The organism is Pectobacterium sp. S5 (assembly GCF_051707265.1).
Lineage (GTDB): Bacteria > Pseudomonadota > Gammaproteobacteria > Enterobacterales > Enterobacteriaceae > Pectobacterium > Pectobacterium polare.
The window spans coordinates 57,672-115,342 of sequence record NZ_JAULSZ010000002.1; the positions used below are offsets into that span (position 1 = coordinate 57,672).

The following is a 57,671-nucleotide window of genomic DNA, read 5'->3' on the forward strand; positions in this document are numbered from 1 at the left end:
GCAGCCTCGATTCGGCGCAGTCTGCGCCAGCGTTGGCTGCGGTACGAGTTCCCTGTTTTCCCCGCGATTGTGCGGAGCAGAAAACGAGCCTCCCGCTTCCTCCCCCGCGACTCTGACCTCTGGAATGCCAGCGGCCAGCTATTGACTCGCGCCAGAATACGTTCGTCGGCCCTCTTTTTTACCGTAGATGGGCCTGGCTGCGCCAATAACGCAGCAGGCGAAAAACATGTATTTACATTCAATACCGTTATTAAAGTATCCGCGTACCCCGCATCTGGAAGGTTCGCGTTTACAGCCCGGCGATGATGCGTCGGATCAAATCGCACTGAAAGCGCTAGCAGGCCGTTACGTCGTGATCGAAGAAAAGATCGACGGCGCAAACAGCGGCGTGTCCTTCAATGAAACGGCGGAACTCCTGCTCCAGTCGCGCGGCCACTATCTGGCTGGCGGTTCGCGGGAGCGACAGTTCAATCAGTTCAAGCTCTGGGCTACCGCGCACGAAATGCGTTTTCTTGAACTGCTGGAGGACCGTTTCGTGATGTACGGCGAATGGGCGTACAGCAAGCATTCCGTGTTTTATGATCGGTTGCCGCACTACTTTCACGAATTTGATATTTACGATCGTCGTGACGGTGTTTTTTTATCGACGGCACGCCGACACGCGATGCTGGCCGGTTCGCCCGTGTTGTCCGTTCCGGTACTTTACACCGGGGAGATGCCGACGAATCCGGCGTTGCTGTGGAAGCTGGTGTTCCGTTCGCTGGCGAAAAGCCAGAACTGGAAGACTTCGTTTGAATCCACCGTGCAGCGTGAAGGCTTACCGCTCGCGCTGTGCTGGCAGCAAACCGATAAATCGGACCGTTCGGAAGGCCTGTATTTGAAGGTTGAAGATGATGAACAGGTACTGGCACGCTACAAGCTGGTACGCCATGACTTCATCCAGACCATTTTGGACAGCGGCTCGCATCATTCCCGACGCCCGATTTTGCCGAACCAACTGGCTGACGGCGTTGATCTGTACGCGCCTTGTCCAGCTGTATCCTGGGAAATGCTGGGGCTGAATACACTGCGTTCTTTAGACGCACTCGCCGCCGCGATGCCCGCTAAGTAAGGAGTATGACTATCATGGATTGGAATACCATCAGGGGATTGGTCCCCGCCTCTGGCGCACAGCCAGATTTTGCTGATTGTCTGGATGCGTTCCCAGTGCTTCAACGCGCCAAAGAGACGCCGCAGGAGCCGCGCTATCATGGCGAAGGCGATGTCTGGACACACACCATCATGGTGGTCGAGTCGCTATTGCAGCTTCCCGATTACCAGAACGCTACGCGTGAGCAGCAGGAAATCTTGTTTTTTGCCGCGTTGCTGCATGACGTTGCAAAATACCGCACGACGGTAATTGACCCGGTAACGGGCCAGATTGGTCAGCCGGGACACTCGCGCAAAGGCGCCATCGATGCTCGCGTGCTGCTGTGGGATGCAGGCGTTCCGTTTGCGATTCGGGAAGCGATTTGCCGCTTAATTTCGGTACATCAGGTGCCGTTTTACTGCCTTGAGGATGAACGCCGCCGGATGTCGCCGATCTTTACGATTCGCGAACTCTCTTGGCAGTTGAGCATTCCGCTGCTCGCAACGCTGGCGGAAGCCGATATGCGTGGGCGCATCTGTCAGGATCAAGCGCGCGTGCTCGACAGTATTGAGCTGTTTCGCGAGCTGGCGCGGGAAGAAGGCTGTTACGGCCAGCCGAGATCGTTTGTCGATGCCCACACACGCCTGAGCTATTTTCGCGGAGCCGATGTTCATCCAGACTATCCGCTGTTTCAGGAACCGGGATCGAAAGTCACCGTGATGTGCGGTTTGCCCGCGTCGGGAAAAGACACCTGGGTGCGGACGCATCGGCACGATTTACCCGTGGTGTCTTTCGACGATGCGCGAACCGAGCTGGGGCTGAAACACGGTGAGAATGAAGGAAAAGCGGTGCATTGGGCGACCGACAAAGCCCGTTCACTGCTGCGAACGCATGAACCGTTCGTGTGGAACGCCACACACCTGAGCCAGCAAATGCGCACCCGCACGTTGGATCTGTGCTACGCCTACGGCGCAGAAGTGGAGATTGTCTATCTGGAGCGTCCGCGTCAGGAATTGCTGCGCCGCAACGGGAAACGAGACACCACATTAAGCAACAAAACGCTGCAAGGTATGCTGACGAAATGGGAGCTTCCCGCACCGACGGAAGCCCATGCGGTTAGCTATGAAAGCTAACGCAGTGGAAGCGCGGTAAACGGGATCTCGTATTCCGTAATACCGTTTTTCTGCACCAAGCTACTATTTTTTCATAGAAAAACTTATCGTCCTCGACACCCACGGGGACGATAAATCTTCCCTCCGCCTGAGAAATCAGGCCTTTTCTAGATTCCCCACACGTTATGACGCAAACCAAGGCTCTATCGGGTCTGGATAATCTAGCCACATCGCCAGACCTTCTGTCATTTCTTTGTCTGTCAGCAGTGCAGCCTCCAGACGGGTCCGCAGCGTGTGTTCATCCATATCGATACCGATAAACACCAGTTCCTGCCGTGCATCACCCACGCCATCCACCCATATGGAACGAATGTAATCAAGCGATTCGCTATCTGTAGGCCACCTTTCTTTTGGTGCGCTGACCCACCATGAACCAGCGAGCCCCTGACGCGCCACGCCGCCTGCCTGAGACCACGATCCGGCATATTCCGGGCGGCTTGCCAACCAAAAATAGCCTTTAGATCTGACAACTCCGGTGAGCGAGTTTTCCATGACCTGCGCGAAACGCGCAGGATGAAACGGCCGACGCGCACGGAAAACAAAGCTGGCGATGCCATATTCCTCCGTTTCAGGCGTATGCTCGCCGCGTAGCTCTTTCAACCATCCAGGGGCCTGCGCCGCTTTGTCGAAATCAAACAGTCCCGTGTCGAGCACTTCGTTCAACGGCACAGCACCAAATTGTGCATGAAGTATTTTTGCGCCCGGATTCAATGAACGAATAATCGCAACCAGCTTCTGCTGTTGCGCTGCATCAATAAGGTCGGTTTTGTTGAGGATAATGACATTGCAGAACTCGATCTGGTCGATCAGCAAATCCACGACGCTTCGCTCGTCACCCTCTCCTAACGATTCTCCACGTGAATGGATACTGTCCACCGACGTGTAATCTTTTAAGAAATTATAGCCGTCGACAACGGTCACCATCGTATCCAGCCGAGCGACTTCAGAGAGGCTTTCCCCATCGTCACCCGCAAACGTGAAGGTCTCCGCGACCGGAAGCGGTTCCGCGATACCGGTTGATTCGATGACCAACTGATCAAAACGCCCCTCTTTCGCCAGCCGATTAACCTCGAGCAGGAGATCTTCACGCAGCGTGCAACAGATACAGCCGTTACTCATCTCAACCAGCTTTTCGTCCGTCCGTGAAAGCTCAGCGCCGCCTTCCCTCACCAACGCAGCATCAATATTCACTTCTGACATGTCGTTGACGATCACCGCGACGCGTCGGCCAGCGCGATTATTCAGAATATGGTTAAGTAACGTGGTCTTTCCCGCACCGAGAAAGCCGGATAGTACGGTCACAGGTAGTCTTGCATCTGCTTTCTGTCGAGCTACAACGTCAGCCATATTTCACACTCTCTAATGATTTGCATTTTTACTTTTCTGCTTCGGAATGATTCATCACCACGAATGTTTCGCTTTTAAACACCCTGCGCGATAATCTCCCCATGCATCATTTGATATGTTATAACATAACAATTCAGCCATGAAAAATCATTGAGGGTTTGATTTTGTCTAATAATATTAAAGTCGGTGGGGTTACCCTGGCAGACACGTTGCTGCGCTGACCAGTAATGCATTGCAGACAGAAGACAACCCGCATCGCACCCGCGTTTTCTTTCTCCCGCCGTTCGAGCTTTCTCCGACTGGACAAGCGAGCGATTCAATTGAAGAATGTCAGAATAGGCACAGCAAGTTTTCCGTAGACAGAAATTGATGCGGTTTGTTGTAAAAGCTAAGCCATTTCTTAAGGAGAGCAAAAATGGCAAGAAGTTCAACAAGTAAAAGTCATCAGGTCGTCTCGCCACTACTTTCACCGCACGAGATCTCGTGTCTTTTACAACCCGTAGCACAGTGTATTTCGGATGAATATCCCTGGGTAAGCAATGATGAACAAGCTATCGAAAAGCATTTTAAAGGGGTTTGTGCGCAGGTCATGTGCCTGACCAACACCAAATCGAGGATAGAATGGAATCACTACGGTTCTGGTTATGCCTCTTTTGTCGACGCCTGGTTTTATAAGAACACACCGGATTTTAATGCTAAACGCCCAGTTCGTTATGGTGAAGAACACACCGGATTAACCGTTTTATTAAGCCGCCTGTCACCCTATTTCGTTTTTATGGAAAGCGAGAAACAATGGGATGTTCACGGCGGCGGTTATCAGGCGCTGCCTGAACTGGAAATGATCGATAGGCTGGAAACCCCCGCCGTTATTGCATTGAGCCAGCAGGTTCAATCAGAACTGGAGAAGTGTGGGCTTGTGCGCGCTTATAAGGAACAATTGACATCGCTGCTACCCACTAGCACTCACGTGCCGACGGTGCTCACAGATCGCGGCTTCACACAGTTCGATGCGCTGTTCCATTGGGAGGACTGATTAATTAACGCAGCAGCAGCACATTCCAACGTGGAAGCTCGATAGACGGGATCTCGTTATTACTGATGGGTGGTTGTCTAAATTTTCTGTAGTGTATGGGAAATAGATAGATAGATAGATAGATAGATAGATAGATAACTTCCGAGCCGTTGGTTGACGGTTAGCTACGGCTATGACCTTCACGATTAAGTAATGTATCTGGGAGTAATGAGCTAGCAATATCGATCAAAAGATACTCCAGAAACGTTAATCATGTTGGACCAAACTAAGGCCAAATACCTACGTCATTTTTGTTCCAAGCTTTGCACCATAACCATATATCTTGCTTTAATTGAGATCTTTCCGTAAGAGGAAATTGCTGCATTAGCGCCAGGCAACACTCCATCGGTGCAAGGTAATACTGGCGATACATATCTTTTGGCAAAGACGATAATCTCAGAGCGATTGTCGCCAGCAGTTCGCTGGCTGTCATCGGCCGGAAGTAACCTAGAGGCAGAGGGGAATTTATCGCCTCAAAGGTCGGGATAGCATCCGGCGCCCCCAAGACGGAGAAAAGATTTAATATAGTAGAATTTTTCTGTTAGAAATTCTGCTGCGTTAAATCCAGCATGAAAAGAGGCAACTATCTAATCAATATCTCTAAGCCAAAATTTTATCTGTTCCTTAGTTTGTCCTTCGAACTTAAATCCCTACACCAACGAGATCTAACAAACATTTTCAACTTATAATTATTGACATCCATGAGTTGTTCCATATAATATGAATCTTCAATAGGCACGATGTGGGTCAGCTGAGTTAACTCAGTGATGGGGTTCAATTCCCCTAAGCCGTATTTCTTATTTGGTAATATTTTATATTATCTCGATTGATTCGTTTCAATTCATTTATAATATCAATATCTGCCACTAAATAGTTTATATCTTTTGCTTGACTAATATCTTCTGCATTTATATACAAGCAATCCCTCATATTTGCCCTATTTAAATTCGCCCCTATGAATTTAGCTTTTTCGAATCGCCCCCTTCTGAAATCACAGCTCTTAAACTGCCCATTAGACAGCACACTACCTGTGAAATCACAACCTTTAAAAGCTACATTCTTACATTTGACATTATTCATTTTTACATTGGAAAGTTTGCAATTTTCAAAGACTACATTTTTCATGGTCGTATTATCAAAATTTACAGCATGTAGATTTGTGTTTTTAAAAAAAACATTATTCATATAAATACCTTCCATTCTAGCACCGATAAAATCACTATCAATAAACTCTAAAGATATTATCTCTATTTTTTCACCAGATAACTCCATTCTTTGCAAGGAAAATGACTTAATCCCTAACTCATTTAATCTTCTAAACAACCCTATTTTTTTTAAATTAACTTGAGGATCATTGTACTTAGATATATCACCTAACTCATCAATCATCTGTTCCTTTAATTTATTCCTAGAATTTCGATCTTGAAAGTAAAAAAGTAACAATCCAAAAAACAAAAAATCAATTAGTGATGAATTGAGATTAACAAGTACACCATCCCAAAAATTTTTATTGTATATACCAATTGAAAAGTCAGGGAGGATATGTTTGCTAAGTACAGGGAATAACAACGATACAAAAACTGTAATAGCAAAAAAAACAACAAAAACAGAAGAAACAAATTTCATAGGATGGTTTTGTAATTTACCGTACCAAAAAACAATTTTTCCTTTTACATCGCGTAGTTTCATTATAACTCACTCTATAATATTGTCATCAGCAAAAAATTAAAATCATAAAAACTAGCCATCCTAAATTGGATGACCAGAATATATAATAACTTGTGTACTCATTACAATGAAGACATGAATGTACGCTCACATAAAACTAAGCATTCAACGTTTCCCGGGCAAACCGAGCAGCACGAACTACAGCCCAGTGATCCGGAGCATCCAGGTAAACCACCTGCTCATTGGAAACATTTAATGGGGGAGGATGGTTGTCGGTGTAAACAATGGTCGCCGCTGGTGCTTGAACAGCAACGGCCAGCAGCGAGATCAGGAACTTTGAAGTTCTCATAACGCTCCCCTGTGGGAGAAAATTACAGGGTGCGTGGCTTGAAAAAACTCAGCAAACAATTATAAAGGCGTATTTTATAACTGTTTAAGGTGTACCGATTAAAAATCAATCATCTAAACTGGCTTCATCATCTTGTTCCGTATATCGCTCTATATTCATTACTAAATCTACTTTTCCTGTATTTTCAAAAAACCTTGGCATATGACTTGTAGGGTAATGAATTGATATATATGAATTTATCATAATAAAAGATGAATCAATGACTTCTTGAACAGATGGTAGGTTGTCTATTTCCACAACAGTTCTTGAATTTAAAAACGATCTATTCGCTTTAAAAACCCTAGCAATAAGTACAAGCCGTCCATGTATCACAATCTTCTTATTTCTACCATTATCATAACGATCTTCCATAACCTTTAGATATGTTGAACATTTGCGATAAAGGTTAACCGAATTTATAAGGTATACACTTGAGACTGAGGGGTTAAAAACACCTCGATATAAAGGACTTGTAAGAGACTCAAAAAAGCGCCCTCTATTTGATTTCAATAGTGCCAAATTTCTAGGCAAAAACGAAGAACACACTAAAGCATTAAGTGCATCATCCATATTAATATGATAAGGATTAGACTGGGTATCTACTTCTCCAGATCTTTTTATTTCATAGTTATATGGCTCTTCTAAATTCACAGAATCTCTCAAAGCTATTTGAACAGAGTCTTTTGAAACAAAATCTCGACCTGTCACTTTGTTTTGACTATTGTTAGCAATGGTTACATTTAATGAAACATCCTTATTCCCTTCTATAGAAGGATCTACTTTTATAAACCTAACGTTTACTTTAACATTCTCAAGCTGCTCAATGGTAACGTCACCTTTTAAATAAGCGTTACCTATGGTAGTAACGGTTTGCGCCCCGTTGATTATACTTGCATTCACAAAATTAAAACGACCAGATTCTCTGCGTGAAGATGCATTCCTCATACTGGCTGTATAAGAATCGACAAGAACTGTTATTCCATTATTATAATACCAGAACATCTCAGGGTTATTTATCAATGTATTTTTAATTGACATGTTTACATCAGAATTTAATCCCAAGCCACCTCTTATGTTTTTTTCCAATATGTAATCACTATATCTTCCCCACCACTGGGCTAATTGGTCACCTGTAATTATACCATGAACAGAGGGTAAAGGATTTTCTGTCATTCCATATTGCAATACTTCTACATCATCTAAATTAATGCTGCCTAATGTGGACCTACCTAATATGGTATTTATTTTACCTAAGTCCATCAATTCAAACTGATATGCACCATCATCAATATCTGCATTAAATTCAGATTGCCTATCAGAAATAATCCTGACAATATCGGGAGATGGATCTGCCACACCAGAATAAATATATATCAATTTAAATTGATAAGATAAATCGAAAGCTTTTTCTATATCATCTTTAAAACGATTAAATCGAACATTAAAAAGTGCATAACGTTCTAATATTACGTCTCGACATGAGTTTGTAAAATCACCAAATTCATTCCTTGAAATACTACCACTACCTGATTGATCAAATTTAGATTGGACTAAACAAACTAATTTCTTATCATGATTCACATAAACAGCATCAATACAATGATCATCAGATCCATCACAAATAGATTCTGCACAAACCCTTGGTTCAATATCATAATTGAAATAGTTGATAGCAAATGCAGCTAATGCGCGAGTCACTTTTACAATTTCACGGTTAGCTTCATTTCCTCCAACGTTTGATAAATCGATAAAATCTCCATACATTCTTAATAATTTTCGTTTCATTGCATGGATGGCAACTTCTCTTGGACTGTTTGTCATATTTCCCTAAACCTCTGCAATTTACTGTGTGAAATAACTTGAATCCTATAAAAATAATCTACTCCAATTTAATATACAATTCCATAATCAAATAAACCACATCCACCGCATCAGGTACGTTGATATACTAGCGTGGCGCATGTTCGTAATCCTCCTCCACTGGCCAGCGCAGACTACCAGTGGCAGTGAGCAGCAGGTTAACCGTTCCCGTGTTACCCTCTACCTAAGTTATGCCCAGCCATGCGATGAGGCGAATAAGTAAATTTAGCCTTCTCCCCCACCCACTGACAGGTCTGGCGACCTAACTCCTCCAGTTGAGCATGAAGACACTGACTGAAGCCGTTTGCGGGCCGTCGCGTTCTGCCGTGGAGAGCCACTCTTGCACTGCCAGATAACGCGAATCCGGCGACCACAGCATGTCCTTGCCGAAAACGCGACCGTCCAGTGCTTTCCCGTCGATGGAGAGCGAAAAATAAGGCGGACCGAACCGAATTTCACCAGCGTAAATCAGCATCGCAGTATGTTGTCGATCGAATGAAGGCAGTTTGTGCAGCATATGAAAGCGTTCCGAATCAGTCTGAGGTTATCTCAATCAGATTACCATCTGGGTCGCTGACGATCGCTTCGTAAAATCCGTCCCCCGTCATTCGAGGTTGGGCAACCAGAATGCCACGTTCCGCCGCTTTGCTGGCTAACGCTTCCACATCCGCTTTGCTCCCGACCGAAATCGCGACGTGCGCCCAGCCGCAGCCTTCTTTATTGGTTAACGCGTCTGCCAACACCGGCAGCGTCATCAACTCAATAGATGCGCCTTCACTCAGTTGAACAAAATGCGATTCAAAACCGGGGCGATTCCGGCTCACATACTTTTCCCCTACCTGAGCGGAGAAGAACTCTTGCCAAAATGCCGCCTGCGCGGCCAGATCGGCTGTCCATAACGCAACGTGTGCCACTTTCATCATGATTCCTTCTTAGCCGTTGTTTTTTTGCTGGTTTTACAAACAAGCGGTTATGACCGCGTTCCATTCAGAATGGCTAACACCTGTTGGTGTAGCTCCGGGTTACCGGTCGCGACCACCGTGCCGCCCGCTTCCGCTCGTTGTCCGTTGAGATCGGTAATGGTGCCGCCCGCCTGCTCAATAATCGGGATCAGCGCAACAATATCGTAAGGCTGTAATGCAAATTCCACACAGATATCAATCTGGCCTGCTGCAAGCATCGCCATCGCGTAACATTCGCCGCCGTAGCGCGTCATGAGCGTGCTTTCTGCTAGATCGGCGAAGCGAACCGTGGGGTGCATCGCCAGCGGTTCCGGGGCGGTGGTGTGAAGAATCGCCTGTTCGAGCGACACGCCTTTGCGCGTGCTTAAACGCATTTCCCCATGCCGATCGCTGCGCCACGCCTGTGAACCATCGGCCCAGAAGCACTCCCCGGTAAACGGCTGGCTCATCATCCCCATCACGGCACGTTCATGGTGCAGCAGGCCGATAAGCGTTCCCCACACCGGTAATCCGCATAAAAAAGGCCGGGTTCCATCGACGGGATCTAAAACCCAACGCACTGGGCCTTCCCCACTCAGACCAAATTCTTCGCCCATAATCGCGGGATTGGGATAATGGCGCGTGATGTGCTCGCGAATGACCCGCTCAGCCTCTCGGTCGGCTTCCGTGACCGGATCAAAGCGAAAGCCCTCTTTTGGCTTCGTCTCAATTTGGTTTGCGGTAAGGGCACGAAAACGCGGTAACGTTTCCTGACTAGCCAGCGTGGCGAGTTCATGAAAAAAGGCAATATCGGGAAGCGACTGACTCATGTTGTTTACCTTCCTATCGCGTTGGCATGACGGCGTTGTTGAGCATTAACGATAATAAATAGCAATGCTCACTATAGCTCGATTGTGCGTTATATTGCATAATTAATCTGCTCGATTATGCACAAATAAGTAAACCACCACAATTCACGTTCTTCGCATTTTTGGAAAAAAAATAGCCCCCAGACGTCTCCGTCAGGGGGCTATAGCAGGAATTGTTGAGTAACCTTATTGCCTTTAGCTCAGGTCAGCACCGTTGCTGGCAATCACCTTCTTATACCAGTAGAACGATTTCTTTTTCTTTCTGGCTAATGTGCCTTCGCCTTGGTCGTCGCGATCGACATAGATGAAACCGTAGCGTTTGCTCATTTCACCGGTGGAGGCAGAGACCAGATCGATGCAGCCCCATGAGGTATAGCCGATGACCGGAATACCGTCGCCAATGGCGTCCGCCATCGCACTGATGTGCTCGCGCAGGTAGCTGATGCGATAGTCATCATCAATCTCGCCCTGTGCGTTAATCTCGTCCTTCGCGCCCAGCCCGTTTTCGACCAAAAACAGCGGCTTCTGATAGCGGTCATACATCATGTTCATGGTGATGCGCAGGCCCAGCGGATCGATTCCCCAGCCCCATTCACTCGCCTTGATGTGCGGGTTCTTTAACGACTTCACGATGTTCGCCGCGCTGCTATTGTGCTCGTTCATATCCGCCGAGGCGCAGCGGGAGGCGTAATAGCTGAAGGACACAAAATCTACCGTGTTCTTGAGAATCTCATCATCGCCCGGCTCTGATGCAATCGTGATGCCCTTCTCTTTAAACAAACGGCCGGTATACGCCGGATAGGTACCACGCGCCTGCACATCGATAAAGAACAGGTTTTCCCGATCTTTATTCAGCGCCGCCCAGACATCTTCCGGTTTGCACGACCACGGATAGAAATTGCCGCCAGCCAGCATGCAGCCAACTTGATTTTCCGGGTTAACCTCATGTGCAATCTTCGTCGCCAACGCGCTAGCCACCAGTTCATGGTGCGCGGCCTGGTATTTCACCTGCTCCTGATTTTCTCCTTCGGCAAAAGCCAGCCCCGCGCCAGAAAACGGGCTATGCAGCAAGATATTGATTTCATTGAACGTCAGCCAGTATTTCACCAGCCCGTCAAAGGCTTCAAAACAGGTGCGAGCATAGCGGGCGAAGAACTCGACCATTTTCCGGTTACGCCATGAACCGTACTCGGTAACCAGATGCATCGGCACATCGAAATGGCACAGCGTCACCAGCGGCTCGATGTTGTACTTCTTGCACTCGGCAAATACATCGCGATAAAAGGCGATGCCGTCCGCGTTGGGCGTCAGCTCATCGCCGTTCGGATAGAGCCGGCTCCAGGCGATGGAGGTACGGAACACCGTGAACCCCATTTCCGCCATCAGCGCGATATCTTCTTTATAGCGATGATAGAAATCGATCGCCTGATGGCTGGGATAAAATTCATCCTCACGCAGCGCGAAACGCGGCTCTTGCCCCAGTTTCACCGGCAGACGATTCACGCCGTGGGGAATCATATCTACCGTCGTCAGCCCTTTACCGCCTTCAAGGTACGCGCCTTCTGCCTGATTGGCCGCAATCGCGCCCCCCCATAAGAACCCATTGGGAAATGTTGATGCAGACATACGCTCTTCTCCTTCGTACTTCAGCTAATTAGTGCTTAATTTAATTCGTGTTCGCTGCGTGCTGCGGCGCGGAAACTTCGTCGCCCTGTACGCGTTTCTCTTCCGGTTTTTCTTCTACCGGGATGTCTTCAAAGCCCAGCAGCAAGGTGACGAAGAAGGAAATCACGACGGACAGAAGCATGACACCGAATACCCAGGCAATACTCATCGGGTTGGTCGGATCGAAGAACTGCACGCTGGTAAACAGCCCCGGCGACGCCATTGAATGGCTTGCCAGCCCACCGATACCCGCAACGGCACCACAGATAAAACCAGTGATTAAACAGGCGATCAGCGGGCGCTTAAGACGCAAAGCGACACCGTACAACGCCGGTTCAGAGATCCCGGCAACAATGGCCGAGGCCGCCGCCGCCAGCGCCGTCTGGCGCAGTTCCGGGTTTTTGGTACGCCAGGCAACCGCCAGTGAAGATCCACCCAGCGACAGGTTCGCACCGATTTCAGACGGCATTACCATGCCTTCTTTACCCGTTTCGGCGATGGTTTGAATAATAGTCGGGGTAAACACACGGTGCATACCAGTCATCACCAGCAGCGGCCAAATAGCGCCCATGATGGCAACAGACAGCCAGCCCAGATAGTCATGCACGGTGTACACCACCGCAGAAATGCCGCTACCGATCCAGATCCCAATCGGGCCGATCAGCATAATGGCAATCGGGGAGGCAATGAGCACGATTAACATCGGTTTCAGGAAGTTTTTGGTTACCGCTGGCGTAATGCGGTCTACCCATTTTTCAATGTAAGACAGAATCCAGGTCATACACAGCGCCGGAATCACGGTGTAGGTATACTTCACCGCCGTGACGGTCAGCCCCATAAACACCACCTGCTGTCCCTGCGCCGCTTTTGCCATCAGATCGATAAACGTCGGATGAACCAGCACCCCGGCGATAGCAATCGCCAGCGACATATTGGTTTTGAATTTTACCGCCGCAGACGCCGCCACCATGATCGGCAGGAAGAAGAACGCGCCGTCACCAATCACGTTCAGAATCGTTATCGTCGATGCGCCTTTCTCAAACAGCCCAGTCATGTCGAGGATCATGGCGAGCAGTTTCACCATCGAGCCGCCGATAATCGCTGGGATGAGCGGTGACATCGTGCCAATCAACGCATCCAGAATCCCCGCGCCGATGCGTCGCAGCGTAATTTTATTGTTCACCGGTACGGTTTTTTCAGCTTCCACGCCTTCTGGCAGCAGTTTCACCACCTCGGCGTAGGCCTGAGAAACGGTGTTGCCGATGATGACCTGACACTGGTTATCATTTTTCACTACGCCCAACACGCCGCTTATCGCCTTCAATTCGGCCACATTCGCCGCATCGTTATCTTTCAGCACAAAGCGCAGACGAGTCATACAGTGCGTCACGGCGGCGATGTTATCAGCACCACCGATAGCATCGACGATCGAACGGGATACAGCCGCATAATTCTTTGACATGGATAGACAATCTCTCGTAATCGCGCACGCTACACCCAATTCAACACACCGTTCAACGCGTCCAAAACGGGAATATCACTTGATGTACGCACATTTATTATTAAATTTCATACAGTTATGAAAGTATTCATGCCGGTATCCCTGCTCCATGCAACGTGATGAAACGCCGATGGGTAACCGGTTCCACATAATAGTGTTTATATATGAATGCGATTTCAATAATTTTGTTATGAATATTTTGCTTATGTGATCGTGATCGTCATGAATAGCGTATTACTCCCCTCGATCGCTTCGGTTCTGCACTCATCACCCTGCTACCGGTCCAAAGTGTGTAAAATGGCAAGGGTGTTCAACGTCTCAGGATGTCCCATGTCGACAATGCAGGAAGTGGCGAAGAAAGCAGGCGTATCGAAAGCGACGGTGTCGCGCGTGCTATCGGGCAAAGGCTATACCAGTGAAGAAACCAAAACGCTGGTCTATCAGGCCATTGAGGAGACGGGATATCGGCCAAATTTACTGGCGCGGAATCTGGCGACCAGCAAATCCGCCTGTATTGGGTTGGTGGTGACCAACACGCTCTATAACGGCAGCTATTTTAACGAGTTGCTGTCACAGGCCGCCAAGAAATTGGAAGACAACGGGCGTCAATTGATTCTGGTCGATGGCAAACACAGTGCCGATGAAGAACGCGCCGCGATCCAGTTCCTGCTGGGGTTACGCTGTGATGCGATCATAATCTATCCCCGTTTTCTTACCGTGGATGAAATGGACGACATCATCGAGAAGCACAAGCAGCCGATCATGGTGGTTAACCGTAAACTGCGTAAACACCAGAGCCACTGCATCTGCTGCGATCACAAAGGTTCCAGCTATAACGCCACGCAGCATCTGATCGCGCGCGGCCACAGAGATATCGCTTTTATCACCGGTTCTCTGGATTCGCCGACCGCTATCGAACGCCTTTCCGGCTATAAAGACGCCCTGACGGCGGCCAATATCGCGGTACGGGATGAACTGATTGTGAAAGGAAAATGGACGCCGCGCAGCGGTTCGCTCGCCATTACGACCCTACGCGATAACCGGGTATCGTTCAGCGCCGTTCTCGCCAGCAATGACGATATGGCGATTGGCGCGATAAAAGCGTTGGATGACGCTGGCGTTGCCGTACCGCACGACGTTTCTGTCGTCGGGTTCGACGACATTCCCACCGCCCCGTTTTTGAAGCCGTCACTCTCCAGCGTCAAAGATCCGGTGAGCGATATGATCAACGAAGTGATTAACCGCCTGATTGCGATGCTGGACGGCGGCTATTTCTCGAAAGAAAATCTGTTCTTGTCGGAGCTACAGGTCAGAGATTCCATTCAGAACGGGCCGCATGGTAACCAGCCCATTTGAATCTGCTACGGGGTCATTTCAGACCCCGTTTTTCACGACAACAAAAACGGATCACCCGCAGATTGCAGATAACTGCATTAGCTTATAGACGTGAACTGACAGTTTTCGCGGGCAAATCTGACAGGCTTCATTGAGCGAGGAGCGGAAGTTCGCAATTCTTATCATCGGAACGTTGTTCATAACAAACATCGCGATGTGTGAATCTCGTAGCGTGACATGAGCGCAGTAAAGGTATACTAATCAGAGATCTGATCATTGTGAAGATGAAGATGAATACGGCATGGCCCCAACGGTCCTTTTATTCCTGAAAATGAATGCAGTTTTGAGATGAGGGGAAAATATTGAAAGTCACAAACGTAGAAATCAACAACATCGGCGGAATAAAGAACCTGAAAATATCTTTTTCCGGAGAAATGAATATAATTTGCGGACCTAACGGGATAGGTAAATCGACTATACTTGATGCAATTGCATTTATGTTCACTAGGTATGGATCTAACATCAAAAAAAACGTTATGAGTGAGAAGGAAGGTAGTGTAAAAATTGCTATAATCTTTAACGACTCAGTTATCGATTTAGTTTCAAACGTTGAGTCCACTGCCCCGAGTGTACAGACAAGGTATCACAATTCAACACCTGATATCCGCTATCTTATCCGCTTCGATACCGAAAGAAATCTCCACTATGCCAGACTTTCCAATATTGGTGAAGATCCAGAAAGAGATGATGGTAATATTTCTTATCAGAACAGCAAAGGTGTTTTTTTAAACGATTTAAAAGGGTGGCTTGGTAAGCGCTATCTGCTGGAAGATTCACAAAAAGGAATATTCACAGAAAACTCAAAAAGAAACCTATCGCTGGCACTCTCATGCATTTATCAACTAAATCCGGATTATAGTTTCAGCCGTATTGATGGGCGTAATTTCGATATCTTTGTGAATACTCCTAATGGAGAAATATGGTACGAATATCTTTCATCTGGCTTCAAATCCTGCATGGCAATCATCATTGGAATTATCAAAGAGATTGAGCTTCGCTTTATTAAAGAAGATATTTATGCAGCAGATTTCGATGGCGTTATTATCATTGATGAGATTGAGATGCACCTCCATCCTGATTGGCAAGCGCGCATCACTGAAGTGATGACGGCAATGTTCCCTCAAACGCAGTTTATTGTGACTACCCACAGCCCACACGTAGTACAGAATGGTAAGCCCGAGCAGATCATTGCATTGGAACAGGCAGAAAATGGTGAGACCAAGGTACGCAGCCATACGGGGCGTGAGAATGGCTATACGGGCTGGACTATCGATGAAGTGCTGCGCGATGTGATGGGGATGGAAAGTACATTGAGTAAAGAGCTTGAGCATAAGCTCCAAGAATTTTATCGTTACATTGATGCGGAAGATCATGAAAATGCCCGCGCCTCTTATAAGTATCTGGACACTATCCTACATCCGAAGAACGTGCTGCGAAAATCTTTAAGCATGAGCATCGATATGTTAGAGGACAGCGGGGAAGACGCATGATTAAGATCGAACGCAATTTTACGCCTGTTTTTTTTCACCCTACTCGCGTTGCTGAACTAACCCAACTGTATAAATCCAATAACACTCATGTGTGGCAGAATCAGGATGTCAAAGACGCATGCCTTACGTTAGGAAATAATAAGTGCGCCTATTGCGAAGTAATTCTTAACCAGAAAAGCACATATTTAGAAATAGACCATTTCAAGCATAAAGATGATTATCCAGATGATGTCATAGAGTGGAACAATCTCTTACCTGCTTGCCGGCACTGCAACGGTACAAAAAGTGATCATGATGTCGTCGCCGAGCCTATTATCAATCCTGCCGTCAATAATCCAGCCGATTACGTTTATTTAAAAGCTTATAGATTGAAGGGAAGAAACTCGCTGGGCGTTATGACAGTAGATGTTCTTAATTTAAACGACAGTGAACATTACGTTACGGAACGCTGTAAAGTCGGCACCTTTATTGAAGAAAGTATTGAAACTGCAGAGAAAAAATTAAAAAATTACCTGAATTCTCCAATTCCTGCAAGGAAAAGAGAGTTGAATAAAATTGTTAGGGCCCTTTTGAATCAGTGTCAAAAAAACGCACTTTTTTCTGCAGTTTCGTCAGCAACACTCCATGACAGTGAAGAGTATGCGTCGATCCGGTCTACTATGGAAGTTCTAGATATCTGGTCGGAGCAATTTGAGGAATTACATCAGAATTCTTTGGCGCTCAGACTTCCCACGTCAAAGTAAAAACAGATTTTTTCTCCCGTTAGAGCCTTATTTCATCCAACCAGGCTCTATCGGATCTAACTTGCTCTTTCGCTATATTGAATACTATTGTCCCAACTTCCGCTTCACGCCCTGAGACATTCGACAAGCTTTCTACGGCATTAGTAAGGGCGATTTTCGCGCTTCCAGTGCCAGCAAATATTTCGCTTCGTCATAACGGGTTCTGGTCTTCCAGCAGCGGTAAATGATCCTTATCCATTTGAATGCCAGAGCCCGGATTGCAGATTGGTGAGATTTTCCTTTTTCTCGCTGTCCCTGATAATAAAGTCTGGCCCAGTATGATGAGTTAACCGTTTTGGCAGCCCATTCAACAAAGGTCTGCCTGACGAACTTGGCACACTGCCATCTCCAGTGAACCCAGGATTTTTGACCGCTTCGCTCGGTTACTGGCGCGATGCCAGCATAGTTTTGAATTTCTTCGGCACTGTTAAAGCGGTCGCGATTATCACCGAGTGCGGCAAGCATCCGTGGGCCCATACACGGCCCCATGCCCGGAAGTGATTTGAACAGTTCAGCATCTGGCAATGTGTCAAATAGCGTTTCAATGCGTTCGTCATAGGTTTTGATGATTTCACTCACGACTTTAATTTGTGTCGCCAGTGCTGTTGCCATCAAAGCATTAGCTTCTATAACACTCGGGTCTGCAGTCAATGGGATCGCGTTATTAATACTTGCAACACGTTGCTCGGTGAGGGCTGTTGCGCGGCCACCTTTGGCATTCAGAAAGTGGCGAACGGTGTCGCGTCTGGCTCGTTTCAGTTGTTGCAGACTGGGCCACCGTATAATCAGTTCACACAACAGCAAACTACCCCGATGTGAGAACCATTCAAGGGGTTGAGGATAATACTGCTTAAGCGTGTTAATGAGCCGATTCACAAAGCGGCGTTTGTCTTCTACCAGCAGTCTACGCTGCTCCACTAGTTGTAGAAGTAAACGGATATCAGCATTGTCGGGTTCGATGGCTTTTATCTTTTGGGGATAGCGAAGCATCAGATCTAACGCTAACTCGGCATCCTGCGGATCATCCTTCGCACCACTTGGCCAGAAGGTCTGCCGATAGCGGGCCAATGATAACGCGTGTACAGGAAATACAGTAACAAAAGGGTACTTCTGGAGAGCATACACTACCGGGCCTTTCTTCAGTTCAAGGGCGATAGCGATCCTGCCTTTGACCTTCTGGTGCAACTCATTGAGCCAGGTATCAAGCGCTTCCGGGGTATGTTTAATCACATGGAATGTGCGCTCACCGTTTTTAAACTGAACGCAGATATCGTGCTTTTTATCCGCCCAGTCCAGACCAACATGAGCAGCAAACTGATCTATAGCAGTCATCACCAACTCCTTTCATCGGGGGCTGGTATGCATTCCACGCTCTTCGAAAGAAATATAGCCAGCAGTTTATCTGCATGCCCTGAGTATTCGTTAGCGAACGTGGAGCACTTACTGGCTCGAAAGCAAAGCGGCAATCATCAAATCACATGATTCTGGCACAATATTCGTAACCAGTAAGCGCATACCCTGAATCACTTAAAAGTGTAACCCTCAGGGTTCGAATGACTATATCTGACACAAAGCTGCCTACTCCCCCATAAAGCAATTATGAGCGAGGAACGGAAGTTCATAATTTTTTACTATCTAACAGACATTAATAACATTGTTTTGTGTTAATCAACGGGGTGTTGAACACCTCTAGTTAGATGACCAAATTTCGTATACCACTGCACTGTATAATCACTGACAATAATGAATAAACTGTACATGGCTAAAAAACTCATCATGCATTAATTTAAATCATTGATATTTCAATCAAATAATGATAAATAAATAACTTTAGCACAAAGATGGATTTTAAAATGGAATGGAGATTTTTAGGTTCTATATCAGATGCCAGAAAGTCTGGTTGTAGTGGAGTTTATCTTATCGTTCATCAAGGGATTTTTAATCGTGTTGTTTATGTTGGAGTGAGTTGTAATGTAGGGAGAAGGATAAATGAACATTTTGAAGGCTACCTGAGAGGAAATCGAACAATTTACAATGCAGGTCACAATGATGACGTATATCGTCTTATGTCAACTTACAAAATTAGAAACCATATAAAATACTATCAATCCTTGGCAAAGAATTATGAAATATGGGGTTCAACTACACTGCATTTTGATTCACCTAAGAATATATTAGCAAAAAACCAGACTTTTGATGCCACATGGGAGAGCATTGCATTTGAAAAGTATATCCCTCAACTGGTAGTGTGGGCTCTTCCAATGGCCAATTATTGTTATTCAAATGCTACTAAAGTTGAAAGTGTAATCCAATCAAAGTTCATTAAATATTTTGATTTGAGAGGTTTTTTTAATGCTAAACACCTAAGTATTTTGGGTAAAATTGAAAAACCTTATTTAGAAAAGATTAAATATCTTATTATTGATTCTCCTGATGTAGACGCAGCATCCAAACTTATTTTTGATAATTTATATGCTAAAAAAATTAATGGCAACTTTAGCAAAGAGTTCCATTCACAGTTTGAAAGTGAAATTTTTCAGAGGGAAAAAGAAACTAAGAGAAAGCGAGAAATAAGGAACCATAAGATTTCTCTTTATGAAAACTATGGCAAACCTTGGACTTTAAAGGAAATGGAAAAACTAAGAGTCATGCTAGTAGATTTTGATATGTCCCCAACAGAAATATCTGATTACCTTGGAAGGGAACCTCGCTCTATTTCTAATAAAATAAGCGAAAATGATAAAATTACTAATCATAAGTGGCGAGAGAGCGTCGGATGGTTGTGACGTTGCATATTGATGAAATAAGTCGATCTAGCAGCTTCAGGCACAGAGCAGCCCGTCAGATTATATTTAGCTCTGCCAGATCAGGTCTGAGCTAATACAGATAACCCGAACGACATGATTCAATCGTGCGTGCTCGACTGTCATTTTACGCTATTGACGTAACGAACCATGCCCTGGAGCAATTGCGCAAATCGATGTGATTCATAATTACCCTCACTTGGCACCATCCAAACGCTGTTGACCTCAAGTTGGATCGTTGGTACGCCATGTGCTGCGCCGAACTTTGTGACGGTTTCATTCTTGGAGGCAGCAAAATAGTTGTTTGAGTAATTGGAAATCCCTTCATTTCGCAATGAGGCGATGAGTTTGGTCACCAGTTCGTCTTTACCCAGCAGAGATTTTCCCTTCATGGTTCCGATATCGACATCATAGGGTCGGTAAGGGTGGCTGCCGTGGATATCAATAATGAGATTCGGTTTTTGTGATTTTATTAATTCGGCTAGCCTCGCTTTATAATCATTATTATCGTAGTAGTTGGGGTCTGAAGGAGAGGCTTTTGTTGTATAGATGACCGTCGAACCCGTCAGCTTTCCCAACATGATTGCCAGCGCTGCCGTTCCTCCTCCGTCAGAGAAACGATATTTTCCATCCCGAAACGGTTCGGTAGCATGGGGAGCGCTAATGATAATGGGCTCCTGTCCTAAGATGACGTTAAACCATTTTTCCCCCTCTTTCGGTTTAACATTGCTATTTTTATCTGCATCCTTTTGATAAACGATTGCTTCGTTGATCTGTTCAGGCGTGAGCAATGCTTTTTCGAAATGGCTATTACCCTGATTCAATGAGCATGCCGATGCTGAAAAAACAAACAGTGCAATAACAGTAAATCTTCTTATTAATGCAATATTAAGTAATTTCTTCATCTGTTATCTCTCATAGAAATATTTGCCATGCCAATGCTCATGGAAACACAAAAGCGACGCAGTTTAGGAAGCCGACACGCTAAAAAATAGGCGATTAAACCGACTATCCCTAGCGTAATGACTACTATAGAAGAAGATGCTTTTTTAGGAGGGCTTGATGCAAATAAAGTGAAAAAAAGAGGGCAACCTACGCACCGAAACGATCGTTTACAGCACGCGATTGCCCATTTTTATCCGTCTGATACCGTCTTAAACGTAAACGTTAAGCTGGTTATTTTCCGTTGGGCGATTAACCCCATCAGCTATCGGTGGCTTAAAGACCGACGCGCTATTTTCATACGTCGTGCGGGTTCGGGTAGACGCGTCCTGATTAGGGTAACCAGACAGCTGCGACGAGCGGGAAATACCCTGAACATGATCAGGTTTGTCAGGCATGGCGCTATATGACACTGGAGAAACTAGGTTAAGACCAATCATTTTTCTTCCCCCTATTCATCTCATCTGCCAGTAAAACTTATCTTGCTTACTACTGAGTATAGAACAATCAAGCAGGGGGAATATGTAAGGTTTTGTCTGAAAAAACACCGCTAGTGCGCCACTGACGAAGGACAAGAGAAGACAAACAATCAGCACTATTTTTTATTTTCTATCAGTGAGTTATGCGTTCTTCTCCCACGCGCGCAGCCGCCCTGCCGCATTTTTATAAGGCGAGGCGGTATTGAACTGAATCATCCGACCGCGCGTCCACTTACCGTACCAGCATTCACCATAGAGCTGTGCATCGGTATAGCGCTCAACCAGCGTGATGAGTTCCCGTTTATTCGCGACAAGCCGTGCGACCAGTTCAGACCAATCGGTAATGTGAGCGAAGTCCTGATAGAATTTTTGCGCGAGTAAACCAAGCTGATTCCACTGGTAGCCCGTCTCTGGAAAATCGATGGGTTTACCCTGCTCTTCCTGCTGATGCCATTTCAGCACCAGATTGCCCCAGCCCAGCAAATACGCCACCAGATTTGCCGCGCTCATCTGCGTTCCCTGCGCATGTCCTGCCATTTCCGGTGAGAATGCGCGATCGGCGGGAACAGCCTCGATTCGCTTCATTAACAGCGCAAACTGACTGTTGATTGCCTTGATCAAGGCTTCCTTGCTTTCTGGCACCGCCATCATCTCCCCCGACTATTCTGCTATCCCCGTCATACTTCAAGTTGCATGTGCGTTGGCTGCGTTACTCGGCACACTGGCGTGCGCCTCGCCCCGTTGGGGCCGCTGCAAGCAGCGTTCAAACCTGCCTCTGGCAGATTTGTCAGTCACCCGAATCACTTACCAGTGTAAGCTCATCGGGATTCCCTCACTTGCCGCCTGCCTGAAACTCGAATTATTTAGGGTATATGTACAGAATCAGGTTACTGATCAAACGGCGGCACCGCCTTGTCATTGTTCACATTTTTCGGCCTTGCTCAGCGCTGTGCCAGCAGCCGAATCGACGCTTCACGCTCGCGGGGCGACGTCACGGGTGTATGGATGACGAACTCATCCACGCCAAAACGCTGATGGTAGCTTTCCAGACGCTGATGGATATGCTCCGGCGTACCGTAAAGCACATTGCGCGGCTCCTGTACGATACGGAAATCCGTCGCGCCCGCCTGCCGAACGAAGTTATAGGCCTGCTCCTGGCTGCCTACCGTCAGCGGCGGCTTGTTCTCAATGTAAACTTTATAGTTATGCTGCGTGCTGGCCAGCGCCTCCGCATCCTCATGACGTTCGGCAGCAATCACCGACAGCGACAGCAGCGTCTGGGCGTTGGCGGGTTTCAACTCCCGATAGCTCAAGAGAGATTCCGTCAGCAGCGCTTCACTGGCATTGATGAACCCAGCGAACACAAAACTCCAGCCCAGCGAGGCAGCTAACCGCGCACTCTCCTGACTGGCACCCAGCAAAAATCGCTGCGGCGTATGTTCTGGTAATGGCGTCGCATTCAGACGCTCGCCCGTCTCGTCATGACTGTCGAGAAAGCGATTTAGCTGATGTAGCTTTTCCGTAAAGGCAACCCGCTGCGTCTCACCGATCTCCTGCTGTAGCGCCCGCGTCGCCAGCGGCAGTCCGCCTGGCGCTTTGCCGATCCCCAAATCCACACGCCCGCCCGCCAGTGCGCTGATCACATGAAAATTCTCCGCGACCTTATACGGACTGTAGTGCTGTAACATCACGCCGCCGGAGCCAATGCGCAGCATTGTCGTGTGTGCCAACAACCAGGTGATCAAGACCTCGGGAGACGATCCCGCCAACTCATCGGAATTATGATGCTCAGAAACCCAAAAGCGGTAATAGCCGAGCGCTTCTGCCGCTTTCGCCAACGACACGGTTTGCGCCAACGCCTGCGCCGCATTCATTCCTTCAGCAATCGGGCTTTGATCTAATAAACTGAGCTTATATCCCACGATGTTTCCTTATTTTCAGCGACTACCCGTTAGCGCTATTTATTGCAAGGCTATGCATTTAAAAACCCGTCATTTCCAAACGTCGTTTAAATAAACGGGGCAATAAAAATCAGTCAGTGCAAAAGAAGAATAAGAAGGATGTTGCATAATAGTGTGAAATATAAATATCAATAATGGGTTTTGTTAGCAGATATTTTAATAACGGCGAAATGCGGGAAGTCTGAAATACGCGGGGATAAAAAGATATGAAATATAACCAGACGGTATTTATCCATTGAGTGGCTATCAGCTACCTTTATCGTGTTTACGTTTTGTTAAGGAGGTGTATTGATATGGCTGACTCTATCCCCTGTTGTGATACGTCATTCGAGCAGCAGTTAATTAACTGGCGACGGCACTTGCATCAGCACCCAGAACTGTCCAATCAGGAACACCAAACCACCGCGCACATTACCCGCTGGCTACAAGAGAAAGACATCCGCCTGTTACCCCTGACGTTAACCACGGGCGTCGTTGCCGAGATCGGTCACGGCAGCGGCCCGACGATTGCGCTGCGGGCCGATATTGATGCGCTGCCGATTGAAGAGCTGGTCGATGTGCCGTTTCGCTCTCAGCACGCTGGCGTCATGCATGCCTGCGGACACGATTTCCACACCGCTGTGATGCTCGGTGCCGCCTGTTTGCTGAAAAAACGCGAATCTGTCTTACCGGGTAAAATCAGGCTGTTTTTTCAACCCGCAGAAGAAGTTTCTACCGGTGCTAAACAGCTCATCCGCGCCGGTGCACTCGCCGATGTCGCCGCCGTTTTCGGCCTGCACAATGCGCCTGAGCTTCCCACTGGCACCTTCGCGACACGCAGCGGTCCGTTTTATGCCAACGTGGATCGCTTTGCTATTCACATTACGGGCAAAGGCGCGCACGCGGCCAAACCCGAACAGGGCATCGACAGCATCGTCACCGCCTGCAATATCGTCAATGCGCTGCAAACGCTGCCGAGCCGCAGCTTCAGTTCGCTGGAATCGCTGGTCATCAGCGTCACGCGCATCCAGGGGGGCAACACTTGGAACGTCCTGCCGCAAACGGTAGAATTGGAAGGCACGGTACGCACCTACAATGCCGCGATTCGCGCGGAAATACCGGAACGCATTGAACAGTTGATCGGCGGCATCGCCCTTGCGCTGGGCGCAAAAGCGGAGCTGAAATGGTATCCCGGTCCGCCAGCGGTCGTGAACACCAGCGAATGGGCAGATTTCAGCAAACAGATTGCCCGAGATGCAGGCTATCAGGTAGAAAACGCCGAACTGCAAATGAGCGGCGAGGACTTTGCCCTTTATCTTCAGGACGTGCCGGGCACGTTCATCAGCATTGGATCAAACAGCGAATTTGGCTTGCATCATCCTCAGTTCAACCCAGATGAAAGCGCGATTGCGCCAGCCTCACGCTATTTCGCTCAATTGGCGGAAGCCGCACTACATCGCCTACGTACCACGAAAGTCACCCCTCCACAGGCGGTACTGTCTCCATCGTAATGCGTTGCTCTACCCATATTATCCCCTCCGCATGGTCAAACCAGCGGAGGGGACTATTCCCTAAATCATTCGTGCTGGCAAACTGGTGAAAACCTATTTTCAGAACGAAAACGGGGGTAATGGAATAGAGGAGTAAAGCGTCCGCGCCAGGGACAAAGGCGTTAGGAACGCCTTTGAACGTCGCTTGCGACGGCCCTGAAAGGGTGAATCTCAGGGATGAGATTCATATCCGCGCGGCTCGAGCTTACAGGGAGGTACTTGCAGCGTCTTTACGATCTATCCATTACCACCGCTCAACGCGCATATATGGACTAACGTATAGTTAGTGTATTCCATTAACCACGAACCGCATGATAACGGCGGGAAAAATACACCAGACCATCGGTGCTTTCTCCCTGCTTAATCGCTAACACCCGGCAAATAAAGATATCGTGCGTCGCCGCGCTCACCACTTCTTCAACCAGGCAGTCAAACGCCACCAGCGCATCCCGCAACACCGGAGAGCCCGTGTGTAGCACGTCCCACTCCGCCGCCGCAAACCGTTCTTCAGTAGACGAGCGGCTGCCAAACAGCGTCGACAGCGCTTCATGATGGGCGGCCAGCGTATTGATGCACAAATGCGTATTCGCCTGAAACGTGGGATACACCGATGACCCGCGATTCAGACACACCAGCAGCGTGCCGGGTGCATCACTGACGCTGGACACGGCGGATGCCGTAAATCCGGCCTTACCTGCCGGGCCATCCGTCGTAACGACATTGACCGCCGCGCTCAGCTTTGCCATCGCATCGCGAAACGCCTGCTGGTCAACGCTGGCAACCGCCGCAGAGAGAGCCGCGTCATTCGCGGTAACGAGTCGTTCAGCAACAAGATCAGACATTACATGCTTCCTTTAAATACGGCGAGAGACACAATCATTAACATGATACTAACAAAATAAGCCGCGTCATCATCTGAAATTTTCGAATTTCATTATCCATTTTTGTTGTTTTACATCATGCCTCACCTCATCAATAGTAAAAACACGCCGTTAACGCCCTATTAACCTTTCATTGAATACGTGAATGCCTATTGATGGCTTGTTAATTGATAACCGGTTTATTGATGGACTGTTTTCACTTTCATGGAAGTACGACCAATTAAGAATAAACATATTCAACGAATAACAAGCACATTCAATTAATAAAAGGCTCTTGATAATGAGTAAACAACAAACATCTTCAAACCGACAATTAAGACTGGGTTTAATATTACAAGGTGCAGCAGGAAATATGTCCGCGTGGCGGCATAAAAACGTCGTACCCGACGCCAGCATTAATTTTGGTTTTGTTCTGGATGCGGTAAAAAAAGCCGAACAAGGGAAATTTGATTTTGTCTTCGTGGCCGACGGCCTGTATATCAATGAAAAATCGATTCCCCACTTTCTCAATCGCTTTGAACCTCTGACGCTACTGTCCGCGCTGGCTACCGTCACCACCCATATTGGTCTGGTCGGTACGCTCTCGACGTCGTATTCCGAACCCTTCACCACCGCCCGGCAGTTTGCCAGCCTTGACCACCTGAGCAACGGCCGCGCAGGCTGGAACGTGGTGACATCACCGCTGGAAGGATCGGCGAAAAACTTTTCCCGCGCGCAGCACCCGGAACACGCGCTGCGCTACCGCATTGCCGATGAATTCCTTCAGGTGGCGAAAGGCCTGTGGGATTCCTGGGAAGACGATGCTTTTATTCGTGACAAAGCCAGCGGGCAGTTCTTCGATCCCGAAAAGCTGCACACGCTGAACCATAAAGGGGAATTCTTCTCGGTACAGGGTCCGCTGAATATTGGCCGATCCGCGCAGGGCCGCCCTATTGTGTTTCAGGCCGGTGCGTCTGAAGACGGCCAAAAATTGGCCGCCAAACACGCCGATGCCATCTTCACTCATCAACACACGCTGGAAGAGTCGCAGCGTTATTACCGCGAAGTAAAACAGAAGCTGGAAGAAAACGGTCGCCGGGCCGAACAGCTGCATGTCTTTCAAGGCGTCAGCGTGATTGTCGGCAACGATGCGGAAGACGTGGAGCGTCAGTATCAGGAAACCGCACAACTGGTCACGATTGAAGATGCCCTCAATTATCTGGGACGCTACTTTGAGCACTACGACTTCTCACAGCATCCGCTGGATGAGCCTTTCCCTGATATCGGCGATCTGGGGAAAAACAGCTTCCGCAGCACCACCGATGAAATCAAGCGCAACGCGCAGGAAAAAGGCTTAACGCTGCGGCAGGTCGCGCTGGAAGCAGCATCGCCGCGCCCCGTCTTCAGCGGCACGCCCGAACAGGTGGCGGATGGCCTGCAGCTTTGGTTTGAAAACGGTGCCGCCGACGGCTTCATCATTCAGGGCGGCACGCCGGATACGCTCAACCACTTTGTCGATCGCGTCGTTCCCCTGCTGCAACAGCGCGGCCTGTTCCGTCAGGAGTATCCCGGCTACACGCTGCGGGAAAATCTGGCGCTGGATTATCCGGTGAATCAATTCACGCGCTAACTCGCGCAACAGGAGATTCACCGTGAAGCGTTCCCCTTTTATCACCGTGACCAGTCTGGCGACATTATTGAGCGCCACGCTGGTAACCCATACGCAGGCGCAAGATGCGGGATTCGTTAGCCGTATCGACTTGAAAGCCAACCAAACACCTATTCGTACTGAGAAAAACGCTGAGGCCATCGCGCAGATCCCGGCTCATTTCAAATTCGTGACGCCGGGAAAGCTGACGATTGCCGTCTCGGCGCTCAGCTCACCGCCGCTGTCGCTGTTGGCTGACGATAACAAAACGCTTATCGGCAGCGATGCCGATATCGCGCGACTGGTTGCCGACGGCCTCGGATTGGAGCTGAAACTGGTGCCCGCCTCCTGGGAAGATTGGCCGTTGGGCATCACTGCGGGGAAATATGACGCCGCCATTTTTAATATCGCGGTGACAAAACTCCGCAAAGAGAAGTTCGACTTCGCCACGTATCGCATTGATACGCTGGGTTTCTACGTGAAATCGACCAGCAAGATTACGTCGATTAACAAGCCGGAGGATGTGGCCGGTCTGAAAGTGATTGTCGGCTCCGGCACCAATCAGGAAAACATTCTGCTGGGCTGGGATCGGCAAAACCGCGCCAGCGGCCTTCCTCCCGTACAGCCTGTTTACGTTACCGATGATGCCGCCGCCAACCTGAGCATTCAGTCCGGGCGCGTCGATGCGTTTTTCGGTCCGCACTCCATCGGGGCTTATAAAGCGGCGCTGACGGGCAAGACACGCATGGTGGGCAAAGGCCCGACGGTCGCTTATGTCGCGGTCACCACGCAGAAAGGTAACGGTCTGGCCCAGCCAATCAGCACCGCCATCAATGGCGCGATCCACAACGGCAGCTATGCGCAAGTGCTGGATCGCTGGGGTGAAGACGATGAAAAAATCACACAGTCCGTCGTGAATCCACCGGGTATCGGCGATTAAGTAAAAACAGCACACCACAAAGTGACACCGTCACGAAAACCATTATAAATAGTCACCTGCAAGGGAAAAACAAATGCAAAAAGAGATCGCCTATTCATCCAAGACATACCGTTTACGCCCATCACTACTGACAAGGCTACTGACGGGATCGCTGCTGCTCGGTTCGCTGTCCGTCACGACTGGCGCACAGGCCACCATCGATCTGAAAGCCAATCAGCAGCCGATCCATGCGCCGAAGAACGCAGACGCTATCGCACAGATTCCGGCTGACTTTACCTTCGTCACACCGGGTAAATTCACCGTGGCGATTGCCGCGCTGGGATCGTCACCGCCGCTGGCGTTTCTGGCCGACGACAACAAAACCGTGGTGGGCAGCGAGCCGGATATCGCCCGGCTGGTGGCCGACAGCCTCGGTCTGGAACTCAATATTGTTCCAACCTCGTGGGAAGACTGGCCGCTCGGCGTCGCTTCCGGCAAGTATGACGCCGCCATCATCAACATTACCGTCACCAAAACGCGCAAGGAAAAGTTCGATTTCGCCACCTACCGCATCGACTCGCTCGGCTTCTATGTGAAATCCACCAGTAAGATTCAGTCCATCAAGGAAGCGAAGGACATCGCTGGACTGAAGATTATTGTCGGCTCCGGCACCAATCAGGAAGCGGTACTGCTGGCGTGGGATAAGCAGAATCGCGCTAACGGCCTGCCCGCCTTTCAGCCGATTTATGTCACGGACGATGCGGCGGCCAACCTGAGTCTGCAATCCGGTCGTTCCGATGCCTATTTCGGCCCGAACGTTATCGGTGCCTACAAAGCGGAGCTGACTGGCAAGGTTAAGCATGTCGGTACGGTCAACGGCGGCTACCCCAACGTCGCACATATCGCGGTCACCACACGCAAAGGCAGCGGGCTGGTGCAGCCGATTAATACCGCGCTGAACGGCGTAATTAAAAGCGGTGAGTACGACAAGGTGCTGAACCGCTGGGGAGAAAGCATCGAACGTATTGACCGTTCAGAAATCAATCCGCCGGGGCTGGGCGACTAATACCGCCCGATGGCTATCGGGACGCCACGCAATGGTTACCTATAGCTCGAATACGCTAACGAATCAGGAGCATCCCATGTCCGACGACATCTTCATTGTGACCCAGCCCGAGGACCCTATCGTGGCCCCCATTATCGACGGCCTGTTCGCGGAATATGAACAGCGCTATGGCGACTTTTTTGGTGAGCGGGAAAGCGATCCGCCGGGAATCTACCAGCAGCCACACGGCATTTTTATTGCGCTGCTGCGTCGGGGCGTACCAATTGCCACCGGCGCGTTTAAACGCTACGACAGCACCACTGCCGAAATTAAGCGGGTATGGACGGATCATTCGCTGCGCCGTCAGGGGCTGGCAGGAAAAGTGATGCAAGAACTGGAGCAGCACGCCCGACGGTTAGGTTATCAGCACTTTTTTCTGACCACGGGTTTCCGCCAGCCAGAAGCGGTGAACCTCTATCTGAGCCACGGCTATACACCTCAGTTCGATATCAGCGTCGATCCCGCAACCTACAGTATTCCGCCTTACGATGGACGGCTACCGTTTAAGAAAGCGCTGTTTGCCGTCGCAGCGTCTCAGGCTGCCCGCCAAACGGAAGTCGATCTTATCGCTCGCCATTTGAAAGTGTGTTGACCCCAGCACACCGAGACTCACCCTGTGCGGTGATTAAAAGCAAAAGGACGTTTTTCAGAATCACCTTCAAAGGGTATCGATTATGACGCAATCTCTACACACGTCTTCTCAGCAAGCACCTCTGAGCCAGACGCAGGAACCGCCATTGCACGTTGTGCCCGCGCGTTATCCCTTTCGTATTGCCGGGGCACTATTTTCCCTGTTTATTTTTGCCGGGGTTATTCAGTCAATCGCGCTGAATCCGCGCTGGGAATGGGCGGTCTTTGCCGAGTGGTTTTTCAATCCGGTCATTCTCGCCGGTCTGGGGCAAACGCTGCTGTTGACCGCGTTGGGCACGTTATTCAGCATTATTTTCGGCACCGCGCTGGCGCTGGCCCGGCTTTCGCCGTCTTATCTGCTGTCCACCCTGTCGTGGCTCTATATCTGGCTATTTCGATCGCTGCCGCTGATTCTGGTGCTGATCATTCTCTACAATTTCTCGTATCTCTATGACGAACTGGCGCTGGGAATTCCGTTTACTTCCGTTGTCTTCTTACGCTACCCGACAATCGATTTACTGGATCAATTTTCCGTCGCGGTACTTGGCCTGACGCTGGTGCAATCCGCCTATACGGCAGAGATTATTCGCGGCGGTATTCTTGGCGTAGATGCCGGGCAGTTTGAAGCCTCCGCCGCACTCGGTCTGCCCGGTGGTCGTCGTACGGTGCGCATCATTCTGCCGCAGGCGCTGCGTTCGATTCTGCCGACCGGTTTCAACGAGATCATCAGTCTGGCGAAAGGCACGTCGATCGTTTACGTACTGGCGCTGCCAGAGCTGTTTTACACCGTTCAGGTCATCTACAACCGTACGCAGCAGGTTATTCCGCTGCTGATGGTCGCCACCATCTGGTATCTGCTGATCACCACGGTGCTATCCGTCATCCAATACTACGTGGAACGCTATGTGTCCCGCGGTGCCGTGCGTGAAATGCCGCCAACGCCGCGCCAGAGGCTCGTCCGTTTCCTCATGCGCAAGCGCGCACGTTAATCTACCCGATTCTGGAGAGTCACTATGTCTGAAGCTATCGACTACTTTGCTCACGCGCGCACCACCGCACAGCCACAGCTAGAAAGCGCCCGTGGGCTGATTGAGATCCGCAACGTGGCGAAACATTTTGGTCAGCACAAAGCGCTGGAGGATATCAATCTGACGCTGGCACCCGGTTCTGTCACGGTGATTCTGGGGCCGTCCGGCTCGGGAAAATCCACGCTGCTGCGTACCATTAATCACCTTGAGCGCGTGGATGAAGGTTTTATCCGCATCGATGGCGACTACATCGGCTATCGACGCAAAGGGAATACGCTCTATGAATTGAAAGAAAAAGAAGTGCTACGCCAGCGCATCAACGTCGGGTATGTGTTCCAGAATTTCAATCTGTTCCCTCACCTTTCCGTGCTGGAAAACATCATTGAAGCCCCGTTGGCGCATAAACTTTATTCACGTCAGGAAGCCGAAGACATCGCCTTTACCCTGCTGGAAAGCGTCGGCCTGCGCCATAAAGCGCAGTCTTATCCCCGTCACCTGTCTGGCGGCCAGCAGCAGCGTGTCGCCATCGCCCGCGCGCTGGCACTTAAGCCGAAAGTGATGCTGTTTGATGAACCGACGTCCGCACTCGATCCTGAGCTGGTTGGGGAAGTGCTGGACGTGATCAAGTCGCTCGCCCGCTCCGGCGTAACGCTGGTCGTCGTCACACATGAAATCGGCTTTGCGCGTGAAGTGGCCGACCGCGTGGTGTTCATGGTGGACGGGAAAATCGTCGAAAGCGGCGATTCCTGGCAGGTGCTGAACCATCCCCGTCACCCGAGAACGATCAACTTTTTGAATAAAGTACTGTGAGGAAGAGAGAAGGTGAATTATCGATTACATATGAATCAGGCTCGCTACGAGTGAGCCTAATGAGATCGCGCGTAAATGATTATTTTGCTGGCAATGGCTCAGCATACGGACTGCTGTAAACCTGAACCATCACGCTTTTATCTGTATCAAACGTCGCCACCGTCACAACGTCATGAGTGCCCGCCGCACGCCAACATTCAGCCTCAACATCGCAATGATCCTGTTTCTCATAACCCATCGACGTCAGATAGGTGTGAACCTTGCTGGTATCGCCAGTGCCATAGAAGTTCACCGACCATACTTTAGCTTCCGGCCCCGTTACGTTCGAAAAATTGAAGTCATAGCGAGCGGTAATACGCGGCATGTTTTTCAGAATATCGGGGGTATAGAACGCATATTCCCTTTCATCCTGTTCGGTATAATGTGCGCTACTGGCAAAATCCATTTTGATATAAGGCCATAGAGAACCAGCCACAACAGCAATAACGATGATGCCGATCGCCGCAAAAATCTTCAGAGGTTTACCCATCCGTAGGTTTCCTTTCCTTTTTAGCTGAAGGTAAACAATGAATTATCTTCTTAAGGCGGTATTTTACACAATTTATTCGTTCAGCCCGAAACTCTTGTCCTAGCAGCATGGGGTTAAGGTTATCACATTCAAATCGCGACCAACCCTCGTACGCCGTCCTGTTCCATCGTGTCCCCCCGTCCGCGCTGTATGATTTCCCCGCGTGACATCACCAGATAGCTGTCGGCCAGTTCGGCGGCGAAGTCGTAAAACTGCTCAACCAGCAGAATCGCCATGTCGCCACGCTGTGCCAGTTGGCGGATGACCGCGCCGATCTCTTTGATCACCGACGGCTGTATGCCTTCTGTCGGTTCATCCAGAATCAGCAACTGCGGTTTGCAGGCCAGCGCACGTCCAATCGCCAGCTGTTGCTGTTGCCCACCGGACAAATCGCCGCCGCGCCGCTGTTTCATTTCATCCAGTACCGGGAAAAGCTGGTAGATTTCATCCGGCACCTGCCGCGCCTGTCTACCCGGAAAGCGCGACAGCCCCATCAGCAGATTCTCTTCTACCGTCAACCGAGGAAAAATCTCTCGTCCCTGCGGCACGTAGGCAATGCCAGACTGCACACGCTGATAGGGTTTACGCGAGTTAATCGCTTCACCCTGCCAGCGAATCGTGCCGGACTTCGCCGGAATCAGTCCCATCAGGCATTTCAGCAGCGTGGTTTTCCCTACGCCGTTGCGCCCTAACAGGCAGGTAATCTCGCCAGGTTTTACCTCAAATGACAGGCCGCGCAGAATGTGGCTGCCGCCGTAATATTGATTCAGTTCAGAAATTTCTAACATGTTAGCGCCCCAGATAAACGTCAATAACCTGTTCATTCGCCTGCACCTCGCGCAGCGATCCTTCCGCCAGCACCTGCCCCTGATGCAGCACGGTAACACGGTCAGCGATGCTCTCGACAAAGCCCATATCGTGCTCCACCACCATCAGCGAATGCTTGCCAGCCAGACTGCGGAACAGCTCAGCGGTATAGGCCGTTTCGGCGTCCGTCATCCCCGCAGCGGGTTCATCGAGCAGCAGTAAATGCGGTTCTTGTACCAGCAGCATGCCAATCTCCAGAAACTGCTTTTGCCCGTGCGATAACAGCCCCGCAGGCCGCTGCCGTTCATGACCGAGCCGCAACAGCGCCAGCGTTTCGTCAATCCGGTCACGCTGCTCGCTGTTCAGTCTGGCGCGCAGGCTCGCCCACACCGATTTGTCGGTTTTCAGCGCGATATCAAGATTTTCAAACACCGTCAGCGCTTCAAACACGGTCGGCTTTTGGAATTTCCGGCCAATTCCTGCTCGGGCGATGTCTACCGGCGATAGCGTCGTCAGGTCGGTGTATTGATCGTAAAACACCTTACCGTTATCTGGTCGCGTTTTACCGGTGATGACATCCATTAGCGTCGTTTTCCCCGCGCCGTTTGGGCCGATGATGCAACGCAGTTCCCCCACGCCAATCTGCAACGACAGATCGGTAAGCGCACGGAAGCCGTCAAAACTCACGTTAATCTTGTCGAGTTGCAGCACCGGATCGGTCTGATGCCGATGGCGATCCGACGGGTGCGGTTGCGCGAACTTTGGCTCCATCAATACGGGCTGAGCCGCGACAGTTTTTGAAGGCGCAGTTTGTGAAGGCGCGGCTTGTGCTGGAACCGATGGCACAGATAAAGACTCAGTCATGTTTCTTCCTCGTCAGCAATCCAATCACGCCACGCGGCAAAAATAGCGTGACGAGAATAAACATCAGCCCCAAAAAGAACAGCCAGTATTCGGGAAAGGCGACGGTAAACCAGCTTTTCGCCCCGTTGACGATGCCCGCGCCGAGCAGCGGCCCGATCAGCGTCCCGCGCCCACCCAGCGCTACCCAAATGGCAGCTTCGATGGAGTTGGTCGGCGACATTTCGCCAGGATTGATAATGCCGACCTGCGGCACATACAGCGCACCCGCCAGCCCGCACAGCACGGCGGAAAGTGTCCAGACAAACAGCTTGAAGCCTTTAGGATCGTAGCCGCAGAACATCAGACGGTTTTCCGAGTCACGCACCGCTGTGAGTACGCGGCCAAATTTACTGCGCGCCAGCGCAAATCCCACCAGCAGGCTGGCAATCAGCAATAGCACGGTGGCAACAAATAGCCCAATACGCGTACCGGTGGCCGTAATGGGAAAACCGAGCAGCGTCGTAAAGCCAGTAAACCCGTTATTGCCGCCAAAGCCGGTTTCGTTACGGAAGAACAGCAGCATGCCAGCGTAGGTCAGCGCCTGCGTCATGATTGAGAAATACACGCCCTTGATTTTGGAACGGAACGCGAACCAGCCGAACACAAATGCCAGCACACCCGGCACCAGTACGATCAGGCACAGCGCCCAGACAAAATACTGGGTTCCCGCCCAGAACCACGGCAATTCCGTCCACGACAGGAATGACATAAACGCAGGCATTCCCTCGCCAGCCGCTTGCCGCATCAGGTACATGCCCATCGCGTAGCCACCCAGCGCGAAAAACAGGCCGTGACCGAGCGACAGCAGCCCAGCATAGCCCCACACCAGATCCAGCGCGACGGCGACAATCGCATAGCACAGAATTTTGCCGATCAGCGTCAGCGTATAGGTTGAGATCGCCAGCGGGTTCTCTGCGGGCAACAGCGCGAGAAATGGCAGGATCAGCAAAGCCAGAAACGCGATCGAACCCAGGCCAAGCATGAGCCGCGGTGCACGCTGAGTCAGGGTTATCGTCATGGGTTGCGTAATAGGTTGCGTCATCAGTCAATCACCCGTCCTTTGAATGCAAACAGCCCCTGTGGCCGTTTCTGAATAAACAGCACGATCAATATCAGAATGACGATTTTTCCCAGCACGGCACCAATCTGCGGTTCGAGCACTTTGTTGAGAATACCGAGGCTGAACGCGGCGACCACCGTCCCCGCCAGTTGCCCAACGCCGCCCAGCACAACGACGAGGAATGAATCGATGATGTAGCCCTGTCCCAGCTCCGGCCCGACGTTGCCCAACTGCGACAGCGCTACGCCGCCTAGCCCGGCGATGCCGGAGCCCAACCCAAAGGCAAGCATATCGACACGTCCGGTCGGCACGCCGCAGCAGTCCGCCATCGCCCGGTTTTGTGTCACCGCACGTACATTCATGCCAAGACGGGTTTTATTGAGGAGTAGCCAGGTGAGCAGCAGCACGCCGAGGACGAACACAATCACCGCGATGCGGTTATACGGCAGTACCAGATTTGGCAAGAGGCGCAGACCACCGGACAGCCACGCGGGGTTCGCGACTTCCAGATTTTGCGTGCCGAACAGCATCCGCACCAGTTGGATCAGCATCAGGCTAATCCCCCAGGTCGCCAGCAGCGTTTCCAGCGGTCGGCCATAAAGATGACGAATCACCGTACGCTCCAGTACCATACCGACGCCAGCGGTGATAAAGAAGGCAACAGGCAGCGCCAACAGCGGATAATACGCCAGCCAGCTCGGCGCAAACTGCTGACACAGCGACTGCACCAGCCAGGTCGCGTACGCGCCCAGCATCAGCATTTCGCCGTGCGCCATGTTGATGACGCCCAGCAGCCCGTACGTGATCGCCAGCCCCAGCGCCGCCAGCAGCAAAATAGAGCCGAGCGACAACCCGGTAAACGCCTGCCCCAGCAGATCGCCAACGATCAAGCTTTGTTTAATCTGATCCAGACTCTCCTGCGCCGCCGCCCGCACGCCGGTATCCGGTTCGTTCTGCACCTGCGTCAGCGGCTGTAAGCGCGCCTGCATCTGCGGGTCGCCGGTCTGCCCTAAGCGTTTGACCGCCTCAAGACGTACCAGCGGATTGGGATCGTTTAACTGCCGGGTCGCAATAGCGGTATTCAGTGCATCGTGTACCTGCGCATCTTTTTCTACCCCAAGACGCTGCACCAACAGCGGTAGCTGTTCCGCACTGCTGTCGCTTTGCAACTGCCGTACGGCATTCAGGCGTGTAGTCGCGTCATCGCTGACGAGCTGATGCGAAGCCAGCGCGGTGGCAACCAGCCCGCGCAGACGGTTATTCATAAACAGTTTTTTGGTCGCGCCCACCGGTTCCGCATTCCCTTCCAGCGGCGTTAACGTGCCCTGCACGTCCATAAACGGCTGCTGGTTCCGATCGAGCACAACCGACTCGTCGCGCAGCACCTGTAACAGCGGCAAGCGTGCGGGTTCCGGCGTGGCCGCCCATTGTTGCAGGAGTTCAGCCTGCTGCGTGCGGTTAGCCGCAGCGAAATCAGCCGCAGGCCCGGCCTGTGCCAACAGGGGAAACATCAGACACAGCGACAGCACAAACGTAGATAATCGATGACTCATCATCGCAATGTCCGCCATATAAGAGAGGGAGTATCCCCGTCCGACATGCCGGACGGGGCGTGTAGGAACGATGCTTACTGCGCGGCTTTGATTGGATGATCGGGTTTCTTATCGTTACCGGCGATGTACGGGCTCCACGGCTGGGCACGAACTGGCTGTTCGGTTTGCCAGACCACGTTGAACTGACCGTTTTCCTCAATCTCACCAATCATCACCGGTTTGTGCAGGTGGTGGTTGGTCTTGTCCATCGTCAGCGTAAAGCCATCCGGTGCGGCAAAGGTCTGTCCGGCCATCGCGGCGCGGACTTTATCCACGTCCGTGGTGCCCGCTTTCTCTACCGCCTGCGCCCACATATGAATGCCGACATACGTAGCTTCCATCGGATCGTTCGTCACCACCGTGCCCGCGTTCGGCAGGTTTTTCGCTTTGGCATAGGCTTTGTAGGCTTCCACGAAGTCAGCGTTGGTTGGGTTATCGACCGACTCAAAGTAGTTCCACGCGGCTAAGTGGCCGACCAGCGGTTTAGTATCGATGCCGCGCAACTCTTCTTCACCGACAGAGAACGCGATAACCGGCACATCGGTCGCTTTGATCCCTTGATTTGCCAGCTCTTTATAGAACGGTACGTTGGAATCACCGTTGATGGTGGAAACCACTGCTGTTTTACCGCCCGTCGAGAACTTCTTGATGTTGGAAACGATGGTTTGATAATCGCTGTGGCCAAACGGCGTATAGACTTCCTCGATATCTTTGTCCTGCACGCCTTTGGAATGCAGGAACGCGCGCAGGATCTTGTTGGTGGTGCGCGGATACACATAGTCCGTACCCAGCAGGAAGAAACGCTTCGCCGCCCCGCCGTCTTCGCTCATCAGATATTCCACAGCCGGGATCGCCTGCTGATTCGGTGCCGCACCAGTGTAAAACACGTTCGGCGACATCTCTTCGCCTTCATATTGCACCGGATAGAACAGCAGCCCGTTCAATTCCTCAAATACTGGCAGGACCGACTTGCGCGACACCGAGGTCCAACAGCCGAACACCACCGCCGCTTTATCCTGTGTCAGCAGCTGACGCGCCTTTTCAGCAAACAGCGGCCAGTTTGACGCCGGATCAACCACTACCGGCTCCAGTTTTTTACCCAACACGCCGCCTTTGGCGTTGATTTCATCAATAGCCATCAGCGCCACATCCTTCAGCGGCGTTTCCGAAATCGCCATCGTGCCGGACAGCGAATGCATAATGCCGACCTTGATGGTTTCCGCCGCCTGCACGCTCCAGGTCAACCCCATACCAACCACTGTCGCAGAAAGCGCAAAAACTTTTAGCAATGAACGTCTTTTCATTTATTAGCCCTTAAGTCGTGTTGAGTGAGAATGGAATCGTGTGAGGCGTCAGGTGAAACCACTTCCGTTGAAACAGATTCAGTTGAAGCAGATTGCGTTGAAACCGATTGAGGCCGCGCCTGCTGTAGCATGTGTAAGGTGATCTTCCTGACTTCAGCCTTACTGACGGCAATGTGGTCGGTCAGAATGCGCTGCGCCTCCTCGGTGTGCTGTTGCAATATCGCCAGCAGAATGCGGGCGTGTTCTTTATAGGTCGCGTCGATACGATCTTCACGGGTGAAATCGAGACGGCGAATAATGCGGATTTTCTCTGTCAGTTCGCCGTGAACCCGCGCCATTTCGCTGTTGCCCGCCGCCGTCACCAGCCCACGGTGAAACCCTTCGTCGTAGCGGGAGACGATCTTGCCGTCGTCCAGTCGCGGATCCTCAATCCAGAAGCGTTTCAGATCCGCCAATAGCTCGGCACAGCGCCCTGGCGACATCCCGCATAGCCGCCGAATGGCTTCGCGCTCTAGCACGATGCGAAAGTCATACAGTTCTTCAAAATATTCGAAATCAAACGGACGAACCTGCCAGCCGCTGCGGAAATAGACTTCGACATAGCCTTCCCGCTCCAGCCAGAACAGCGCCTGACGCACTGGCGTGCGGCTGACCGACATCCGTTCGGCAACTTCATTCTCACTAAAGCGGTCACCCGGCATCAGGCGAAAGTCGAAAATGTCGTTTTTCAGCGTTTGATACACCCGCTCCGCCAGCGCTTCCGGGCGATCTTTACTGCTCTTTTGTGTGCCTGCTCGCATCGTGTTCTCCGCCTCGCCGTTTATTCAGGTTCGTGCCTTATTCCAGCCTGTCCTTTTGTTCTAACCGCTTGTTCTAACCGCTTGTTCCAACCGCTGCCTACTCCAGCCACAGCAAGGCATCGCCGGGGCTGACCGGTCGTCCCGGCTGGCAACCGATGCGTTTCACCCGACCAGACTGCGGCGCGCTAATCGTCAGTTCCATCTTCATCGCTTCGACGATAATCAGCGGCTGTCCGGCTTCGATGACATCCCCCACGTTCACCAGCACTTTCCAGATGTTGCCGTTCATATCCGCGCTGACCTGAAACGCGCTCTCGTCGTTTTCCACAGGAGCGGCCGAAACCACGTCCTGCGGCGTGCTGTCATCCTCCTGCTGCCACAGCGCCACTTCTGTTTCAAACGCCGTGGCCTGACGCTGGCGGAACGCGGCAATATCGTCGGCCTGCGTCGTCAGGAAGCGCGAGTGCTCAGCAAAATCAAACTCGGTTTCTTCGATACGGATCGCCGCACGTCCTTCGCGGAAGTCATCGCGCAGCGCCGTGAGTTCGGCTTCGCTGACTGGGTAGAATCGCACCTGATCGAAGAAGCGCAGCAACCACGGTTCACCCGCAATGAACTGATCGTTTTTGAGGAATTTGTTCCAGATAGGCAGCGTGCGCCCCACCAGTTGATAGCCGCCCGGCGAGTCCATGCCATAGATGCACATGTACATGCCGCCGATACCGACGGTGCCTTCGGCAGTGAAGGTGCGCGCCGGATTATATTTGGAACTCAGCAGACGGTGGCGCGGATCGACCGGCACCGCACAGGGGGCGCCGAGATAAACGTCACCTAATCCCAGGATCAGGTAGCTGGCATCGAAAATGATGTCGCGCACGTCATTACGGCTCGGCAAGCCGTTAATGCGTTGAATGAAATCGACGTTATTTGGCAGCCAGGGCGCGCTGGCGCGTACGGTTTCACGGTAGCGCTCCACCGCGCCGAGCGTGGCGCTGTCTTCAAACGCCATCGGCAAGTAGACGATACGCGACGGCACTTTCATCTGGCTCACGTCGCCAAGCTGACTTTCCAGATGCAGCAGCACGTCTAGCAGCACACGCTGGCGGAGAACCCGACTGTCGTAGCGCACCTGTAGCGACCGCACGCCGGGCGACAGTTCTTCTATCCCCGCCGTTTCAGACGCGCGGATCGCTACCATTAGCAGGTGAATACGCAGCCGCAGCGCCAGATCCAGCACGTTCTCGCCGTATTCGATCAAGACGTAGTTATCCCCCGCCTGACGATACACGGCAGCGGGTGTCGTCGCGGTGGCGGGTACCGCAGCCAGCACCGTGGCGGAACCGTATTCTGTTGTCGCCAACGAAGGCACATCAAACGCGGGTGAATGCGCCGTACCCAGCGTGGAGACACTTGCAGACTGCGCCTGTTCCAGCGCCAGCGCTTCGTCCGCGCTGATGGGATGGAAACGGATACGGTCGCCCGGCTTAACCTGACCGACTTTCCACAGTTCCGCTTTAGCAATCGTGACCGGACAGACAAACCCGCCCAGACTCGGCCCGTCCCGCGTGAGGATCACTGGGAAATCGCCGGTAAAATTCACCGCGCCAATGGCGTATTCACAGTCGTGAACGTTGGAAGGATGCAGGCCGGCCTCGCCGCCGTTTGCACGCGTCCAGGTAGGTTTTGGCCCAACCAGACGCACGCCCAGTCGGTTCGAGTTGTAGTGTACCTGCCATTCCGCTGCGAAAAACTCATCAATCGCCGCGTGGGTAAAGAAGTCCGGCGCGCCGTGCGGGCCATAGAGCACGCCAATGCGCCACTCATCGCCGTACTGCGGAATCAGCGTGGCATCCACGGCCTGCGGTGCGCTCACCGGCGCGGGCGTGGTGCAGGCAGGCAAGTCGGGCTGAGAAATCGCCAGCATATCCGCCACGCGCAGCGTTCGTCCGGCGTGACCGCCAAATTCCCCCAGCGCAAAAGTCGAGCGGCTGCCGAGATACTGCGGCACATCAATGCCGTTGCGTACCGCCAGATAGGTGCGGCAGCCGGACTGCGCGCGCGCCAGCGTCAGCGTTTGCCCCGCCGTTACCGTCACTGGCTGCCAGTACGGCACCGCTTCCCCATCCAGCGTCGCCGGACAGTCTGCTCCCGTCAGTGCAATCACGGCCTCGCGGTGGAAACGTAGCGTCGGGCCTTGCAGCGTAAACTCCAGCCCTGCCGCTGCTTCATCGTTGCCGACAATACGGTTCGCCAGACGGAACGCGAAATCATCCATCGGGCCAGACGGCGGCACGCCGATATCCCAATAGCCAAGGCGTCCGGGGTAATCCTGCACGCTGCTCCAGGTGCCGGGTTGAATTACTTCAATCACCGACGCGGACGGCGTAAAGCTGTCGAGCATCCGCGTCCATACCGTTCCGTTGCGGAACGCGTCAGTAGCAATAATCTGGCGCAGGTAATCCAGATTGGTGGCAATGCCGTGCAAACGCGTGGCATTCAGCGCCTGTTGCATCTTTTCCAGCGCCAGTTCGCGGGTTTCCGCGTGAACGATCAGTTTGGCGATCATAGGATCGTAATACGCCGACACCTCGGTGCCAGTGCTCACCCAGCCGTCAACCCGCACGCCATCGGGAAACGCCACTTCGGTCAGCACGCCGGGGCTAGGCTGGAAGTTTTTCAGCGGATCTTCCGCATAAATGCGCACCTCAATCGCGGCCCCACGCGGTGCCTGCGTCAGTTGCGACCAGTCCACCGGTTCATCCGCCGCGACGCGCAGCATACATTCGACCAAATCCAGCCCAGTGACGCACTCCGTCACCGGATGTTCAACCTGCAAACGGGTATTCACTTCGAGGAAAAAGAACGCATCACGCTCGGCATCGTAGATATATTCCACCGTTCCCGCGCTGCGATAGTTAACCAGTTCACCCAGTTTCACCGCCGAGGCCAGCAACGCGGCTCGCGTGGCGTCCGGCAAATGCGGTGCGGGCGTTTCTTCCACGACTTTCTGGTTACGGCGTTGCAGTGAGCAGTCGCGTTCGCCCAGCGCGACCACGCGGCCTTTGCCATCGCCAAAAATTTGTACTTCGACGTGACGCGCCCGATCGATGCAGCGCTCAAGAAAGACGCCTGCATCGCTAAAGAACTGTTCGCCCAAACGGCGCACGCTTTCCCATGCAGCCTGTAACGCCACGGCATCCGCACAGCGCGTCAAGCCAATGCCGCCGCCCCCCGCGGTACTTTTCAGCATTACCGGATAGCCGATGTCCTCGGCGGCGACCAGCGCGTCCTCCAGCGAGGCCAGCAGCGGTGTTCCCGGCGTCATTGGCACACCAGCAGCAGCGGCCAATTCACGGGCGCGGTGTTTCAGGCCAAACTCGCCAATTTGCTGTGCGGTTGGCCCGACAAACGAAATGCCGGCCTTTTCACATGCGGCGGCAAACGGCAGGCTCTCTGACAGAAAACCGTAGCCCGGCCAGACCGCCTCTGCCTTCGTCTGCTTTGCGGCAGCCAGTACCTTATCGATACACAGATAGCTGTCGCTGGCCTTCTCGCCGCCAATCGGTACGGCAATGTCTGCGTCTTTCACATGCTGCGCGTTTTTATCCGTATCGGAATACATCGCCACGCTGGTTATTCCCAGGCGTTTCAGCGTACGAATGGCGCGGCAGGCAATTTCACCCCGGTTAGCGATCAATACCGTCTTAAACATGGGACGCCTCCTGACGAGCAAGCCAGTGACGCCAGCCGCCGAATTCGGTGATATCCACGGCATCACTCAGCGCAGCCGGTTCGCAGATAAAGCCTTTAACCTGTCGCCCGTCGATTAACGTCAGCGTGCCAATGCCCAGCGGCGCAGGAATTTCTGCGACAAACTCACCAAAGCGCGCCAGCGGGATGTCCCACAGCTCGACGATAATCGCCGCGCCGTCGGTGCCTTTCGCTAAACCGGGCTTAGCCGGTTGCGTGTTCGCCAGCGCATAAAGGCGATAGTTCTCCGCCGTGCTCGTCTCTTCCACCCGCACGGCATCGCGGCTGGTCAGTTGGTGATTGAGCGGCATGCCCGTCAGGTGCGCGCCAACAACGGCAAGGCGAACGTGCAATGCCGAAGGTGGCAACGCAACGAGTCCCGCTGGCAGCGCGTTTCCCGTTGCTCCCAGCGAGAGCGCCAGCTGTGCCTGCCAACGCAGACCAAAGCTCGCCAATGCGCGGTCGTGCCAGGCAGGCGCAATCAGCGTGATACCCGCCGGTAAACCATCGGTACGGAAAGATGCGGGCAGCGCCAGCGCCGAGAGATCGGCCAGATTGGTAAAATTGGTGTAAGTGCCCAACTGGGAGTTGTAACGCACTGGCTCTTGCTTCATCGCTTCAAGCGTGTGGATCGTCGGTGAGGTCGGCACGACTAATGCATCGAACGATGCCAGCGTTTGCTGAATCTGGCGCGCCAGTTCGGCACGCAGGTACTCAGCCTTAAAAGCCTCTACCGCGCTGAAACGTCCGCCGCTCGCCACAATGCCGTGCACCACAGAATCCATGTTCTCTGGCTGTTGCAGCATATCGCCCACCGCGACGGTGCGTTCCGCCACCCAGGGGCCTTGATAAAGCTGATCGGCTAACTGTGTGAAAATGCTGAAATCGATGGGATGCAGCGTCGCGCCCGCCGCTTCCAATTCAACCAGCGCGTGCTGCCACGCTGCCTGTGCAACGGCATCAGCAAAGAAAGTGGGATCGCTGGGAATCGCAAAGCGCGGCTTTGCTGGCAGCGCCGCGGGCGTACTGGCGGGATGGCGGCGCGAGTAGGCATCTGCCGCATCGTACCCGCCAGCCAGTTCAGCGACGGTAAATGCATCGTCGACGGTGAGCGCAAACACAGAAATCGTGTCATTCAGGCGACAGGCCGGTACGACACCGCTTGCCGATAGCCACCCTTTCGTCGGCTTCAGGCCGATAATATTGTTAAACCCGGCGGGAACGCGCCCCGACCCAGCGGTATCGGTGCCTAATGAAAACGCCACCAGCCCGCGCGCCAGCACCGACGCCGAACCGGAACTGGATCCGCCGCTGATGTATTCCGCATTAAAGGTGTTTGGCACCGCACCGAACGGTGAGCGCGTGCCCACCAGACCGGTCGCAAACTGATCGAGGTTGGTTTTGCCAATCACAATCGCCCCTGCCGCTTTCAGCTTGGCAACGGCCGTCGCGTCCTTATCAGCCAGATAGGTAAATGCCGGACACGCCGCGCTCGTCGGCCAGCCCGCAACATCAATATTGTCTTTGACGGCAAAAGGAACGCCAAACAGCGGCAGCGCATCTGGGTTTTCACGATATCGAGGCAATAGCGCCGCGATCTGTGCCTGAAGCAATTCAGGTGTCGCTAGCGCGATCCACGCGGGATCGTCCGGCGACAAGCTGGCGAGCAGCGCCCCTAGCGTTTCACCAACGCGATCGACCTGCTGTTGATAATGCTGTTTCCATTCCTGAAGCGTGAGCCCTGTCATTCTTGGCATGATGTGAATCCCATCTGGTATACAAGATTGAATTCACTAAAGCGAAAACCATGCCAGCTTTTACCCTGTTGATTTTTATGAAATTAGATTGAGGAGCTCAATTTTCATGCACAAAAAAGGAACAACCGTGCGCCATCGCGGAGCACGGTTTGCAAAAAAGGGTTGGTCATTGATATACGGATAATGCTTTCTCTCAGGCGATCTTCTTCGCGGCCTGCTGCGCTAGGATTGACAGCTCTGTCGCCTTGAAGATATGCGCTTGCGACATCGCCAGTTCGGTGCGCTCACGGCAGTCACGAAGAAAATTTGGGAAAAAAGTGCGTTCGACACTGCCTGCGGGGGTAAAGCGCTGTTCGCCCTTGCCATTCACCAGATAAACGACGTTGCTTTCGCCGCGCGTCAGATCGACATATTTCCTGATTTCGATGTAGCCTTCCGTCCCCAGTATCGTCAGGCGGCCGTCGCCCCAGACGCTCAGCCCATCCGGCGTAAACCAGTCACAACGGAAATAGCCCGTTGCCCCGTTGTCGCCCAGCAACATCGCATCACCAAAATCCTCAAACTCCGGCTGGTGCGGATGGTGATAATTCGCAGTCTGGCTGGTCACCACTCGTGCGTCAGTATTACCGGTAAAATGGAGAAACTGTTCGATCTGGTGGATACCGATATCGCAGAGGATCCCGCCATACTGACGCTTTTGATAAAACCAGTCAGGCCGCGCGCCGCGTTCACGATGTGGGCCAACGCCGATCGTCTGAATCACTCGACCGATCTCGCCCCGTTGCACCAGTTCACCGGCAAACAGCGCGCTATCCACATTGATTCGTTCATTAAAGTACACGGCAAATTTGCGGCCGGTTTCCGCAACCCGACGTTGGACGGCATCCAACTGCTCCAGCGTGGTCAGCGGCGGTTTGGCGGTGAAGAAATCTTTACCGGCATCCAGCGTACGCAGTGCCAGTTCGGCTCGGTCACAGGGAATGACCGCACAGGCAATAAGATCGATAGACGCGTCGGTAATCAGCTGTTCCGCAGAATCGGCAAAAGGAACGGCGGGGAACAGTGAGATAAATTTTTCCCGATTATGCGGATCGGATTCAAACACGCCGACCAGTTCCGCACCCGCATCAACCAGTTGCCGACACATGTCATAAATGTGGTTGTGCGCTAACCCAATCGCCGCAAACCGAATCTTTTTCATCTTCACCTCTGCCGATATCGTCATGCCGAGCCACTACAATAAGGCGGAAACCGAGCGGGCTAAAGACAAAAGCCGTATAACGCGTTAGAATTTTTCCTGTTTTTTTAACATATCCACATTTTCCGCAACGCAACTAAAGATAACCATGAAAAGAAAACGTATTCTGATCCCTCTCATCATTCTGATCCTGTTTGTATTCTATCTGAATCGCGATGCGCTGAATCCTTTTGCGCCGGACTGTAAAAACCTCCCGGCGAATCAGCCAAAGCCCGAAGAGTGTAAAAAGCCGGTGAAAGAAGTCGCCCCCGGTTTTGAAATTTAAGCCTTCGAGATTTAAGCTGGCATATTAGCGCGGTTTGGGAATATTGAACTGTTCCAGCGCGGGATTAACCGTTTTGGCAAAATCTTCCCGCCGGTTATTGAGCTTGCTTTTGGCATTGAAGAAATTCACCAGCTCTGCGATCCCCATACCGATGCTGAGCGCCCCGCTTACCGCCCAACCCACTGGCCCTGCGGCCGCGCCAACGGCACCGGCGGCCTCACCCGCAATGGCACCCACCACCTTTCCGGCAATCGCTGCGCCAGCTTTGCCAGCCAGCCCAATGGCCGTTTTGCTCCCCGCCGCCTTGGTTAAATCCTCTGCGTGTAGCGACGATTTGGCAAAATCCATTACGCTGCGTCCGGCCTCTTTCACCGCCTGCGCATCGCTTTTTGCACCAGCCCTCGTAGGTGTTACAGCCGAAAGCGAGGCATCCAGCCCAACAGATCGTGGGGCAGTCGGTGACGTTGCGGAGAAACGTTGGCTCATCGCCGCCTGCGCCAGCAGCGGATCGGACCGTAAAATGGTGTTCATCTCGCTCGGTACCGCCTGCTCAAAATGCTGAATCACATCCCCGTCTTGCTGTAGCGCTTCAATACGTTGATTCAGCACCTTTTCCGTTTCTTCAGTATTTCGGTATTCGCGCCCCGCCATTACCTGTTCCAACGTCTGTTGCAGTTTGACCAGCGCTGCCGATTTTTGCGCGCCGCTGTACTCCTGCGGCTGGGTAAAAACCGCCTCATTCAGCTTGCTGATATCGGTTTTCGCTGCCAGCCCCAATGCTGCCGCTTCCTGACGGTTCACTGGTGCCTGTTCGCGAATCCAGCTTTTCATGTCCTTCATCATCAGCTTGCCATCATGTGGGACTCGCGCCAGTTTCTCTCCTTTGACATCCGCATGTTCCAGAATCCCGAATAACCCAGGGTGCGACCACAGTTGGGCCGCCGCTTTTAGCTGTGGCGACAGCGTCGGGTTATCGGTCATGATCGCGCTCAGATCGGTCAGAGTACTGGTGCGATCGTTCTTTTGCGGCGGAGAATGCGTATAGGATTTTTTGGCATCAGCAGCATTCAGCAGCGGTTCGTTAGCCAGCAACAGCGCGGAAGAGTGTACTAACCGCAGCGATTGCGCATCGGCTGCCGGATTTTTCTCCCTATATTCCTTCACGGCGTGGCTGGCATCGCTGGCGCGTCGCTCCATGCTTTTAATAAAGGATTTAGTATCGCGATTCGAGATATGTCCGTCGGCTCTGCCACCGTCTTTCGCTGTATCCATCGCCGTATAGATCGCGGGATTTTCACGCAGGTAGATGAGCGCTTTTTCCGCATTCGCCCCGCCATCCTGTAGCATTTTCGCCGCCGCCAGCGGGCGATTCAGCGCCTTTGCCGCCTTCTCGCGTTCATTTTCTGGCAAATCGCTTAATAGCGGCGACCACTTTTCCAATGCTCTGGCATTACTGTGCTCCGAGCTGTCGATCGCCTGAAGATCGACGGGCGGTTTGGGTTCCGCAATAAGTGAACGGTCTGCAACGTTCGGCACCGTGGGTAAAATGCGAGTGGGTGCCGTCGTAGTCCGTTCAGTGGAAAGCTGCGGTACGTTCGGCGACGCATCGCCAAAATCGATGGAACGTGAACCCGACGGCGTAACTGGCGATGCCGTCTGTTGCCCACTCGGCCTGTGAGTCTCAGTATCATGCTGCGCAGGCAAAGACGCGGCACTTCCCCAACGGCTTCCGCCTTCAATACGATTGACCATTCACGTCCTCATTCTGCTGTCGTCAGGCTTAACAAACGGATCTCCCGCGTCATGCAAACACAGACAGGCCTGCAAACGTGCCGATCGCAGCATGACGAAGGTAACTAGGCGTTGAGTGATGTAAAACGACGATAAGTTCCTGACGATATTCAGGGGCGTTTGATGGCTATTGGCCGTTTATTCATTTTTATGGAAATCGCTTTCCACAGAATATTCTCGGAATGATGGTGGGGAAATAAGGCCGATAACAGGTTAATTGTTGTTCAATTACATGTCATTATTATCACTAACATTCAAGAGATACCGCCCCTTCTCTGATAACCCTTTTCTCCATTACGCCTATTCCTGACACTTACAATAATCAGACGAAATAATTACAAAAAATTTCAAAGAGTAACCAAATGTGTGATCCACATAAATGAAACAACGTTTCCTTTTCACCATAATGCCACTCATCCTAATTATCAAGTCTGCTGATAATTAGATTAACCGGTAAACGGTGGGAATTATCAACCTTCACTCAGCAGCATAAGCCATTTCGCTGATTGAAATACTCATAAGCTACGTCGTATATAAGGAGTCATCGATGCATTGATAGCAACCTGATTTACCAGGGAGAAAGCCCTGTCTGACATTATAAATGGCGTCATCATCATTCCTGGTGATTCTATTTTTACGCCCAAAAAATGACATCAACTGTCTGGTTTTAAAGATAGAGACTGCGCTCGCCAATAATATTGTTTACCCAAAAGAGAAAGATAAAATGAAAATAAATACCCGTAACCTACTCATTGTTTGTGCCGGATTCACACCGTTCCTCACTCAGGCAGAAACCGACGGCAAAACCACCTTCCAGTATGAACATAACTGGAAGACGGAAGATCGCCGCCACTCAGACTCCATTAAGCTCATTCATAAGAAAACCAACGGCTGGTCGTACGAAGTCAAATTCAGTACCTCAGCAGGTGGGAACAGCAACTACGACGTTGCCTATGATGACATGCAGGGCGGCTCTGGCGGCATGGTAATCGGCAAGGATTTCAAGCTCAGCAAGGCCGCAACCTTAACGCCGACCTTTGAATTTTCCATCGGCAATTCAACCATGATGTACCAGTCGGGGCTGAAATATAACTACCGAATTAACAGCGACTGGTCCACTTATGGCCGCTACCGCTATGAATATAAAAAGCCCTCTCGCAGCTCACGCTATTCAACCATTGCCACGTCTGACAAATATGGTTACGCAGGGGAATCTTATTTGTCGAAATCCGACACCGGTCGTCATCGTCTGGATGCAGGGGTAACGTATTCTGGTTTGGATAATATTAATCTGACTTACGTCTTTAACTACTACATCGGTGATAACACCACAAAATCGTATAAATATAGCAAGGGTGAATTCACGGAAAGAGAATACGCGGTTTACGATAATGGGAAAACGGATTATGAACATCAGTTCAAAGTTCAATATAAGTTAAACAAACAGCTAACTCCTTACATTGAGTATGATGATATTAGCCAATCCAGCACATCATCAAGCCGTCAGGGGAAAATCAAAGTTGGTTTCAACTACGTTTTCTAAGAAATGCAGAATTTTATAAAGTAAATACGCCGTATTTCCTGCCGTGTTGATGAAAAAATAAATTCATGAATGAATTTTGTCTATCAGCGCACAGTTTTCATAATTAACGATCAATATTAATGGTGCCCATAATGAAAAAACGCTACCTTGTGGCCGGTATTCTTTTTGCCCAAATTTATGCTGTTTCCGCGTCTGCCTCTGATACTAAACTCAGCTATGAACATAGCTGGGGAACAATGAATCGCTATCACGGTGATGAAATCGGCATGCGGCACTTTATGGATAATGGCCTGTACGTCGGCGTTGAGCTGAGTTTTTATAATAAGAATAAAGATCTGACCATCGATGATGTCGTCTCGAATTCTTATGCTTTTTATACCGGCTATGCCTACAGCTTAACGCCTGAATTAACCCTGACGCCGAATCTGGAAGCGCGCTTCTATTCCGGCGGCACCAGCGGTGAAGGCACCGTGGGCGATATCGGCGCTAGCCAGAGTTCCGGCGCACGCTATACGCCAGGTTTGAAACTGACCTGGGCTGTGACTGATAAGACGGATCTTCATGCGCAATATCGCTATGACCTCAGAAAAATCACCCGCAGCAAACGTACCAGTACGGATGATGACACTCACCGTCACCGCTATGAAGCGGGCGTGGCCTACAAAGGTTTCGACAATTTCACGCTGGCGTACACCGCTTACTACTATCACGCGGATTACGTGCTGCAAAACAACAAAAAGCATGACTACCAACAGGATTTCGACGTGTCTTACACCATCAACGACAACTGGACGGCACACGTTGGCGTTGAAGATGTCGCCAGCGGGCGCGATGTGAAATCGCGTGAAGGGAAAGGGAAAGTCGGCTTCACCTATACGTTCTAACAACGACTTACCTTTCTAAAACAGCTTACTGCTACGCCATATTTCTCGGGGATCCTGTTCATCAAGCGGGATCCCTTTATTACAGCTCTGGATGAATCATCGTTACAGGTAGACAAAATGAAAAGATTTGCGCTGTCGCTCCTTGCGGGTCTGGTCGCTTTACAGGCCAGCGCCGCTACGCCTGACCGTCTCACCATCGTCAATCAGTATGTTGATAACGTGCTGACCAAAGCCGGCGACCACTATCACGGTCAGTCGCCTACACCATTGCTTGCTGATGGTGTCGATCCTCGCACGGGCAAACAAATGGAGTGGATCTTCCCCGATGGTCGCCACGCCGTGTTATCCAATTTCTCCGCTCAGCAGAACCTGATGCGCGTGCTGGTCGGGCTCAGCAACCTGAGCGGCAATCCCAGCTATAAGCAGCGTGCCGAAGCGATCGTGAAGTATCACTTTCAACACTATCAAGATGAGAGCGGCCTGCTGATTTGGGGCGGCCACCGTTTTGTGGATCTAAAAACGCTACAGCCGGAAGGCCCGAGTGAAAAAGAGATGGTGCATGAGCTGAAAAATGCCTATCCCTACTACGATTTAATGTTCAGCGTCGATAAAGATGCAACCGCACGCTTTATCCGAGGTTTCTGGAATGCGCACGTTTATGACTGGAAGATCATGGAGACCAGTCGTCACGGGAAATACGGGCAAAAAATAGGCGCACTCTGGCAAAGTCCGTTTGAGCAACAGCCGCCCTTCTTCGCCACCAAAGGCCTCAGCTTCCTGAACGCGGGTAACGATCTGATCTATTCCGCCTCGCTGCTGTACAAATACAATAAAGAAGACGGCGCGCTGGTCTGGGCAAAACGTTTGGCACAGCAGTACGTGCTGCCACGGGATAAAGCGACCGGGCTCGGCGTGTACCAATTTACGCAGGCGCTGAAGCGTGATGAAACGACTGACGATGCCGATACGCATTCCAAATACGGCGACCGCGCCCAGCGTCAGTTCGGCCCAGAGTTCGGCCCTACCGCGCTGGAAGGCAATATGATGCTGAAAGGACGCACCAGCACGATCTATTCCGAAAATGCGCTTATGCAACTCCAGTTGGGTAAAGATTTAGGGGCGGAAGGTAAGGAACTGCTGACGTGGACAACCGATGGCCTGAAAGCCTTTGCCAAGTATGCCTACAACGAATCCGATAACACGTTCCGTCCAATGCTCGCTAACGGCAAAGATCTTTCCAACTACGTTCTGCCGCGTGATGGCTATTACGGCAAAAAAGGCACCGTGATCAAGCCTTATCCTGCGGATAATTCATTCCTGCTCTCGTATTCTCGCGCCTATACCGTTTCGCCAGACGCCGAGCTGTGGCGTGTTGCACGCGGCATCGCTCGCGCACAGGGGCTGGGTGAGTTAGGTTCAGCGCCGGGTAAAGACACCAAAGTGGATCTCGCTACCAAGAACAACGATCCTTACGCCCTGTTCGCGCTGCTGGATCTGTATCAGGCGAGCAAAGTGAAAGACTATCTGTCGCTGGCGGAAAAAGTGGGCGATAACATTATCAGCACGCGTTATAAGAACGGCTTCTTTATGGCCGATCCCAACAGACAATATGCTGATGTCGATACCATCGAGCCTTATGCCCTGTTAGCGCTGGAAGCGGCGGTACGCAATCAGCCACAGTCCGTTGCACCCTTCCTGAATGGTGCGGGCTTCACCGAAGGCGGCTACCGTATGGAAGATGGCTCAACTCGCGTGTCCACTCGCGATAACGAGATCTTCCTGTTGAACGTTGGCGAAACCTTGAAACCCAACAATAAGAAGTAAGCCTTAATCCTCAACACGCCAATGGTGGTTCGCTGCCATTGGCAATTCCCCTCTTGTGACTCTGCTCAACTATTCACAGAACAAGGCCGCCATTCTCGGATGTGATTCTTAATCGCGTGGTACTTAATCGAGTGGTGCTTAATTATGCCGTACTTACGATGCAATGCTGGCCACGATTAACGTGACCAGCATGAAGTAACGCAATAATTTCAAGCGTTAGTTAACCAGAGGCACCTCTGGGTTCACACCCAGCCAGCCCGGCGTGGGCTCGCCTTTCGCTTCACCGACATACAAACTCAGCTGTGCGCGAAAACGTTCTACCGCACCGCGATCGTACATGAAATCAGCAAATGCCTGAGGGCGAGTGTTACGGTATTCCCAGATATGTTTGTAACCTACTGGCGGCTCAACATCGGTACGCACCGACCACATACGTGAAACCTGAGTTTGCGTTTGCGGATCCAGCACCCAGCTCAGGTAGAGCTTGGCGCTTTCCGGGTGTTTAGCCTGTTTGAAGATAGCGGCACGTTGCGCCCAGGAGACAAAAGGATCGGACTTCGGCAGGACAAAGCGGGTCACAGCATCGGCTGCCGGAACGAGCGCACCGGAACTGGTAAACGTCGCGCTATATTTTCCCGTCGCGATCTCAGCACCGGGTACGTTGGTGCCGCGCACATAGACGGGATCCTGCTCCTGTAATTTTTTAACAAAATCCCAGCCGTATTTATCCACGGCCAGCTTGTACCAGAACAGCACCGCATCGTCGTCGTTCGGATAAGCCAGAATCAAATTACCTCTTAGATTGGGACGAAGGTAATCATTAACCTCACGCGGCCAGGATTTTTCATCCAGAAGCTGGGTGTTGACCAAATTACTGAATGCGATGACATAGGCACCGGTCCACGCCCCATCTGCATCACGAAATTCCGGGTATATTTTGTCCCAACCACGCGCTTTGTAATTCAGCAGCACGCCTTCTTTTTTCCAGCGTGGAAAATTCTGCACTGTTTGCAGTTGCACCACATCAGGAATCAGGGTGCCGGTCGCCAATTGGTTATCGATACGAGCATCATGGTATTTACTGTAATCGACAATCACATTCAGTTTCATGCCAGGAAAACGTGTCTCAAATGCCCGCTTGAAACCCGCCTGCTGTGACTGCACGTCACCGCCAGCATAGACGGTAACCGTACCGCCTTCTCTCAACGCACTCTGATAGATTTGATCCAGCGAACGCGTCTCAATTTCGACGCCCGCCTGACTTTGCCCGACGCTGAGCCCAGCCATCATGGCCAGCATCAGCACTGTTTTCTTCAGGTACTTCCCAGTGTATTGCATTGTGATTTCCTTCACTTAATGAATAAAACCCGTACCGACAAACGACAGATAGCAGCCGTTAAAACGGCAACGGTCTAACCAGCGGATCGCAAGTCAGCGACACGCAGGATCGGAGCGACGAGGTGGAATCGTCAAAAATAAATCAGAATAGAAAGCGAGTAGTCCTTCATTGATATATCTCCCGTCCGAGGATACTCTCCCCGTTTCCATTGGGGTATTTAGCCTTGAGTTTACAGCATTAAATAAAAACACATACGAAGAAAAAGCGAACAATATAGTTAAAAATATTGAATAGCTAAAATGAGATTACGCTTTCGTGTGGGATAGATGCAATATAATAAAAAGATAGAATGGGATTACTTACCAACCACAATGATTCAAATTTAAATAATATTTTTAATAATCATACCAGCTAATAAAATTCGCGTTACTGCCCCCTTCCAGAAAATTAAAGGTGAACGCTGATACGCTCACCGAATGCAATAATACATAAGTGTTAATATTCACATAATGACTATTAAGATCGGGAACAATGATCCTTTTCAATCATCATTACCTTGCCTGTCTCGGTATCCAGAATAAGCAAGGCTTCTTGTGTCGCATTAGCCTGTATGAGTAGTTTTCCCCCGCGCTCCCAAATCGCCGACTGTCCTGCACAGATAAAGTTATCGGCTTTACCAACCGCGTTCGCCATCAGGACAAACATCCCGTGCTTCCTGGCAGTGACAGGATAATGCTCATACGCTCGCATCACGCCATTCGCAGACTTTGCCACGCTCGCCACATAAAGATCGGCCCCCAATTTCGCGGCTTTAAGTGCATGAGCTGGCTGCAAAGACTCATAGCATATCGCTGGCACAACGACTTTCCCTTCAACGCTAACCGTAGTCTGTTGTTTTCCCTGTTTAAAAAAAGGCATTTCATCAGGGTGAAGTAACTGCTTTGAATAAAGTAACGCCTCTTTTTCAGGCTGAAAGATAATCATGGTTATTTTTATCCCATCGCTGAATTTGACAGGATAACCTACCGCAATATAAATCCCATATTCATCACTCATTGACTGAAAGGTATCAAATTTAATCTCGTCAGATGGCAATGCTAATTCTTCAGCTAATGAAGGCTCATAGCCACTTAATGAGAGTTCAGGAAAGACAATAATATCGACAGCATTCTGTGCCGCGGTAATTACCATATCCTGATGCTTTTTCACATTCTCATCGACATGACCAGCCACGGATGCTATTTGCGCGACACAGATTTTCATTGTAAATACCTTGTGCTTATCTAAATAAAGTCATGCATGGCTTATATCACACAACATGAGAAATGAAAAATATTAAATGTTTATTTATAGCGGAAGCTTTATCTATTCGGTTTCGTATAATTTATGTGGGATAAAATTATATGTCCGGCACCGAATACACCGCAAACATTCTGCATGGCCCCGGCTCACAGCCGTGAAAAACGCCACTTTCCAGATGCCTTTTCGCCTCATCAAAAGACGCCAGCAGACAATGCGCATTGACCTCCAGCTCCTGCGCCATATGGTTGCAGGATAAATAGGAACACTCTGGTGATTGCTCAAGGTGGAAAGAGACAATATCAAAACCCTGCAACACTTTTTGCTGTGGTATCTTCACATCGGTGTCAAAAGATGCTTCCGGCTCGAACAGGCTCCATTCTAATTCCTCTTCATCATACTGATACTCGTATGCCTCGTAATAAAACATCGTAGTCTCGGCCAGATCAATTCCTTGTTCTTTCGCCAGAGAAACAATCACCTCCGGCGAATCAAACAGCCAGTAGCCGTTATGACGCCAAAACTGAATATATTCACAAAAGGCATCAGAGACACAGCAGCTCACCGAGTAAATGTCTTTTACCTGCTCGGCGTTAAGCCAGTCAGGTTTTAGTGCGACTCTTTTAGCTAAATATCCGACGGGGATCATCTATTTTTCTCCTTCGTGCTTTTGGTGAACGTTATTGTAACCGTTGAACAGGGTAAAAACGACAACCCCAGCGCGCAAGGCCTGGATATTTTCAATTCTTTAGCAGTTCATGATTTTCTTTTTTCAGCCATTCTTGATGATACTTAATGACTGATTTATATTGTTCATCATTGTAATATTCTGTAGGCGAGATATTATTCCCAACATCTTGTATTATATTCGGAGTTCCCGCATCTTCGCCCCAAATCCGCCAAAACTCATTCAGTTTTAGAAGACCATATACACAGTCATCAGGCAATTCCTGTATCGTTAAGCATAACGCAAGGCATCTCCATTTTCTGCTGGACAATTTGAGATCTATATTTTCTTCATCACATATAAATCTTAAGTAATCCATCACCTCATCAGTAATCTCAGAACAAAAAGCCACTTCAGATATTGCAGTCAATAAAATATCTTTCACGCCATCGGTTTTTGCAAGTTCATTACATGCAAAACTACTAATTTCAGAAGCAGATAGCTTACCTGATGCGATCCCGCCTGCCCCAAGAAAAATCATCCCCCAATCAACCAGTTTCATCCGATTGGCCATTAAAAATAGTTTCTCTGTCATGGTTTTGAAGGTACTCCATTAACTGTGCAACCAGAAACAAACATTCGATGACTAACTATCTTTGTTAAAGATCAGTCTGAGCGCGTTGTTCGCGTGCTCAACGTTACGGCTCAGCGTGGTAATGTCCTGCACCTGCTTCGCCGTATCCCGCAACAACAAGGTGCTGTCGCTCACCGCCGCATAGGAGTGGCTGGAAGAGCTAGGTTTTAACACCGGACAACCGGTTATCGTCACAGTGGAACGCTGTAAACTGGTGATTGAGACTGAGTTGTGGTTCTGACCAGTAAAGGTAAAAATCCCGCCCCTTTTAGGGCTCGAGATTTTAATCTCTAGCTATAGATGTATAAATCAACCGAACTCTCCGCACCGATTTCCCCTAAGAATTTATTTGTTTCTGCTGTCCAGTAAATTGCTGGTTTTTCACCATTCTCTATTTCGACTAAAAGTGAAAGGATGAATGTGACATCATATCTTGCTTTTATTTCATCTAAAACGTCAGTTTTATCTTTCAGTAAAAACAACAATTTTTTCGTTTGCTCATTGACATCATATGACTCTTCTTTCTCTGTGCATATTGACCAACTAGTCTCGAAATTCGGTCTTTTTCTTGTTCCACTGATGATGTCTTTCAGATTAACCTCTGATGGTTCCATCCCTAATAACTTAGTTATCTCATTAGGGTCAAAAACATCACCACAAACAGAGAACTCTGCTTTTACCTTTGTCTTATCCATCTGATTACCCTAATTATTTATGAAATCACCAGTTGGAATACTCTCACCCTTAGTTCGCATGCTCAACGTTACGCCTCAGCGTAGTGATATCCTGCACCTACTTTGCCATATCCCGCAACAACAGAGTGCCGCCACCATGCCAATCGTCATGATATGAGGCGCTATTACACCCCAGTCTGCACCTTGAAGGCTACGAACTGGCAGTTGCGGGGTTTAGGACTGATACACAAGTCAGCATCACTGTTGAGCACGGTCAACTGCTGATCCGTTTCGTGGCTGAATGACCGACAAAAAATCCCGGCCGTTCTAGGGGACCGTGATCGTTGAATTTATTTTGGATATGAGATTGCAATCTTATATTCATCACAGATAAATCCCTTATCTGCTTTATTTTGAGGAGTTCTATCCGTTGAAAAATATCTCAATTTAGGCTCTTCCTCCTTTATTTTCAGTTGTAATTCTTGTGACATTTTATTAGAAAAGTATATCACTTGATCCATGTTAGACCATCCATCTGATATCTCTTTCACTGAGTTACCTTCAGCAAGAGAGAGTTCGATAGCATGGTCTATATAAGATGATTTATTCATTTACCCAAATCCATTTTATCTAACAGCTTTAATTTACTATTGTAGTCTTTTATAAGGTACTGAGTAGCACCGCTAGGACCCAGTAGTAGATTAGCGATTACTTGACCGTAGAGAATTATTATATCACTAGTGACCTCATAAATTCCCATTTGAGAGCGACACACGAAACCTGGATGAGGTAATACTTTCAATTTTTCAAATATAGACTCTCTGCTAAATCCTGCATCTAGCATCTTTTCCTATCCCCTGAATGATTTTTTCTTGTAGATCTTTCAGCTTTTTCAGTTAGGATCTATTTATTAAACAAGGGGTTATTTTTTACAATAGAGCAGATATCATCTGTTATT

Annotated in this window: 54 protein-coding genes (1 of these 54 only partly in view); 20 read left to right on the forward strand and 34 right to left on the reverse strand. The window is 50.5% G+C overall.

Annotation, left to right across the window (positions count from 1 at the left end):
• Positions 1 to 226 precede the first annotated feature (226 nt).
• Both QWJ20_RS09905 and QWJ20_RS09910 read left to right on the forward strand, forming a co-directional pair.
• Positions 227 to 1,111 (forward strand): RNA ligase family protein, encoded by an 885-nt coding sequence (locus QWJ20_RS09905; protein WP_433992426.1) that lies wholly within the window; start codon positions 227 to 229, stop codon positions 1,109 to 1,111.
• Positions 1,112 to 1,116: 5 nt separating this feature from the next.
• Complete coding sequence (locus tag QWJ20_RS09910; RefSeq protein ID WP_433992427.1) at positions 1,117 to 2,262, forward strand: AAA family ATPase; 1,146 nt, start codon at positions 1,117 to 1,119, stop codon at positions 2,260 to 2,262.
• Between the two features lie 162 nt (positions 2,263 to 2,424).
• On the opposite strand, the gene zigA is transcribed toward QWJ20_RS09910, so the two are convergent.
• On the reverse strand, positions 2,425 to 3,648 hold the full coding sequence (zigA, locus tag QWJ20_RS09915) for a zinc metallochaperone GTPase ZigA (protein ID WP_433992428.1): 1,224 nt from the start codon (positions 3,646 to 3,648) through the stop codon (positions 2,425 to 2,427).
• Between the two features lie 415 nt (positions 3,649 to 4,063).
• On the opposite strand from zigA, the gene QWJ20_RS09920 reads away from it, so the two are divergent.
• Entirely contained in the window at positions 4,064 to 4,681 is a 618-nt protein-coding gene (locus tag QWJ20_RS09920) for a hypothetical protein (RefSeq protein WP_433992429.1), read from the forward strand.
• 822 nt (positions 4,682 to 5,503) lie between these two features.
• Here QWJ20_RS09920 and QWJ20_RS09925 read toward each other — a convergent pair.
• The 8 genes from QWJ20_RS09925 to ascF form a co-directional block, all read right to left on the reverse strand.
• Positions 5,504 to 6,409: a pentapeptide repeat-containing protein gene (locus QWJ20_RS09925; protein ID WP_433992430.1), complete on the reverse strand. Its 906-nt coding sequence runs from the start codon at positions 6,407 to 6,409 to the stop codon at positions 5,504 to 5,506.
• Between the two features lie 136 nt (positions 6,410 to 6,545).
• Positions 6,546 to 6,737, reverse strand: coding sequence for a hypothetical protein (locus QWJ20_RS09930; protein WP_224718222.1), 192 nt, complete (start codon positions 6,735 to 6,737; stop codon positions 6,546 to 6,548).
• A 105-nt stretch (positions 6,738 to 6,842) separates the two neighbouring features.
• Positions 6,843 to 8,597 (reverse strand): AIPR family protein, encoded by a 1,755-nt coding sequence (locus QWJ20_RS09935; RefSeq protein ID WP_433992431.1) that lies wholly within the window; start codon positions 8,595 to 8,597, stop codon positions 6,843 to 6,845.
• 301 nt (positions 8,598 to 8,898) lie between these two features.
• Positions 8,899 to 9,153 (reverse strand): hypothetical protein, encoded by a 255-nt coding sequence (locus tag QWJ20_RS09940; protein ID WP_433992432.1) that lies wholly within the window; start codon positions 9,151 to 9,153, stop codon positions 8,899 to 8,901.
• A 16-nt stretch (positions 9,154 to 9,169) separates the two neighbouring features.
• Positions 9,170 to 9,556, reverse strand: coding sequence for a VOC family protein (locus QWJ20_RS09945; RefSeq protein ID WP_224073842.1), 387 nt, complete (start codon positions 9,554 to 9,556; stop codon positions 9,170 to 9,172).
• Between the two features lie 50 nt (positions 9,557 to 9,606).
• The gene (gene hisN / locus QWJ20_RS09950) at positions 9,607 to 10,407 is read right to left on the reverse strand and encodes a histidinol-phosphatase (protein WP_433992433.1); all 801 of its coding nucleotides are present in this window, start codon (positions 10,405 to 10,407) and stop codon (positions 9,607 to 9,609) included.
• Positions 10,408 to 10,641: 234 nt separating this feature from the next.
• On the reverse strand, positions 10,642 to 12,072 hold the full coding sequence (locus QWJ20_RS09955) for a 6-phospho-beta-glucosidase (protein WP_174871540.1): 1,431 nt from the start codon (positions 12,070 to 12,072) through the stop codon (positions 10,642 to 10,644).
• 40 nt (positions 12,073 to 12,112) lie between these two features.
• Complete coding sequence (gene ascF / locus QWJ20_RS09960) at positions 12,113 to 13,573, reverse strand: PTS cellobiose/arbutin/salicin transporter subunit IIBC (RefSeq protein ID WP_349719947.1); 1,461 nt, start codon at positions 13,571 to 13,573, stop codon at positions 12,113 to 12,115.
• A gap of 369 nt (positions 13,574 to 13,942) precedes the next feature.
• On the opposite strand from ascF, the gene QWJ20_RS09965 reads away from it, so the two are divergent.
• The 3 genes from QWJ20_RS09965 to QWJ20_RS09975 all read left to right on the forward strand — a co-directional run bounded on the left by QWJ20_RS09965 (position 13,943) and on the right by QWJ20_RS09975 (position 17,240).
• On the forward strand, positions 13,943 to 14,968 hold the full coding sequence (locus QWJ20_RS09965) for a LacI family DNA-binding transcriptional regulator (protein ID WP_433992434.1): 1,026 nt from the start codon (positions 13,943 to 13,945) through the stop codon (positions 14,966 to 14,968).
• 341 nt (positions 14,969 to 15,309) lie between these two features.
• On the forward strand, positions 15,310 to 16,497 hold the full coding sequence (locus QWJ20_RS09970; RefSeq protein WP_433992435.1) for an AAA family ATPase: 1,188 nt from the start codon (positions 15,310 to 15,312) through the stop codon (positions 16,495 to 16,497).
• Entirely contained in the window at positions 16,494 to 17,240 is a 747-nt protein-coding gene (locus QWJ20_RS09975) for an HNH endonuclease (protein WP_433992436.1), read from the forward strand. Before QWJ20_RS09970 ends, QWJ20_RS09975 begins: the two co-directional genes overlap by 4 nt.
• Before the next feature lie 132 nt (positions 17,241 to 17,372).
• Here the strand turns inward: QWJ20_RS09975 and QWJ20_RS09980 are convergent, their stop codons facing one another.
• Positions 17,373 to 18,611, reverse strand: coding sequence for an IS110 family transposase (locus QWJ20_RS09980; protein WP_433992437.1), 1,239 nt, complete (start codon positions 18,609 to 18,611; stop codon positions 17,373 to 17,375).
• A gap of 509 nt (positions 18,612 to 19,120) precedes the next feature.
• On the opposite strand from QWJ20_RS09980, the gene QWJ20_RS09985 reads away from it, so the two are divergent.
• The gene (locus QWJ20_RS09985; RefSeq protein WP_433992438.1) at positions 19,121 to 20,065 is read left to right on the forward strand and encodes a GIY-YIG nuclease family protein; all 945 of its coding nucleotides are present in this window, start codon (positions 19,121 to 19,123) and stop codon (positions 20,063 to 20,065) included.
• A gap of 140 nt (positions 20,066 to 20,205) precedes the next feature.
• Here the strand turns inward: QWJ20_RS09985 and QWJ20_RS09990 are convergent, their stop codons facing one another.
• The 4 genes from QWJ20_RS09990 to QWJ20_RS10005 all read right to left on the reverse strand — a co-directional run bounded on the left by QWJ20_RS09990 (position 20,206) and on the right by QWJ20_RS10005 (position 23,426).
• Complete coding sequence (locus QWJ20_RS09990; protein ID WP_433992439.1) at positions 20,206 to 20,988, reverse strand: hypothetical protein; 783 nt, start codon at positions 20,986 to 20,988, stop codon at positions 20,206 to 20,208.
• A gap of 249 nt (positions 20,989 to 21,237) precedes the next feature.
• Positions 21,238 to 21,423, reverse strand: a complete 186-nt coding sequence (locus QWJ20_RS09995; RefSeq protein WP_234812590.1) for a hypothetical protein — start codon at positions 21,421 to 21,423, stop codon at positions 21,238 to 21,240.
• Positions 21,424 to 21,645: 222 nt separating this feature from the next.
• Entirely contained in the window at positions 21,646 to 22,152 is a 507-nt protein-coding gene (locus QWJ20_RS10000; RefSeq protein WP_433992655.1) for a ClbS/DfsB family four-helix bundle protein, read from the reverse strand.
• 293 nt (positions 22,153 to 22,445) lie between these two features.
• Positions 22,446 to 23,426 (reverse strand): LLM class flavin-dependent oxidoreductase, encoded by a 981-nt coding sequence (locus tag QWJ20_RS10005; RefSeq protein WP_433992440.1) that lies wholly within the window; start codon positions 23,424 to 23,426, stop codon positions 22,446 to 22,448.
• A 332-nt stretch (positions 23,427 to 23,758) separates the two neighbouring features.
• On the opposite strand from QWJ20_RS10005, the gene QWJ20_RS10010 reads away from it, so the two are divergent.
• A complete protein-coding gene (locus QWJ20_RS10010; RefSeq protein WP_433992441.1) occupies positions 23,759 to 24,955 on the forward strand; it encodes a M20 peptidase aminoacylase family protein in 1,197 nt (398 codons plus the stop codon).
• A gap of 335 nt (positions 24,956 to 25,290) precedes the next feature.
• On the opposite strand, the gene QWJ20_RS10015 is transcribed toward QWJ20_RS10010, so the two are convergent.
• Positions 25,291 to 25,836, reverse strand: a complete 546-nt coding sequence (locus QWJ20_RS10015) for a flavin reductase (protein WP_433992442.1) — start codon at positions 25,834 to 25,836, stop codon at positions 25,291 to 25,293.
• A gap of 319 nt (positions 25,837 to 26,155) precedes the next feature.
• Between QWJ20_RS10015 and QWJ20_RS10020 the strand changes: the two genes are divergently transcribed.
• The 6 genes from QWJ20_RS10020 to QWJ20_RS10045 all read left to right on the forward strand — a co-directional run bounded on the left by QWJ20_RS10020 (position 26,156) and on the right by QWJ20_RS10045 (position 31,994).
• Complete coding sequence (locus QWJ20_RS10020; RefSeq protein ID WP_226300789.1) at positions 26,156 to 27,484, forward strand: LLM class flavin-dependent oxidoreductase; 1,329 nt, start codon at positions 26,156 to 26,158, stop codon at positions 27,482 to 27,484.
• Positions 27,485 to 27,506: 22 nt separating this feature from the next.
• Positions 27,507 to 28,442 carry an ABC transporter substrate-binding protein gene (locus QWJ20_RS10025; RefSeq protein WP_433992443.1) on the forward strand — a complete coding sequence of 312 codons (936 nt, stop codon included), beginning with the start codon at positions 27,507 to 27,509 and terminating at the stop codon, positions 28,440 to 28,442.
• Positions 28,443 to 28,515: 73 nt separating this feature from the next.
• Positions 28,516 to 29,487, forward strand: a complete 972-nt coding sequence (locus QWJ20_RS10030) for an ABC transporter substrate-binding protein (protein WP_433992444.1) — start codon at positions 28,516 to 28,518, stop codon at positions 29,485 to 29,487.
• Between the two features lie 76 nt (positions 29,488 to 29,563).
• Positions 29,564 to 30,118, forward strand: coding sequence for a GNAT family N-acetyltransferase (locus tag QWJ20_RS10035; protein WP_433992445.1), 555 nt, complete (start codon positions 29,564 to 29,566; stop codon positions 30,116 to 30,118).
• Between the two features lie 82 nt (positions 30,119 to 30,200).
• Complete coding sequence (locus QWJ20_RS10040; protein ID WP_433992446.1) at positions 30,201 to 31,145, forward strand: amino acid ABC transporter permease; 945 nt, start codon at positions 30,201 to 30,203, stop codon at positions 31,143 to 31,145.
• A 24-nt stretch (positions 31,146 to 31,169) separates the two neighbouring features.
• Entirely contained in the window at positions 31,170 to 31,994 is an 825-nt protein-coding gene (locus tag QWJ20_RS10045) for an amino acid ABC transporter ATP-binding protein (protein ID WP_433992447.1), read from the forward strand.
• Positions 31,995 to 32,073: 79 nt separating this feature from the next.
• On the opposite strand, the gene QWJ20_RS10050 is transcribed toward QWJ20_RS10045, so the two are convergent.
• The 10 genes from QWJ20_RS10050 to QWJ20_RS10095 all read right to left on the reverse strand — a co-directional run bounded on the left by QWJ20_RS10050 (position 32,074) and on the right by QWJ20_RS10095 (position 45,736).
• Complete coding sequence (locus QWJ20_RS10050) at positions 32,074 to 32,523, reverse strand: hypothetical protein (protein ID WP_433992448.1); 450 nt, start codon at positions 32,521 to 32,523, stop codon at positions 32,074 to 32,076.
• Positions 32,524 to 32,651: 128 nt separating this feature from the next.
• On the reverse strand, positions 32,652 to 33,350 hold the full coding sequence (urtE, locus tag QWJ20_RS10055) for an urea ABC transporter ATP-binding subunit UrtE (RefSeq protein WP_433992449.1): 699 nt from the start codon (positions 33,348 to 33,350) through the stop codon (positions 32,652 to 32,654).
• Position 33,351: 1 nt separating this feature from the next.
• Positions 33,352 to 34,140, reverse strand: coding sequence for an urea ABC transporter ATP-binding protein UrtD (urtD, locus tag QWJ20_RS10060; protein ID WP_262253206.1), 789 nt, complete (start codon positions 34,138 to 34,140; stop codon positions 33,352 to 33,354).
• 85 nt (positions 34,141 to 34,225) lie between these two features.
• Entirely contained in the window at positions 34,226 to 35,302 is a 1,077-nt protein-coding gene (gene urtC / locus QWJ20_RS10065) for an urea ABC transporter permease subunit UrtC (protein WP_433992656.1), read from the reverse strand.
• An 11-nt stretch (positions 35,303 to 35,313) separates the two neighbouring features.
• The gene (gene urtB / locus QWJ20_RS10070) at positions 35,314 to 36,903 is read right to left on the reverse strand and encodes an urea ABC transporter permease subunit UrtB (protein WP_433992450.1); all 1,590 of its coding nucleotides are present in this window, start codon (positions 36,901 to 36,903) and stop codon (positions 35,314 to 35,316) included.
• A 56-nt stretch (positions 36,904 to 36,959) separates the two neighbouring features.
• The gene (gene urtA / locus QWJ20_RS10075) at positions 36,960 to 38,228 is read right to left on the reverse strand and encodes an urea ABC transporter substrate-binding protein (protein ID WP_400352781.1); all 1,269 of its coding nucleotides are present in this window, start codon (positions 38,226 to 38,228) and stop codon (positions 36,960 to 36,962) included.
• Positions 38,225 to 39,028 carry a GntR family transcriptional regulator gene (locus tag QWJ20_RS10080; RefSeq protein ID WP_433992451.1) on the reverse strand — a complete coding sequence of 268 codons (804 nt, stop codon included), beginning with the start codon at positions 39,026 to 39,028 and terminating at the stop codon, positions 38,225 to 38,227. Before QWJ20_RS10080 ends, urtA begins: the two co-directional genes overlap by 4 nt.
• Positions 39,029 to 39,125: 97 nt before the next feature.
• Positions 39,126 to 42,740, reverse strand: a complete 3,615-nt coding sequence (uca, locus tag QWJ20_RS10085; RefSeq protein WP_433992452.1) for an urea carboxylase — start codon at positions 42,738 to 42,740, stop codon at positions 39,126 to 39,128.
• Complete coding sequence (gene atzF / locus QWJ20_RS10090) at positions 42,733 to 44,535, reverse strand: allophanate hydrolase (RefSeq protein ID WP_433992453.1); 1,803 nt, start codon at positions 44,533 to 44,535, stop codon at positions 42,733 to 42,735. Before atzF ends, uca begins: the two co-directional genes overlap by 8 nt.
• A 193-nt stretch (positions 44,536 to 44,728) precedes the next feature.
• Positions 44,729 to 45,736 carry a Gfo/Idh/MocA family protein gene (locus tag QWJ20_RS10095; protein WP_433992454.1) on the reverse strand — a complete coding sequence of 336 codons (1,008 nt, stop codon included), beginning with the start codon at positions 45,734 to 45,736 and terminating at the stop codon, positions 44,729 to 44,731.
• 145 nt (positions 45,737 to 45,881) lie between these two features.
• On the opposite strand from QWJ20_RS10095, the gene QWJ20_RS10100 reads away from it, so the two are divergent.
• A complete protein-coding gene (locus QWJ20_RS10100) occupies positions 45,882 to 46,058 on the forward strand; it encodes a hypothetical protein (RefSeq protein WP_167385203.1) in 177 nt (58 codons plus the stop codon).
• A gap of 24 nt (positions 46,059 to 46,082) precedes the next feature.
• On the opposite strand, the gene QWJ20_RS10105 is transcribed toward QWJ20_RS10100, so the two are convergent.
• On the reverse strand, positions 46,083 to 47,810 hold the full coding sequence (locus QWJ20_RS10105) for a type III effector HrpK domain-containing protein (RefSeq protein ID WP_433992455.1): 1,728 nt from the start codon (positions 47,808 to 47,810) through the stop codon (positions 46,083 to 46,085).
• 763 nt (positions 47,811 to 48,573) lie between these two features.
• Here QWJ20_RS10105 and QWJ20_RS10110 point away from each other — a divergent pair.
• The 3 genes from QWJ20_RS10110 (at position 48,574) to QWJ20_RS10120 (ending at position 52,100) form a co-directional block, all read left to right on the forward strand.
• Positions 48,574 to 49,392: an oligogalacturonate-specific porin KdgM family protein gene (locus QWJ20_RS10110; RefSeq protein ID WP_095701914.1), complete on the forward strand. Its 819-nt coding sequence runs from the start codon at positions 48,574 to 48,576 to the stop codon at positions 49,390 to 49,392.
• Positions 49,393 to 49,523: 131 nt separating this feature from the next.
• Positions 49,524 to 50,276 (forward strand): oligogalacturonate-specific porin KdgM family protein, encoded by a 753-nt coding sequence (locus QWJ20_RS10115; protein WP_095699562.1) that lies wholly within the window; start codon positions 49,524 to 49,526, stop codon positions 50,274 to 50,276.
• 117 nt (positions 50,277 to 50,393) lie between these two features.
• Positions 50,394 to 52,100, forward strand: coding sequence for a pectate lyase (locus tag QWJ20_RS10120; RefSeq protein ID WP_226308023.1), 1,707 nt, complete (start codon positions 50,394 to 50,396; stop codon positions 52,098 to 52,100).
• Positions 52,101 to 52,316: 216 nt separating this feature from the next.
• On the opposite strand, the gene QWJ20_RS10125 is transcribed toward QWJ20_RS10120, so the two are convergent.
• From QWJ20_RS10125 to QWJ20_RS10145, 5 genes are all read right to left on the reverse strand, one after another.
• A complete protein-coding gene (locus tag QWJ20_RS10125; RefSeq protein WP_039286330.1) occupies positions 52,317 to 53,438 on the reverse strand; it encodes an ABC transporter substrate-binding protein in 1,122 nt (373 codons plus the stop codon).
• A 517-nt stretch (positions 53,439 to 53,955) separates the two neighbouring features.
• Positions 53,956 to 54,702 (reverse strand): carbon-nitrogen hydrolase family protein, encoded by a 747-nt coding sequence (locus QWJ20_RS10130; protein ID WP_433992456.1) that lies wholly within the window; start codon positions 54,700 to 54,702, stop codon positions 53,956 to 53,958.
• A gap of 136 nt (positions 54,703 to 54,838) precedes the next feature.
• Positions 54,839 to 55,387 carry a hypothetical protein gene (locus QWJ20_RS10135; protein WP_433992457.1) on the reverse strand — a complete coding sequence of 183 codons (549 nt, stop codon included), beginning with the start codon at positions 55,385 to 55,387 and terminating at the stop codon, positions 54,839 to 54,841.
• Between the two features lie 91 nt (positions 55,388 to 55,478).
• On the reverse strand, positions 55,479 to 56,000 hold the full coding sequence (locus tag QWJ20_RS10140; protein ID WP_433992458.1) for a DUF2247 family protein: 522 nt from the start codon (positions 55,998 to 56,000) through the stop codon (positions 55,479 to 55,481).
• A gap of 51 nt (positions 56,001 to 56,051) precedes the next feature.
• Positions 56,052 to 56,213, reverse strand: a complete 162-nt coding sequence (locus QWJ20_RS10145; RefSeq protein ID WP_433992459.1) for a hypothetical protein — start codon at positions 56,211 to 56,213, stop codon at positions 56,052 to 56,054.
• Between QWJ20_RS10145 and QWJ20_RS10150 the strand changes: the two genes are divergently transcribed.
• Positions 56,191 to 56,280 (forward strand): SymE family type I addiction module toxin, encoded by a 90-nt coding sequence (locus QWJ20_RS10150; protein ID WP_433992657.1) that lies wholly within the window; start codon positions 56,191 to 56,193, stop codon positions 56,278 to 56,280. The two genes, QWJ20_RS10145 and QWJ20_RS10150, sit on opposite strands and share 23 nt — an antisense overlap.
• Before the next feature lie 49 nt (positions 56,281 to 56,329).
• Here the strand turns inward: QWJ20_RS10150 and QWJ20_RS10155 are convergent, their stop codons facing one another.
• Positions 56,330 to 56,734, reverse strand: a complete 405-nt coding sequence (locus QWJ20_RS10155) for a DUF4279 domain-containing protein (RefSeq protein WP_433992460.1) — start codon at positions 56,732 to 56,734, stop codon at positions 56,330 to 56,332.
• A 176-nt stretch (positions 56,735 to 56,910) separates the two neighbouring features.
• On the opposite strand from QWJ20_RS10155, the gene QWJ20_RS10160 reads away from it, so the two are divergent.
• Positions 56,911 to 57,018: a SymE family type I addiction module toxin gene (locus QWJ20_RS10160; RefSeq protein WP_433992658.1), complete on the forward strand. Its 108-nt coding sequence runs from the start codon at positions 56,911 to 56,913 to the stop codon at positions 57,016 to 57,018.
• Positions 57,019 to 57,063: 45 nt separating this feature from the next.
• Here QWJ20_RS10160 and QWJ20_RS10165 read toward each other — a convergent pair whose 3' ends face one another.
• Together QWJ20_RS10165 and QWJ20_RS10170 are read right to left on the reverse strand one after the other, a co-directional pair.
• Complete coding sequence (locus QWJ20_RS10165) at positions 57,064 to 57,324, reverse strand: hypothetical protein (RefSeq protein WP_433992461.1); 261 nt, start codon at positions 57,322 to 57,324, stop codon at positions 57,064 to 57,066.
• Between the two features lie 292 nt (positions 57,325 to 57,616).
• Positions 57,617 to 57,671: the 3' end of a hypothetical protein gene (locus tag QWJ20_RS10170; RefSeq protein WP_433992462.1), read on the reverse strand. It continues 233 nt past the right edge of the window; 55 of the gene's 288 nt are visible here — the last part of the coding sequence; the start codon falls outside the window, past its right edge; its stop codon occupies positions 57,617 to 57,619.

Coding starts and splice junctions, on each gene's coding strand:
- QWJ20_RS09905 (WP_433992426.1), top strand. CDS start 227: ATGTATTTACATTCAATACCGTTATTAAAGTATCCGCGTACCCCGCAT.
- QWJ20_RS09910 (WP_433992427.1), top strand. CDS start 1,117: ATGACTATCATGGATTGGAATACCATCAGGGGATTGGTCCCCGCCTCT.
- zigA (WP_433992428.1), bottom strand. CDS start 3,648: ATGGCTGACGTTGTAGCTCGACAGAAAGCAGATGCAAGACTACCTGTG.
- QWJ20_RS09920 (WP_433992429.1), top strand. CDS start 4,064: ATGGCAAGAAGTTCAACAAGTAAAAGTCATCAGGTCGTCTCGCCACTA.
- QWJ20_RS09925 (WP_433992430.1), bottom strand. CDS start 6,409: ATGAAACTACGCGATGTAAAAGGAAAAATTGTTTTTTGGTACGGTAAA.
- QWJ20_RS09930 (WP_224718222.1), bottom strand. CDS start 6,737: ATGAGAACTTCAAAGTTCCTGATCTCGCTGCTGGCCGTTGCTGTTCAA.
- QWJ20_RS09935 (WP_433992431.1), bottom strand. CDS start 8,597: ATGACAAACAGTCCAAGAGAAGTTGCCATCCATGCAATGAAACGAAAA.
- QWJ20_RS09940 (WP_433992432.1), bottom strand. CDS start 9,153: ATGCTGCACAAACTGCCTTCATTCGATCGACAACATACTGCGATGCTG.
- QWJ20_RS09945 (WP_224073842.1), bottom strand. CDS start 9,556: ATGAAAGTGGCACACGTTGCGTTATGGACAGCCGATCTGGCCGCGCAG.
- hisN (WP_433992433.1), bottom strand. CDS start 10,407: ATGAGTCAGTCGCTTCCCGATATTGCCTTTTTTCATGAACTCGCCACG.
- QWJ20_RS09955 (WP_174871540.1), bottom strand. CDS start 12,072: ATGTCTGCATCAACATTTCCCAATGGGTTCTTATGGGGGGGCGCGATT.
- ascF (WP_349719947.1), bottom strand. CDS start 13,573: ATGTCAAAGAATTATGCGGCTGTATCCCGTTCGATCGTCGATGCTATC.
- QWJ20_RS09965 (WP_433992434.1), top strand. CDS start 13,943: ATGTCGACAATGCAGGAAGTGGCGAAGAAAGCAGGCGTATCGAAAGCG.
- QWJ20_RS09975 (WP_433992436.1), top strand. CDS start 16,494: ATGATTAAGATCGAACGCAATTTTACGCCTGTTTTTTTTCACCCTACT.
- QWJ20_RS09980 (WP_433992437.1), bottom strand. CDS start 18,611: ATGACTGCTATAGATCAGTTTGCTGCTCATGTTGGTCTGGACTGGGCG.
- QWJ20_RS09985 (WP_433992438.1), top strand. CDS start 19,121: ATGGATTTTAAAATGGAATGGAGATTTTTAGGTTCTATATCAGATGCC.
- QWJ20_RS09990 (WP_433992439.1), bottom strand. CDS start 20,988: ATGAAGAAATTACTTAATATTGCATTAATAAGAAGATTTACTGTTATT.
- QWJ20_RS09995 (WP_234812590.1), bottom strand. CDS start 21,423: ATGCCTGACAAACCTGATCATGTTCAGGGTATTTCCCGCTCGTCGCAG.
- QWJ20_RS10000 (WP_433992655.1), bottom strand. CDS start 22,152: ATGGCGGTGCCAGAAAGCAAGGAAGCCTTGATCAAGGCAATCAACAGT.
- QWJ20_RS10010 (WP_433992441.1), top strand. CDS start 23,759: ATGGCTGACTCTATCCCCTGTTGTGATACGTCATTCGAGCAGCAGTTA.
- QWJ20_RS10015 (WP_433992442.1), bottom strand. CDS start 25,836: ATGTCTGATCTTGTTGCTGAACGACTCGTTACCGCGAATGACGCGGCT.
- QWJ20_RS10020 (WP_226300789.1), top strand. CDS start 26,156: ATGAGTAAACAACAAACATCTTCAAACCGACAATTAAGACTGGGTTTA.
- QWJ20_RS10030 (WP_433992444.1), top strand. CDS start 28,516: ATGCAAAAAGAGATCGCCTATTCATCCAAGACATACCGTTTACGCCCA.
- QWJ20_RS10035 (WP_433992445.1), top strand. CDS start 29,564: ATGTCCGACGACATCTTCATTGTGACCCAGCCCGAGGACCCTATCGTG.
- QWJ20_RS10040 (WP_433992446.1), top strand. CDS start 30,201: ATGACGCAATCTCTACACACGTCTTCTCAGCAAGCACCTCTGAGCCAG.
- QWJ20_RS10045 (WP_433992447.1), top strand. CDS start 31,170: ATGTCTGAAGCTATCGACTACTTTGCTCACGCGCGCACCACCGCACAG.
- QWJ20_RS10050 (WP_433992448.1), bottom strand. CDS start 32,523: ATGGGTAAACCTCTGAAGATTTTTGCGGCGATCGGCATCATCGTTATT.
- urtE (WP_433992449.1), bottom strand. CDS start 33,350: ATGTTAGAAATTTCTGAACTGAATCAATATTACGGCGGCAGCCACATT.
- urtD (WP_262253206.1), bottom strand. CDS start 34,140: ATGGAGCCAAAGTTCGCGCAACCGCACCCGTCGGATCGCCATCGGCAT.
- urtB (WP_433992450.1), bottom strand. CDS start 36,903: ATGGCGGACATTGCGATGATGAGTCATCGATTATCTACGTTTGTGCTG.
- urtA (WP_400352781.1), bottom strand. CDS start 38,228: ATGAAAAGACGTTCATTGCTAAAAGTTTTTGCGCTTTCTGCGACAGTG.
- QWJ20_RS10080 (WP_433992451.1), bottom strand. CDS start 39,028: ATGCGAGCAGGCACACAAAAGAGCAGTAAAGATCGCCCGGAAGCGCTG.
- uca (WP_433992452.1), bottom strand. CDS start 42,740: ATGTTTAAGACGGTATTGATCGCTAACCGGGGTGAAATTGCCTGCCGC.
- atzF (WP_433992453.1), bottom strand. CDS start 44,535: ATGCCAAGAATGACAGGGCTCACGCTTCAGGAATGGAAACAGCATTAT.
- QWJ20_RS10095 (WP_433992454.1), bottom strand. CDS start 45,736: ATGAAAAAGATTCGGTTTGCGGCGATTGGGTTAGCGCACAACCACATT.
- QWJ20_RS10100 (WP_167385203.1), top strand. CDS start 45,882: ATGAAAAGAAAACGTATTCTGATCCCTCTCATCATTCTGATCCTGTTT.
- QWJ20_RS10105 (WP_433992455.1), bottom strand. CDS start 47,810: ATGGTCAATCGTATTGAAGGCGGAAGCCGTTGGGGAAGTGCCGCGTCT.
- QWJ20_RS10110 (WP_095701914.1), top strand. CDS start 48,574: ATGAAAATAAATACCCGTAACCTACTCATTGTTTGTGCCGGATTCACA.
- QWJ20_RS10115 (WP_095699562.1), top strand. CDS start 49,524: ATGAAAAAACGCTACCTTGTGGCCGGTATTCTTTTTGCCCAAATTTAT.
- QWJ20_RS10120 (WP_226308023.1), top strand. CDS start 50,394: ATGAAAAGATTTGCGCTGTCGCTCCTTGCGGGTCTGGTCGCTTTACAG.
- QWJ20_RS10125 (WP_039286330.1), bottom strand. CDS start 53,438: ATGCAATACACTGGGAAGTACCTGAAGAAAACAGTGCTGATGCTGGCC.
- QWJ20_RS10130 (WP_433992456.1), bottom strand. CDS start 54,702: ATGAAAATCTGTGTCGCGCAAATAGCATCCGTGGCTGGTCATGTCGAT.
- QWJ20_RS10135 (WP_433992457.1), bottom strand. CDS start 55,387: ATGATCCCCGTCGGATATTTAGCTAAAAGAGTCGCACTAAAACCTGAC.
- QWJ20_RS10140 (WP_433992458.1), bottom strand. CDS start 56,000: ATGACAGAGAAACTATTTTTAATGGCCAATCGGATGAAACTGGTTGAT.
- QWJ20_RS10155 (WP_433992460.1), bottom strand. CDS start 56,734: ATGGATAAGACAAAGGTAAAAGCAGAGTTCTCTGTTTGTGGTGATGTT.
- QWJ20_RS10165 (WP_433992461.1), bottom strand. CDS start 57,324: ATGAATAAATCATCTTATATAGACCATGCTATCGAACTCTCTCTTGCT.